The organism is Pseudoalteromonas sp. SWXJ133, assembly GCF_015864365.1.
GTDB classification, from domain to species: Bacteria; Pseudomonadota; Gammaproteobacteria; order Enterobacterales; family Alteromonadaceae; genus Pseudoalteromonas; species Pseudoalteromonas arctica.
Genome location: NZ_JADYXJ010000006.1, coordinates 1 through 57,671, shown reverse-complemented (window position 1 = coordinate 57,671; position 57,671 = coordinate 1). Strand labels below are relative to the sequence as shown.

At 38.8% G+C, this 57,671-nt stretch carries 50 protein-coding genes (1 of these 50 running past the window's edge); 18 read left to right on the top strand and 32 right to left on the bottom strand.

Annotated features, from left to right (window positions below):
- From I6F40_RS06185 to I6F40_RS06175, 3 genes are all read right to left on the bottom strand, one after another.
- Window positions 1-1,977, bottom strand: partial view of an ATP-binding protein gene (locus I6F40_RS06185; RefSeq protein ID WP_197192660.1) — the 5' portion only. The gene continues 255 nt to the left of window position 1, outside the view; 1,977 of the gene's 2,232 nt are visible here — the first part of the coding sequence; its start codon is at window positions 1,975-1,977; the stop codon falls past the left edge of the window.
- A complete protein-coding gene (locus I6F40_RS06180; RefSeq protein ID WP_166378560.1) occupies window positions 1,964-2,773 on the bottom strand; it encodes a phosphate/phosphite/phosphonate ABC transporter substrate-binding protein in 810 nt (269 codons plus the stop codon). Before I6F40_RS06180 ends, I6F40_RS06185 begins: the two co-directional genes overlap by 14 nt.
- A 423-nt stretch (window positions 2,774-3,196) precedes the next feature.
- Window positions 3,197-4,720 carry a CYTH and CHAD domain-containing protein gene (locus tag I6F40_RS06175; RefSeq protein ID WP_007584831.1) on the bottom strand — a complete coding sequence of 508 codons (1,524 nt, stop codon included), beginning with the start codon at window positions 4,718-4,720 and terminating at the stop codon, window positions 3,197-3,199.
- 307 nt (window positions 4,721-5,027) lie between these two features.
- On the opposite strand from I6F40_RS06175, the gene I6F40_RS06170 reads away from it, so the two are divergent.
- Window positions 5,028-5,633 (top strand): TIGR04211 family SH3 domain-containing protein, encoded by a 606-nt coding sequence (locus I6F40_RS06170; RefSeq protein ID WP_166378562.1) that lies wholly within the window; start codon window positions 5,028-5,030, stop codon window positions 5,631-5,633.
- Between the two features lie 52 nt (window positions 5,634-5,685).
- Here I6F40_RS06170 and I6F40_RS06165 read toward each other — a convergent pair whose 3' ends face one another.
- The 6 genes from I6F40_RS06165 to I6F40_RS06140 all read right to left on the bottom strand — a co-directional run bounded on the left by I6F40_RS06165 (window position 5,686) and on the right by I6F40_RS06140 (window position 13,047).
- Entirely contained in the window at window positions 5,686-7,011 is a 1,326-nt protein-coding gene (locus I6F40_RS06165) for an IS4 family transposase (protein WP_197192659.1), read from the bottom strand.
- Window positions 7,012-7,108: 97 nt separating this feature from the next.
- Window positions 7,109-8,170 carry a DUF21 domain-containing protein gene (locus I6F40_RS06160; protein WP_166377829.1) on the bottom strand — a complete coding sequence of 354 codons (1,062 nt, stop codon included), beginning with the start codon at window positions 8,168-8,170 and terminating at the stop codon, window positions 7,109-7,111.
- A 22-nt stretch (window positions 8,171-8,192) separates the two neighbouring features.
- A complete protein-coding gene (locus I6F40_RS06155) occupies window positions 8,193-9,545 on the bottom strand; it encodes a magnesium transporter (protein WP_007584828.1) in 1,353 nt (450 codons plus the stop codon).
- 313 nt (window positions 9,546-9,858) lie between these two features.
- Window positions 9,859-10,608 (bottom strand): RIO1 family regulatory kinase/ATPase domain-containing protein, encoded by a 750-nt coding sequence (locus I6F40_RS06150; protein WP_197192658.1) that lies wholly within the window; start codon window positions 10,606-10,608, stop codon window positions 9,859-9,861.
- A 117-nt stretch (window positions 10,609-10,725) separates the two neighbouring features.
- The gene (locus I6F40_RS06145; RefSeq protein WP_231609312.1) at window positions 10,726-11,259 is read right to left on the bottom strand and encodes a MarR family winged helix-turn-helix transcriptional regulator; all 534 of its coding nucleotides are present in this window, start codon (window positions 11,257-11,259) and stop codon (window positions 10,726-10,728) included.
- A 120-nt stretch (window positions 11,260-11,379) separates the two neighbouring features.
- Window positions 11,380-13,047 carry a methyl-accepting chemotaxis protein gene (locus I6F40_RS06140; RefSeq protein ID WP_197192657.1) on the bottom strand — a complete coding sequence of 556 codons (1,668 nt, stop codon included), beginning with the start codon at window positions 13,045-13,047 and terminating at the stop codon, window positions 11,380-11,382.
- A 509-nt stretch (window positions 13,048-13,556) separates the two neighbouring features.
- On the opposite strand from I6F40_RS06140, the gene I6F40_RS06135 reads away from it, so the two are divergent.
- Genes I6F40_RS06135 through pelG form a run of 7 tightly spaced genes read left to right on the top strand, consistent with a single transcriptional unit; the run spans window position 13,557 to window position 25,219 of the window.
- The gene (locus tag I6F40_RS06135; RefSeq protein WP_197192656.1) at window positions 13,557-16,265 is read left to right on the top strand and encodes an endo alpha-1,4 polygalactosaminidase; all 2,709 of its coding nucleotides are present in this window, start codon (window positions 13,557-13,559) and stop codon (window positions 16,263-16,265) included.
- Window positions 16,265-19,552: a tetratricopeptide repeat protein gene (locus I6F40_RS06130; protein WP_197192655.1), complete on the top strand. Its 3,288-nt coding sequence runs from the start codon at window positions 16,265-16,267 to the stop codon at window positions 19,550-19,552. Before I6F40_RS06135 ends, I6F40_RS06130 begins: the two co-directional genes overlap by 1 nt.
- 14 nt (window positions 19,553-19,566) lie before the next feature.
- A complete protein-coding gene (locus I6F40_RS06125; protein ID WP_007584808.1) occupies window positions 19,567-20,082 on the top strand; it encodes a hypothetical protein in 516 nt (171 codons plus the stop codon).
- Window positions 20,079-21,377 carry a PelD GGDEF domain-containing protein gene (locus tag I6F40_RS19845; RefSeq protein WP_197192654.1) on the top strand — a complete coding sequence of 433 codons (1,299 nt, stop codon included), beginning with the start codon at window positions 20,079-20,081 and terminating at the stop codon, window positions 21,375-21,377. The genes I6F40_RS06125 and I6F40_RS19845 overlap by 4 nt, the downstream gene beginning before the upstream one ends.
- Window positions 21,374-22,357 (top strand): HEAT repeat domain-containing protein, encoded by a 984-nt coding sequence (locus I6F40_RS06115; protein WP_007584805.1) that lies wholly within the window; start codon window positions 21,374-21,376, stop codon window positions 22,355-22,357. Before I6F40_RS19845 ends, I6F40_RS06115 begins: the two co-directional genes overlap by 4 nt.
- The gene (gene pelF, locus I6F40_RS06110) at window positions 22,350-23,867 is read left to right on the top strand and encodes a GT4 family glycosyltransferase PelF (protein WP_197192653.1); all 1,518 of its coding nucleotides are present in this window, start codon (window positions 22,350-22,352) and stop codon (window positions 23,865-23,867) included. Before I6F40_RS06115 ends, pelF begins: the two co-directional genes overlap by 8 nt.
- Complete coding sequence (gene pelG / locus I6F40_RS06105) at window positions 23,855-25,219, top strand: exopolysaccharide Pel transporter PelG (RefSeq protein ID WP_007584803.1); 1,365 nt, start codon at window positions 23,855-23,857, stop codon at window positions 25,217-25,219. Before pelF ends, pelG begins: the two co-directional genes overlap by 13 nt.
- Before the next feature lie 48 nt (window positions 25,220-25,267).
- On the opposite strand, the gene I6F40_RS06100 is transcribed toward pelG, so the two are convergent.
- Window positions 25,268-26,242, bottom strand: a complete 975-nt coding sequence (locus tag I6F40_RS06100) for a DNA topoisomerase IB (RefSeq protein ID WP_165741000.1) — start codon at window positions 26,240-26,242, stop codon at window positions 25,268-25,270.
- A 217-nt stretch (window positions 26,243-26,459) separates the two neighbouring features.
- On the opposite strand from I6F40_RS06100, the gene I6F40_RS06095 reads away from it, so the two are divergent.
- Both I6F40_RS06095 and purU read left to right on the top strand, forming a co-directional pair.
- Window positions 26,460-28,346: a hypothetical protein gene (locus I6F40_RS06095; RefSeq protein WP_166377814.1), complete on the top strand. Its 1,887-nt coding sequence runs from the start codon at window positions 26,460-26,462 to the stop codon at window positions 28,344-28,346.
- Between the two features lie 213 nt (window positions 28,347-28,559).
- On the top strand, window positions 28,560-29,390 hold the full coding sequence (gene purU / locus I6F40_RS06090) for a formyltetrahydrofolate deformylase (protein ID WP_166377812.1): 831 nt from the start codon (window positions 28,560-28,562) through the stop codon (window positions 29,388-29,390).
- Window positions 29,391-29,475: 85 nt separating this feature from the next.
- Here purU and I6F40_RS06085 read toward each other — a convergent pair whose 3' ends face one another.
- Together I6F40_RS06085 and acs are read right to left on the bottom strand one after the other, a co-directional pair.
- Window positions 29,476-30,126 (bottom strand): response regulator transcription factor, encoded by a 651-nt coding sequence (locus tag I6F40_RS06085; protein WP_166377810.1) that lies wholly within the window; start codon window positions 30,124-30,126, stop codon window positions 29,476-29,478.
- A gap of 104 nt (window positions 30,127-30,230) precedes the next feature.
- Window positions 30,231-32,171 (bottom strand): acetate--CoA ligase, encoded by a 1,941-nt coding sequence (acs, locus tag I6F40_RS06080; RefSeq protein ID WP_197192652.1) that lies wholly within the window; start codon window positions 32,169-32,171, stop codon window positions 30,231-30,233.
- 440 nt (window positions 32,172-32,611) lie between these two features.
- On the opposite strand from acs, the gene I6F40_RS06075 reads away from it, so the two are divergent.
- Both I6F40_RS06075 and I6F40_RS06070 read left to right on the top strand, forming a co-directional pair.
- Entirely contained in the window at window positions 32,612-33,778 is a 1,167-nt protein-coding gene (locus I6F40_RS06075) for a DcaP family trimeric outer membrane transporter (protein ID WP_010554447.1), read from the top strand.
- Between the two features lie 268 nt (window positions 33,779-34,046).
- Complete coding sequence (locus I6F40_RS06070) at window positions 34,047-36,155, top strand: TonB-dependent siderophore receptor (protein ID WP_197192651.1); 2,109 nt, start codon at window positions 34,047-34,049, stop codon at window positions 36,153-36,155.
- A gap of 612 nt (window positions 36,156-36,767) precedes the next feature.
- Here the strand turns inward: I6F40_RS06070 and recA are convergent.
- Both recA and I6F40_RS06060 read right to left on the bottom strand, forming a co-directional pair.
- On the bottom strand, window positions 36,768-37,811 hold the full coding sequence (recA, locus tag I6F40_RS06065) for a recombinase RecA (RefSeq protein ID WP_024591486.1): 1,044 nt from the start codon (window positions 37,809-37,811) through the stop codon (window positions 36,768-36,770).
- A gap of 68 nt (window positions 37,812-37,879) precedes the next feature.
- Window positions 37,880-38,368, bottom strand: coding sequence for a CinA family protein (locus tag I6F40_RS06060; RefSeq protein ID WP_197176758.1), 489 nt, complete (start codon window positions 38,366-38,368; stop codon window positions 37,880-37,882).
- A gap of 21 nt (window positions 38,369-38,389) precedes the next feature.
- Here I6F40_RS06060 and mutS point away from each other — a divergent pair, with 21 nt between their 5' ends.
- Window positions 38,390-40,975: a DNA mismatch repair protein MutS gene (gene mutS / locus I6F40_RS06055; protein ID WP_197192650.1), complete on the top strand. Its 2,586-nt coding sequence runs from the start codon at window positions 38,390-38,392 to the stop codon at window positions 40,973-40,975.
- A gap of 91 nt (window positions 40,976-41,066) precedes the next feature.
- Here mutS and rpoS read toward each other — a convergent pair whose 3' ends face one another.
- The 11 genes from rpoS to I6F40_RS06000 form a co-directional block, all read right to left on the bottom strand.
- Window positions 41,067-42,041: an RNA polymerase sigma factor RpoS gene (rpoS, locus tag I6F40_RS06050; protein WP_166377802.1), complete on the bottom strand. Its 975-nt coding sequence runs from the start codon at window positions 42,039-42,041 to the stop codon at window positions 41,067-41,069.
- Window positions 42,042-42,076: 35 nt separating this feature from the next.
- Window positions 42,077-42,901: a peptidoglycan DD-metalloendopeptidase family protein gene (locus I6F40_RS06045; RefSeq protein WP_166377800.1), complete on the bottom strand. Its 825-nt coding sequence runs from the start codon at window positions 42,899-42,901 to the stop codon at window positions 42,077-42,079.
- Window positions 42,902-42,942: 41 nt separating this feature from the next.
- A complete protein-coding gene (locus I6F40_RS06040; protein ID WP_007584782.1) occupies window positions 42,943-43,521 on the bottom strand; it encodes a YqaA family protein in 579 nt (192 codons plus the stop codon).
- Between the two features lie 9 nt (window positions 43,522-43,530).
- On the bottom strand, window positions 43,531-44,169 hold the full coding sequence (locus tag I6F40_RS06035) for a protein-L-isoaspartate(D-aspartate) O-methyltransferase (protein ID WP_007584780.1): 639 nt from the start codon (window positions 44,167-44,169) through the stop codon (window positions 43,531-43,533).
- Window positions 44,159-44,923: a 5'/3'-nucleotidase SurE gene (surE, locus tag I6F40_RS06030; RefSeq protein ID WP_166377798.1), complete on the bottom strand. Its 765-nt coding sequence runs from the start codon at window positions 44,921-44,923 to the stop codon at window positions 44,159-44,161. Before surE ends, I6F40_RS06035 begins: the two co-directional genes overlap by 11 nt.
- On the bottom strand, window positions 44,904-45,956 hold the full coding sequence (gene truD / locus I6F40_RS06025) for a tRNA pseudouridine(13) synthase TruD (RefSeq protein ID WP_166377796.1): 1,053 nt from the start codon (window positions 45,954-45,956) through the stop codon (window positions 44,904-44,906). Before truD ends, surE begins: the two co-directional genes overlap by 20 nt.
- A complete protein-coding gene (ispF, locus tag I6F40_RS06020) occupies window positions 45,953-46,450 on the bottom strand; it encodes a 2-C-methyl-D-erythritol 2,4-cyclodiphosphate synthase (protein WP_165740817.1) in 498 nt (165 codons plus the stop codon). Before ispF ends, truD begins: the two co-directional genes overlap by 4 nt.
- The gene (gene ispD / locus I6F40_RS06015; RefSeq protein WP_197192649.1) at window positions 46,447-47,148 is read right to left on the bottom strand and encodes a 2-C-methyl-D-erythritol 4-phosphate cytidylyltransferase; all 702 of its coding nucleotides are present in this window, start codon (window positions 47,146-47,148) and stop codon (window positions 46,447-46,449) included. Before ispD ends, ispF begins: the two co-directional genes overlap by 4 nt.
- Window positions 47,138-47,425, bottom strand: coding sequence for a cell division protein FtsB (gene ftsB, locus I6F40_RS06010; RefSeq protein WP_007584772.1), 288 nt, complete (start codon window positions 47,423-47,425; stop codon window positions 47,138-47,140). The genes ispD and ftsB overlap by 11 nt, the downstream gene beginning before the upstream one ends.
- Before the next feature lie 31 nt (window positions 47,426-47,456).
- Window positions 47,457-48,098 (bottom strand): hypothetical protein, encoded by a 642-nt coding sequence (locus I6F40_RS06005; protein ID WP_197192648.1) that lies wholly within the window; start codon window positions 48,096-48,098, stop codon window positions 47,457-47,459.
- A 74-nt stretch (window positions 48,099-48,172) separates the two neighbouring features.
- Entirely contained in the window at window positions 48,173-48,652 is a 480-nt protein-coding gene (locus I6F40_RS06000) for a DUF2947 domain-containing protein (RefSeq protein ID WP_165740820.1), read from the bottom strand.
- A 60-nt stretch (window positions 48,653-48,712) separates the two neighbouring features.
- Between I6F40_RS06000 and I6F40_RS05995 the strand changes: the two genes are divergently transcribed.
- From I6F40_RS05995 to I6F40_RS05980, 4 genes are read left to right on the top strand one after another with little or no spacing between them, the layout of a single operon-like run.
- Window positions 48,713-48,952, top strand: coding sequence for a DUF1653 domain-containing protein (locus I6F40_RS05995; protein ID WP_165728443.1), 240 nt, complete (start codon window positions 48,713-48,715; stop codon window positions 48,950-48,952).
- A 52-nt stretch (window positions 48,953-49,004) separates the two neighbouring features.
- The gene (locus I6F40_RS05990) at window positions 49,005-49,853 is read left to right on the top strand and encodes an AAA family ATPase (protein WP_166377792.1); all 849 of its coding nucleotides are present in this window, start codon (window positions 49,005-49,007) and stop codon (window positions 49,851-49,853) included.
- Window position 49,854: 1 nt separating this feature from the next.
- On the top strand, window positions 49,855-51,042 hold the full coding sequence (locus I6F40_RS05985; protein WP_197192647.1) for a vWA domain-containing protein: 1,188 nt from the start codon (window positions 49,855-49,857) through the stop codon (window positions 51,040-51,042).
- A 1-nt stretch (window position 51,043) separates the two neighbouring features.
- Window positions 51,044-51,466 carry a hypothetical protein gene (locus I6F40_RS05980; protein ID WP_165728440.1) on the top strand — a complete coding sequence of 141 codons (423 nt, stop codon included), beginning with the start codon at window positions 51,044-51,046 and terminating at the stop codon, window positions 51,464-51,466.
- A 208-nt stretch (window positions 51,467-51,674) separates the two neighbouring features.
- Here I6F40_RS05980 and I6F40_RS05975 read toward each other — a convergent pair whose 3' ends face one another.
- From I6F40_RS05975 to I6F40_RS05960, 4 genes are all read right to left on the bottom strand, one after another.
- Window positions 51,675-52,523: a hypothetical protein gene (locus tag I6F40_RS05975; RefSeq protein WP_197176751.1), complete on the bottom strand. Its 849-nt coding sequence runs from the start codon at window positions 52,521-52,523 to the stop codon at window positions 51,675-51,677.
- Between the two features lie 105 nt (window positions 52,524-52,628).
- Complete coding sequence (locus I6F40_RS05970; RefSeq protein ID WP_165742169.1) at window positions 52,629-52,943, bottom strand: helix-turn-helix domain-containing protein; 315 nt, start codon at window positions 52,941-52,943, stop codon at window positions 52,629-52,631.
- Entirely contained in the window at window positions 52,930-53,262 is a 333-nt protein-coding gene (locus tag I6F40_RS05965) for a type II toxin-antitoxin system RelE/ParE family toxin (protein WP_039486712.1), read from the bottom strand. The genes I6F40_RS05970 and I6F40_RS05965 overlap by 14 nt, the downstream gene beginning before the upstream one ends.
- Before the next feature lie 78 nt (window positions 53,263-53,340).
- Window positions 53,341-53,796 carry a GNAT family N-acetyltransferase gene (locus I6F40_RS05960; RefSeq protein ID WP_197192646.1) on the bottom strand — a complete coding sequence of 152 codons (456 nt, stop codon included), beginning with the start codon at window positions 53,794-53,796 and terminating at the stop codon, window positions 53,341-53,343.
- 626 nt (window positions 53,797-54,422) lie between these two features.
- Here I6F40_RS05960 and I6F40_RS05955 point away from each other — a divergent pair.
- A complete protein-coding gene (locus I6F40_RS05955) occupies window positions 54,423-55,202 on the top strand; it encodes a hypothetical protein (protein ID WP_197192645.1) in 780 nt (259 codons plus the stop codon).
- A gap of 15 nt (window positions 55,203-55,217) precedes the next feature.
- On the opposite strand, the gene I6F40_RS05950 is transcribed toward I6F40_RS05955, so the two are convergent.
- The 3 genes from I6F40_RS05950 to ppnP form a co-directional block, all read right to left on the bottom strand.
- Window positions 55,218-56,393, bottom strand: coding sequence for an NRAMP family divalent metal transporter (locus I6F40_RS05950; protein ID WP_197192691.1), 1,176 nt, complete (start codon window positions 56,391-56,393; stop codon window positions 55,218-55,220).
- Between the two features lie 164 nt (window positions 56,394-56,557).
- On the bottom strand, window positions 56,558-56,914 hold the full coding sequence (hpf, locus tag I6F40_RS05945) for a ribosome hibernation-promoting factor, HPF/YfiA family (RefSeq protein ID WP_007376058.1): 357 nt from the start codon (window positions 56,912-56,914) through the stop codon (window positions 56,558-56,560).
- Between the two features lie 176 nt (window positions 56,915-57,090).
- A complete protein-coding gene (ppnP, locus tag I6F40_RS05940) occupies window positions 57,091-57,405 on the bottom strand; it encodes a pyrimidine/purine nucleoside phosphorylase (RefSeq protein ID WP_002958974.1) in 315 nt (104 codons plus the stop codon).
- Window positions 57,406-57,671 lie beyond the last annotated feature (266 nt).

The window sequence follows — 57,671 nt, the reverse complement described above, 5'->3', positions numbered from 1 at the left end:
TGCCGTTTGTAAAAACGCATTAAACACCATGCAGTGCACAGTAGGGTCATCGCCAAGCATTGCTTTTAATAATGTGATATCTAGTTGATCAAAACTATCTGAAGCTATATTTTCACTATCAGATTTATCTGAACATGTACTAACCATTGTTTGAGAGTGTTCCATCAACAGCGACTTTAACTTAACAAGCTCAATGGGCTTGGTTAAAAAGCCGTTCATTCCACAATCATAACAATTATCTATATTGTTTTTGGTAATGTTGGCCGTAATTGCAATTATAATAAGTTTATCAAAATGAGTGTTTTCGCGTATTTTTTTGGTTAACCCTAACCCATCAAGTAGAGGCATTTGAATATCGGTTAGTAAAATATCGAAGTGTTTATTTTGCAGAGTTTCCCAGGCTTGTTCCCCATTACTTACAAAAGTAGAACACACTCCAAGCATGGTTAATTGCTGTTTTAATACTTGCTGATTTGTAACCTGATCTTCTGCCACTAAAACCTCAAGCGTAGGAAGAGTTACTGTATCTAAGCTTTGCAGTATTATTTGAGGTACTTGCACTTGTGCTGGCAAGTCAGTTTGCTCAAAGCTGTTAAAGTTTAGCGTAAAACAAGAACCTTTGTGCTGCTCACTTTGCGCGCTTAAAGAACCCTGCATACGCTCTACCAGCTGCTTAGTTATCACTAAACCAATACCCGTACCGTTTACTTTACTGGTTTCAGCTCCTAAACGGTCAAAAGGTTTAAATAAGCGAGAAATATCATCTGGAGCAAATCCACATCCGGTATCTGTTACATCTATTTCGCATTGTTTATTACTTAACACCCGGCAATTTATATTAATGCTGCCATTTGGTTTGTTGTATTTAATCGCATTTGAAAGCAAGTTAAGCATCACTTGTTTAAAGCGGCGCTGATCAATATAAATACTCAACCCTTCTAAGGACTCGAAACCTTGGGTATGCAGTGTTATTGATTGCCCTTTAACAAGCTCAGTGACAAGCTCTACTGACTCCTCTAATATGCTTTTAATAGGCACATAAGAAAAACTAAACTGCATATTACCCGACTCAATAGCCGTTAAATCAAGTACATCGTCTATAAGTAATAGTAAATGTTCTCCAGCTTGATAAATGCTTTTCGCGTTTTCTTTTTGTACTTTATTAGCACTCTCATCATATCCATACAGCTGGGCTAAGCCTAAAATTGCATTTAATGGGGTTCTTAATTCGTGGCTCATACTGGCCATAAAATCTGACTTTGCTTTACTTGCTGACTCAGCTTGAATTCGTAATACATTTAATTTTTGATGGTTATTAGCAACCTCATCAACCATGTTATTAAATGCACTTATTACGCTGCCTACTTCATTTTGTTGTTGTTTATCTATGTGGCAGTCAAAGTCACCTTTAGCTAAACGTGAAAACCCCTGCTTTAAAGTCCTTAAAGGCGACGTAACCCTGTAATCCACCAGCCAAGCTAAACCTATAAAAACGATAACTAAAATAATAAATTGTATATATATTAAGGTGTAATGAAGTTTTGAAGATTCGTTTATTTCATTCGTAAAATTAACAACCAAGCTAATATTAGCCAGCGGTTTATCTAAAAACACCACCTGCTGAGATAACAACATGTCGCCGTTTTCATTTGCTCCAACCCAGTTTTCAAGCGGGTATAATTGGTTATTTGAATCCACATCAACAATTTTAATACTTTTCCAATTAGGGCGAGTTTGGAGTTGGCTGTCTATTTCTTCATACAGCTCTGCATACTGCCTAGTTAACAACGGAGTCGTTATAGAAGTCGATAACTGCGCTAAAGAACGCTGAGCAGCCTTTGAAAGCCCATCGTTTACCCAACGCGCTTGCTCAGGTAAGGCGTAAAACATAAAAAGACAGGCCATAAGCAAGCCACAAAGCAATACAACAATAAAGCTTTGCGCCCTTAGACTACGAAACCCTCTAATTTTCAACATAAAATGAGCGCAAGCCCCACTGAGTTAACTGCTGATACTCTGCTAAAGTTGCAATACTAGGTTTAATAATTGGGATACCTGCAAGTAAATGTTTATGCTCTGGGCTTTGCCCAATATCTAAAATAGCTTGTTGCACTTTTAACTGTATTGCAGGGTCAACCCTTGGGTGGACTACAATTGGATGGCGACTAATTTCACGCGTTTTATAAAGAATTTTAAGCTTATTTTGCAAGCTTTCTGGTTGTTGTTTAAATGTGCCCATTACACCACCGCCCGCCATTGTTGAATGCAGTGCTACATTTAAATATACCGAAGGGTGGGTTTGAACATATACAGGCTTTATTGTTAGCCCATACAACAACGCTAAGTCGGCTCTCATTAATAATGACGCACCTAATGCATTAGGTGCAGGGAATGCTATTTCGGCGCCCTCTAATTGGCTTAAATTATCAATACCACTGTCTTTATTTACGAGCAAAATACCTTGCAGCTTTCGCCCTGCATCTTTTATTAGTGGCAAATATCCCTGCTTTTCATATGCTACAACACTGTGCCATGGATTCATGTATGCAAAGTCGTATTCGCCATTAGCAAAGGCTTTTTCAAATACCGGAATAGACTCAACTGTAATTAGCTTTATTGATACCCCTGTTTGCTTACTTACTTGCTTTAACAAAGGTTGCCAAATAGCATTTAGCTTTTGCGGCTCATATTGCGGCACTACACCAAAGGTATATTCTTGAGCCAATAAGAGTGAGCTGTGCATCAAACATAATATAGCCACTAAATACTTCATCAATTCTCCAAATAATAGCGTGTCATTATTGCTTAAGCGTAGTTAAAGACTACTCAACACACCATAAAATTATTATATATTCGATATTTAGCACTGACCTACTTTGATTACAGGTAGTTTTGAAGTGTATTTTTATGTGTGAGCATATGATGCAAATTAATAAAGATGTCGTAAGTACTTTTTAGGCCGGCTTTATTGCTTAGCCAAGTAGGGATTGATCCATGAGGCAAAGCTGGTTGGTATTTTGCTCATCTGCGCTTTTACTTCAAAAATATTATCACTGTGACTTTGATAATACACACTTAAGCCATTTTTATTTTTATACAAATGCCATGTTGGCTCAGCGTAAGTGTTAAAAATAACGAGTTAAAAAATAACGAATAAGCACCTTTGCAACTGAATTTCATTACAAAAGCGCATTATTTATTTTTGCCAGTAAGGTTCTATGTCAAATGAAGCAAGGCGACTTTGCTCCATCGCACTAACCAAATATTCAGACTTTTGTTCAAGCCATGACTGGATTTTAGCAAGCTGTTCGTCTTCTTGCCCTGCACATAACTGCTTTAAATACTCAAGCGTACTTAACTCATAAATACCATGAGAAATATCAAGCCAAGGCAATCTAAACTCTAGGCGTTCTTCTTTATCAAATAACGAACCTAAGCAGTTACCGCTAAGTAAACTATTTTCAAGTTGAGTGCGCAGGTTTAAATACGAAGCGACATCGAGTGTTTGTTCTTTAGGGAGTAATTCGTGCAGGTTTTTCCAGTCTTTATTAAAAAGCCTACTCGCAATAGACGACACGTTTTGCTCAGCCGCTTGAAGCTCTATTTGCCCCCAATCTTTACGCCACTGTTTATCAATTAACCACGTAGTTAACGACAGTAATAAACGATTATAACGTGCGCTATGAAACAGTGCATTTATATCGTCAATGCTTGGCTGTAACTCTTTTAAATCACCAATGACTTGCGTAAGTGCTGGCGCCGCATTAATTTTTTTATAAAAAGCATGGCGTTTAGACGTGTACGTTTTTAATTGAATCGCGTTTTCTACCCACGCTAATTCGCTTAATAACCATTTAAGCTCTGTACGTAAATGTTCTGTACTTTCTTTGGATACTATATCGTCGTACAGCCAAAAAGTATGGCGTATTAGGCTAATGCCGTCAGTTACGCGTTTAAGCGTTTTTAAACTTGGCTTATCGAAATAGCATTGCTCATGCTTTTGCACAAAGCGAATGCCAAAATTCATGGCTTCAACTAAAGCACGTTCTTGGGTAGTCGATTTTGGTAATTGAACAAAACCAATAGATTTGCTTGGTGTTAAAGGTTTTTCATCTGCAAGGCGATAACCACGCGCGGCCTTAGAGTATAATCCTAAACGGATACAGTTCTGGCTAACCAGTACATCTGCAAACGCAAACAACTCATTACGACTGCCCTCAACAAGCTCAATTTCAAGCTCGCTAATAATTTCAATTTTACCCGAAGCTGCAATTTCACCTTTATCGAGTACAACTTCAATTTTAGCGCCACTTTCGGTTTCAATTAACCAAGTACGACGAATAAAGTTAGTACTAAATATTGGATACAAATTTTTTGAGATTGCGCTTATTTGCATGCCATGAGGCCAAATATCAGCATCAAACGCCATTAAATTAGGGCGACTTGATTCAATTGGTAAATTGTACTCTGGACGTTGGTGTAAACCACCTACAACTTCACCTGCAAGCTTTATAGTTTGCTCGCATTCGCTGTCAGAACAGCGAGTTCTAAAGCCTATGTCAAGCGCTCTAAGCTCTCGGCTTGGCGTGTCGTAGTATGCATTTTGTAAGCTGCGTGACGGTTTATTCTTCACCGTTTTTGCAAATTGAGTAATTAACGAGGGGATCAGTGGAATAACGGCATCTGATACCAAAAATTTCAGTTCTATCTCAGTATCCATTCGGTTTGCGGATTACCTTTAAAATAAATAAGTGCTCAAAATAAACAAAGCACACTAACAATGCAAATTTTTTAGCCTTATTTTAGTGCCTGTTGACCTTTGTGGATTAAAATTCGTTCTATCTAGAGGCAATTTAATCGCGGGGCGAGGTTTGTAACCTAGTGGGCTCAGTAACTGCTCCTGCGTTACCCTACTGGGTTACAATATCAGTCTTGCTATTGAGCTATTTAATCCATACTATCTAACTACTTATGTGAAATGAAAATCACGTCCATAACGGACGCAGTTAGATCAACAAGGTAGATAAATGCTAAAACATTGTTTATTAGGGCTACTTTTAACAGCCACCACATTTATGAGTTATGCAGAAGAAGCAAAACCTGCAAATTCAACTAATGCAAACACCGCTTATATTATCGATAATTTATATACTTTTATGCGCTCTGGTGCGAGTAAAGACTATCGACTACTCGGCTCTGTAGATGCTGGAACAAAGTTAACCTTGTTATCTGCTGAAGAAAACGGCTTTATAAAAATTAAAGATGATAAAGACCGCGAAGGTTGGATAGAAACTAAGTTTGTTACCAAAACGGCTGGCTTACACCAACAGTACAAAACACTAAGTAGCGAAATGAGCACTATGCAAGAAAACCTGCGCCAAGCTCAAATAGAACTTCCGCAGTTACAAGAGCAAAACCAAACTTTAACTGATCAAAACCTGCAGTTATCGGCCCAAATTACTAAGCTTAAAACGACGCTAGAACAAGAGCGCACCCAAAAGGAAGCTGCTAGCTCAAAAGAGAAACGTCAGCTACTTACTTACGGTGGTGCTATTGCGTTTTTAGGCCTGTTTTTAGGTATTATATTAACGATAGTGTTGTCGCGTCGTAAGCGCTACGAAGGTTGGGCATAACCCTCCTTTCTATTGAATACAAAAAAGCCGCTTTATAGCTAACACCATTCAGTTAAGCATGTTTTGACTTAATGGTGTACCGAGTTTTTGAAATTCGAACGGTCCTACTTTTGGGCCGTTTTCTTTTTTCTGGAAGAATATAACGTTTCACTCGTTCTCGCATTGCCCTTAATTTCTTTGGAATTGAACCTGGCGAAGCGATGGCACACCAGAGTATTTCATCCTGTATATCCCGCAAAGCCATGACAAAACTAATTCTCAGCGGGGAGACTTTAGCCTCTTTGGCTATTCGACTTATCTCTACTCGAATTAAATTGTAGGCTAGCAATATACCCCATAGCTCTTGATTGACTCCATCTACAGTCTGACTACGCAAAAGAATACTATCCTCAAGCATCTGGTGTTTTATTTCTCCATAGCTATTTTCAATTTCCCAGCGCTCGAAATAGACATCAAGAATGGCCTGTGCACCAAAAGCCTGTTTATCATCCAAAGAGCACAGCAGACCTTTTATTTTTCCAGGCCCCATTGGCTCAGGATAAAGAACCAGTCTGGCCTGCCAGCACTCAGGAAGCGAAGGGTCTTGTTTTCTGGCATGCGCAGATACACTCATCTCTACTTTGAAGTCATGCTCAGAGTAAGATTCAATGACGGTGTATTGCGTGTTGCTTTTAATCGGGACCATCCAGTGCGACTGTGGGTGTTGCTTGCGCCAATTAATCAGTAGCTCAGCGCTGAGATAACATCGGTCAAAAATAGTTAGACTGTTATCACTTACATGACTAAATAACTGCTTTGCGTAGTTCACCTCACCTTGATAACTGGGCCCGAAGGCAACGTGGTGTATCAACCGGCTACGCAAGGAGCTTAAGGCGCATAGGCGTACAATAGGATATTCTGTATGACGGTTTTTACTGTGCTTAATATAGTGAAAGTGCTCAGCAAGAGCAGGTGTATCAGGTGCACGAAATTGCGTTCCATCGACAGAAAATAACCGGAGTCCATACCACGTATCATCAGCATCTTCTTCTTGTGTCCAATGGGCTGCACATAGGTGAAATAAGGCTTGGAGGGGGTCGCTACTCAGGCGCTGTCTCGCTTGAGGAATAGCACTTGGAGCAACCGTATCGCCCAGGGTATCAGTGAGTGTTAAATCTAACTTCTCAACAACGTCACTAATAGAGCGGTCGCGAAAAAGACCCATTGCAATGATAAGCCAGACGACAAGCTCAGCAGGTAACTTACGTTTGCAAATACTTGCTTTATCGGTCTGCTCGAGCACATTAGAAATCCACTCAAGAGGGATATGTTTCTGAAATGTAGATAAAGAGTCAGGAGTGGCGAATATATCTGTATCAAGTAACCAATGACTAAGCATAAAAATACCCTCATAATCAAAAGATGATAAGGGTATTGTGAAGCAACCAAAAGATCGGTCAACCGATCAAAAATACCTTAACTGATCGGTGTTAGCTTTATAGCGGCTTTTTATTCTCTGTATTTTCATGCAGTTCGATTTTTGGTGCACTCATACCTTTGAGTAACCGACCAAATATATCAGCGCCAGTAATAATGCGCTTCACATCACTCCACACTAACACCACGTCGTGATCAATGGCCCCATCAAACGATTTATCTAAAGAATGACTAGCCCGTATTTTTAAAATAACTTCACTCAGGCGCATCGCTTCATCAGCAACAATAATAGGTCTGTGACAATAATGATAAGGGTCGAACGTATCTGGTTCAAACAAGGCTGAACGTAAAAAGCCGTCAGCATCTACCACTAATAAAGGCCAACCGTCTTCATTGGTAATGATCACCCAGTTATAACCTGACTTATGTAGTTTTCGTAAAAACTCATTATCAGTCGTTAATGTAAGGTCTGGGAAAATAGGCAAATCAAGCTTAGTAGGCAAAGCAATAATAGAGTCTGGATCAATTACCTCACCCTCTTTGGTTACGCTTATTTCATCTAAGCTAAAAAAGTTAAGCGCGCCTATTCCCTCAACGTGCTGAACATCAGCCTCTTCTGCTTCTATATGTTTGCGAATAATACCTCTGAGCTCACTTTCAGCAAAGTACGTAATCCCCTCTTTACCTAACCATGCATCGAGAATTAAGGCCGTTGGCTTAGCAACTATATAAAACAGAATCTGATAAAACTTAATTAACGGCGAAAGTAGGCTCGCCATTTTTAGCGCATTACGCGAAAAATAAGCCTGCGGTGTTATTTCACCAATAATAGTAATTGCGATAGTTGAGAATAAAAACGAACTTGCGCCCATTAATACCGAATCAGAAAGTAGTGTAAGTAGTACGTTAATACCTACGTTGCCCCACAAAATAGTCGATAATAAAAAGTTAGAGTCGTTTCGAAGGGCCATCACTTTTATGGCCGCCTCGTTCCCTTTTGCACTTTCCATTTCGAGCTGAAGCCTACTTAGTGAAAAAAACGCTAAGTTTAAGCCCGAAAATATTGCTGATTGTGAAATACACAAAGCAATTGCACACCAAATCATGACTTCAAAGGTCATTGTATTTTCCTGTTAAAAATGCCTATAAAAGCAATAAACTGCCTAAACCTAAAAAGGTAACAAACCCAACAATATCGGTAACGGTAGTTAAAATTACCGAGCCAGATAACGCAGGATCAATTTTCATTTTGTCTAAAATAGACGGAATAACAACACCCGCTAGTGACGCAGCGACTAAATTCAATAATATGGCTACCGTAATCGTAATACTGAGCATTAAATCGTTAAACCATAAGAAGGTAAGCAGACCTATTACAAACGCCCATACCAAGCCATTTACAGCGCCAACACGTAGCTCTTTTTTAAGTAACGCATTGCGGTTTGAATCTGTAACCTGTCCGAGCGCTAAACCACGCACAATAACGGTTAATGTTTGACTACCTGCGATCCCGCCCATAGAAGCAACCACTGGCATTAATACAGCTAGTGCTACAACCTGTTCTATAGTTGCGCCAAATAAACCGATGAACCAGGACGCTAAAAAGGCAGTAGCTAAGTTAATACCTAACCATATACCACGGTTTTTAGCACTTTTTCGCACACTTGCGAACAGATCTTCGTCTTCACGTAAACCACCGGCTTTAGCGGCAGCTTCATCAGCAATTTCTTGACGTAATTCATAGGCTGAGGCAATGGTTAATCGCCCAAGTAATTTATTATCAGCATTTACCACTGGCAATGCCATTTTTTCACTGTGGATCACCACTTCTGCCGCTTCATATAAATCATCATCAGCATGGAGCGATGAAAAGTCATGATTTGCCAATGTCATTAAGTTATCGGTGTCGCTGGCTTTTATTAAATCATTTACCGCAACCTCACCTATTAAGCTGCCCTTACGGCTTACTAAATAAATAACCTCACTGTATTGCGGTAAACCTTTATGTAGCAATTTTTTAGCGCCACCGGCAGTTAGCTTCTCTGATACTTTTAAAAAGTCAAAACCTAACCAGTGACCAAGTTGTTCTGGCGGGTATTGCTGCGCTAAATCATATTGTTTGGTTTGCGCTTCATCGAGTTGCTTTTTTGCATACTCAACAAATCGCTCTGGTATAACTTCTTCAAGTTCCAGTAACTCTTCTACATTAACTTCATCAAGAAGCTTAAAAGCCTCGGTGTCTTCTAGTGTTTGCAGTAACCACAGGCAGCTGTCTTCACTTAAATTAACAAAAATTTCGTGTTGCGTGTCTTCGTCAAGTAACTGCCAAATTTCAAGTCGTTGTTCTTTTGGTATTGCCTCAAAAAGTAATGACAGGTGCTCTGTAGAAAGCGTTAACTGCGCATCTGCTAATAATTTATTTTTACGTTCTGTTGTATCGCATTGCAGTAAATCATTTATGAGTTGTGGAAGTTGGTCTACCGGATACTCAATCATCTTAAAACCTTAAATTTAAAAGCGTACATTACTCACAGTTTACTTGAACAATAAAAAATTGCAGAAAAAACGTGAACTTATTAAGCATGCGCAGGCTATTTTTGCGCATTGTATGGGCAAACTAAATGCAGTACTAATATTTATTTTAAAAAATTAAAAAAACAGTAAAAGGAATTATTTTTAAGGGATTAAACGACAAGTAAGCAAACCAAAGGGATTACTTATAATAAAAAAAATCCCATATTAGCCAGGCTAATATGGGCAAAATCACACAATGAATTAGGTGTTTTTAAATTACGGTTTGTGCTTTAAATTAAAGTCTATCGGTAATATTTCGTACTAAGTCAGAATCTACAAATTGAGTAATAAGTGCAGCGCCCCACGCATAGCCACGCTGTATTGGGTAACCTTTAAAAATCCAGCGTTTACGCACGTGATTAAAGCGCTCTAAATAGTCTTGCTTTTTTTGAGGCAGAGGTTGCTCGCCCAATTTATTCCATGCTTTATATACACCTGACATGTCAGATCCTCGCATAAAGCGTTGCAACCAGCGCGGAAAACGTGAAAAGCTAATAGTTGACTGAAAATCAATAAAATAAGGTTTACCGTCTGCGCCACATAAAATGTTACCCATATTACGCAAGTCTAAATGCACGATGCCTTTACGATGCATTTTTGCTACTTGACGCTCAAGCTCGCTAAAAAAGCTTACTGGTAGTGTTTTATCTTCATGAATTAAAGCACGCAGTGGCGTGCCTTCAATATAGTTATAAGCTACGGCTATCGGCGATAGTCTACAAAAGCGGTTCGCGACTGCATCAAGCTCAGCTAAACGGCTCAATCCTTTATATTCTTGATTCACCGACATACGAGCAAACGTTTTGCGAATAAGCCATGGGCTTTGGCTAAAATCTTTAACAATTAAATCAAATTCACTATCTTTATATCGATACACAATCGCATTAGCAAAACGCCCCTTATGAACAACACTTAAGTGATGTTGCATAAAAGTATGTTCTGGATATTGCTGCTGTAATTGTACTAACAAATTATTTTCAATCATAACAAACCTAACAAGATGATAACCTTGATTGCCTAGGCAACTATATTATCAAAGTTAGATTCTACGCACAATCAGATCAACTAATTAGCACGCCAACTTTCTGTTGAAACAGTATCGCTATTTTATTGATAATCTATTTGTGGGGGCAATTCCGGGTAATGTATCTAGGTTATTTATAGCTTTAAATAGTAAGTCTATTATTTGATTTTTTTCTGGTTCTGAAAAACCATTTAATGCTTGAGCATAGACTTCGTTTACTACAGGCATAATTTCTGGACAAAGAGCTTTACCTTTTTCACTTAAACACAAAATAGTTGAGCGTTTATCAAGCTCACATTGCGTTTTAATAATGAGTCCTTTTTCTTCCAGTCGGTTTAGTAAGCGACTCATAGCTCCACGATCATAAACCATATACTCGCAAAGTCCTGCAAGCGTATTAACCGACTCTCTCGCAAGTAGTACTACCACAATATATTGCGCTGAAGTTAAGTCCATAGGAAGTAACTTGGCATCAACATGAATGGCTAATCTCGAGCGTAAAAAAGACACTAAACGCCCCAAGTCTTTCTCTGGCGCTAACTCTTCTCGAGTACAACGTTTAATTGATTGCATGTTTTGCATGGTTATTCCACTGTATAGGTATATTTGCATGCTGATAGACCTTAACACATACAAAAAATTCAATAATTTTTATAAAAACTAAGCAGCTAAAACTAAGCCACAAAAATAAAGCCGCTATTAGCGGCTTTTACTGTAAAGCTTTAAACTTTGTTAAATTTTAAACTGGCCAACGAGTTGTCCTAAGTTTTCACCACGCGCAGCCAAATGCTGGCCTACCGAAGAGGTAGTTTTGCTTGAAATAGTTAGTTCATTAACGATTTCTTGAATGGCAAATACATTACGGTTTATTTCCTCTGTAACGCTACTTTGCTCCAGCGCCGCTGTCGCAATTTGCGTACTCATGTCGTTAATTGATCTAACTGAGGTTGTTACCGCACCTAAACTTTCTGAAATAGCACGAGACGATTCTACTGAGCGATTACAACTATTTTGACTCGCTTGCATTGCGGCTACAGCATCCGATACTAAATTATGCAGCTCACTCAACATTTCACTAATCTCTAATGTGCTAACTTGAGTACGACTTGCCAAGCTTCTTACCTCATCAGCAACAACAGCAAACCCTCGCCCTTGCTCACCCGCTCGTGCAGCTTCTATTGCAGCATTAAGTGCAAGTAAATTTGTTTGCTCGGCAATTCCACCAATTACGCTTAGTACACTATTAATCTTTTTAGATTGATCACTGAGTGAATCAACTTGTTCTGCGGCTAGGTTTATCTCGCCCATTAGGTTAGACACCTCACTGAGTGAAATATCAACACACTCTTGAGCTTTAGCAACTTCTTGCGTTGCCGCTTGGGTTGACTCTGCCACTTGATTCGTATTTTGAGCCACCTCATGAGAAGTAGCCGACATTTCGGTAATAGCCGTCGCAACAAGGTCTGTTTCATGATTGTGATTAAGTAACTTATCTTCAATCAATCGTGTCTGTGTATTTATATCACTAGAGGCTGTTTTCACATCGTGTGTTACATCAACCACATTGGCAATTATACCGTGAAGCTTACTTACAAACATATTGAATGCTTCGCCAAGTTGGCCTATTTCATCATTAGTATCAACGTCTAAACGCTTAGTTAAATCGCCCTCACCTTTAGCAATATCATCGAGGCTTTGCGCCATACGTTGTATTGGTTTTACCATTGTATTTGCAGCAATCAACGCACATATAATTGTTAAAACAACCCAAAATAAAGCAATTAATAATAGAGTCATTACCTTTTCATTCATATGCTTTTGCATTGTAGTTTCATATTTAAGTAGTTCTGCGTCTATATCATCCATATATGCGCCAGTACCAATCATCCAGTTTGTGCCCGGTATCATTACTGCATAGCCCATTTTTTCAACTAGGCCTGTAGTATTTGGTTTTTGAAAATGATAGTTAAAAGCACCGCCGCCTTTTCTAGCTTGATCTAATAAGCCAACTATTATTTTTTTACCATTAGGGTCAGTCATCCCTATTTTATTTTGTCCTTCAATAGCATCACCTAATAATGCATGAAAAACACTAATGCCATTTGTGTCGTATATGAAAAAGTAACCGCCCTGTCCAAACGTTAAGTCTCTCAGGGCATTTTTAGCATCCTGCTCAGAGCCATTTGCTAATTGATAGCGAACAATTTTGCTTGCAATCTCTACTTCAGTGCTCAATAGCGTTTGTTTGTCACGAATTAGCTTAGTTTGAAATGAATCAAAGTTTTGTTGCTGATTTTTATTTTCTAAATAATAAGAACTCAACATCAAACTAACCAAAAGTAATATTAGTGGCAAAATAGCTAATAACAACAGTTTGTTCTTTAAGCTTAAATTACTCATTATTTCTCCGAGGTATGTATATAGCAACAATAGCTAAAAACCGACAAAATAATTTATTTTTAGGTTAATTCGCTAGAAATTAAATTACGATTGTTTACATTATTTAATTAATACTTAAATGTAAACAAAATGGGCGGAGCCAAATTCAGATTATGGCTAATTAACGAATATTATAGCTATAAGAGAGGTATTTTGACACTAAAAAAACTGAGACCTTCGTCTTAATTAATGTATGAACTCCCCTCCTTTTGGAGTTGATTTTAAAGTATTTAGTTTTTTATTAATCTGAATTTAATTTGATTACGTATATAAATGGTTGGTTAACTTATATTATAATGAGTCAGCGCATCGCCCGTGTTAGTATGGGTTTTAAGTTCACGTTGACAATTCGCGCACAAAACCTCCCGTTAACACGTAACAACTATGCATCTCTAGTTATTAACAGCTAGAATTAAATCGGAACACATCACTTTGAGTCACAGTTATAATCTAATAAAAATGAATTATTAATGAAATATATTTTATACCTTGCACTTTTAGTATCTGCTCATGTATCTGCAGCGCCTGTGAATAATAGTATTGCATTTTACTATTCATCCCCTATGCCTTTAGCCGAAATGACTTTTTATTCCCGCGTGGTAGTCCAGCCCGAACTCGTCACCGAGCACGAACTTAATTGGTTTAAACAGCGTAATATCGCCGTTTATGCTTATTTAAGTGTTGGTGAGTCGTTTAATCAAAGTGAGTCATCACTTAGCATAAACCCCAACTGGAATAGCCACATTGCGGATTTAACATCTGCACATTGGCAACAATATATTGCAAACAGCGCTGCGGCATTAAAAGCACGTGGCTTTAGCGGCTTATTTTTAGATACCCTTGATAGCTATCAGCTATTAGATACTACACACAGTAAACCCGATCAACAAGCTGGGTTAGTCACCATAATAAGCTCACTATCTGAGACTTTTGATAAGCACCTTATCCTCAACCGGGGCTTTGAATTATTGCCTAAACTCTCTAATTTAGCCAAAGACTTAGTTGCTGAGGGTTTGTATAGCCACTTTAATCCAACCGACAATAGCTATAAGCTGACCAACAAAAACGACCAAGATTGGCTAAGCGCACAATTAAAAACAGCAAAAGACTTAGGCCTCAACGTCCAAGTTATTGATTATGCAAAACCCGATAATCGCCTAGCTATGGCGCAAAATATTATAGACGCAGGTTTTAATCCATGGGTAACCGATGGTCACCTACAAACATGGGGAACATCATCAATTACACCAGTGCCTAGGCGCATTTTGATCCCTTATAACAGCAATGTAAAACCACTCATTTACACTACAGTACATTTAAAACTTGCAACTATGATTGAGTATTTAGGGTATATACCTGATTACATAGATATGGCAAAGCGAGATTTACCTTTGGTTGACTCTAGCTTACATGCAGGTATTATCTCATGGACATCAAGTGACGCGTTTTACACGCCAACGCTTACCAATTGGCTTGAAGCTAATTTAGGTGTTGTGCCAGAGCTTATTTTGGGCGAATTACCACAAACAACCAAGCTACTTTCAAACTTGGGCATCGAATCATTAAACACGCCAACTGAAGGCCCTTATAAATTAGATAACTTTATACCTTGGCTTAAAGGCGAAGCAACAACGCCTCCTCCAATTGTTAAACCATACATGCTTAAATTAGCTGCTGATGCCACCCCTCTAATTACAATAAAATCAGCTGATAACACAATAGTTGTACAAGCAGCTAAAACTAAATATGGTGCAGTCGTAGTTGCTCCTTGGCTAATTGATACATTTCCGATGGAAGGCAGTAAATGGGTTATTGATCCACGTACACTACTAACTCAGGCTATGGGACTACCGCCTATATTAGTGCCTGATACAACCACCGAAAGTGGCAGGCGAATGCTTACGCTGCATATAGATGGAGATGGATTTACAAGTGTTGCACATTACGAAGGTAAGCCTTATTCAGCGGAAGTGATTCGAGATGAAATAATTAAACGCTATAAACTGCCTTTGACGTCATCTGTGATCCAAGCAGACATTGAAGAAGGCGGTATTCACTCTAAACAAAGTGCCAAACTTGAAGGCATTGCACGTAGTATTTTTAACCTACCTTACGTAGAAGTTGCTTCGCATACTTATAGTCACCCCTATTTTTGGACAGCACTGTCTGGGCGAAAAAAAATAGATGAGGATGACACCGATTACGGTTTTCATCTAGATGTACCTGGCTACAACACTATCAGCCTTAAAAAAGAAATTACAGATTCAATAAAGTACATTGATGAAAAGCTCACACCTAAAAATAAAAAAACAGTGATGATACTTTGGTCTGGTGATGCAACACCCGGTCCTAAAGCACTTGAACTTGCTCGTGATGCAGGCGTGTTAAATGTCAACGGTGGTAACACTGATGTAAATGCCGATAATCCTAGCCTTACACATATATCACCTATTGGCCGACCTGAGCGCGATTTGCTGTATCAAATTTATGCCCCCATATTAAATGAAAATGTTTACACAAACCTATGGCATGGCCCTTATTACGGCTTTAGACGCTTAACTGAAACATTCGAAATAACAGAAAAACCATATAGGTTAAAGCCTTACACTATTTATTATCACTTTTACTCAGGCGAAGTTCTTGCGGGTTTAGACGCTCTTAAACACAACATAGATTATGTTTTAGCAAGACCAAATACACCTGTGCACTTAAGCCATTATGCAAAAGTAGCAAAAGATTTTTACTTTTCTGCACTTGCAAAAAACAATAATAATGAATGGTTATTTAGCTCAAAATACATTCGTACTCTGCGAATACCTACCGATTTTGATGTGCCAAACATAGCTCAAAGTGAAGGTGTATCGGGTGTAACTGAAAAAGGTGACTACATACATATTATAAATAACATAGCTCGCCTTAGCTTTGATCACAGCCAAAATAGTAAAAAACCTTATTTAGCGTCTGCAAATGTTGTTATTAATAACTGGCAAGTTAACGGACCTGTTAGTTTTAAAGCGTGGGTGCCCGCTTCACTTGATTTAATGAATGCACGCTCTTGCGAATTTGTATCTAATTTGGGTGAGCACTTTAAAGGTGTAACACGCGCTAATGTGACACACTTTAATCTGCCAAAGGGTCAATTTTATGGTTATCTTAACTGCAATGGAGTCGCTCGATAATGAATGCTAAAAAGCGCCCTCAGTTAATTTCTGTAAAAACAATATTAACAATATTAGCTGTAAGTTGTTTTGCACTTTATGCATTATTTCCTCACACCTTATTTTTTGAAGATGATGAACTTTCACAAGATTATACCTTTGAAAAATCGTACCTTAATGCAGCGCTCAACACAGAGCCCGACAACGAAAAGCTACGCGCAAAATTGGTTGAGCTACATATAGGGCTTAGTGAGTATTCACAAGCTACTAACGAACTTGAAAAACTACCTAGAGGTGAGCGCAAAGCGACGCTTGAAATAAAGCTGCTTTACTCATTATGGCTAGCAAGCGGGGCTAATATTGACGACCGCTTTGAAGAGCTATCTTTAAAAATAGGTGTCCATAAGAATTGGGACGAACAAATACTAACTATTGCAAAATCAGTTGGGTTAAACGCAAAAGTTGCTCAGTATTATCAAAAAAATAAACAACCACTACTGGCAGCTGATTACTGGTTAAGCGCAGGCGAACCTGGCAAAGCTCTCGCAATTTATAAAACAAATATAAATGCTGACATTGCAGCTAAAGCGATTGAGACTGCACTGGGCGCAAATAACCCGATTCAAGCTTATGCATGGTGGAAAACCTATGGTGACAAAGCCGATGTTAAACGCACCCTTTATTTAGCTAACTTAGCTGGCAATACAGAAGTTGCAGCTCAAGCCATTGAAAGCTTATTAAAAGCTGAGCCAAATAACACCGACTACTTAACAAAAGCCATGCACCTGCGTTTAGCAAATGGAAATGCAAAAGGGGCAGAGCAATTACTCGCCAAATTATTACAACAAAGCCCAAATGATAAAGAACTACACTTACTAAATTGGAAGATAAAACGCTGGCAAAACAAGCCTAAAGAAGCGCTTCAAGAATTTAAATGGCTAATGTCTAACAGATCCGTAACTCCTGCGATGCTTACCGACAGTATTAACGATGCCACCGCTTTATATTTATACCAAGATGCTAATGATATATACGAATATAAAGCTCAAAACAGAAGTCTGAAAGGCAATGGGTTTGCTAATTGGATGCAAGCTAACGAATTTATTGGTAACACAAAGCAAGAGTTAAATAATATTGAACGCTTTGAGCAAATAAATGGTAAAAGTGCATTATCACAATATTGGAAAGCAAAAGTACTTCACGATACTGGTAATTTAAAAGCCTTAAGGGTCTTGTGGCCTACATATAAAGGGCCTAAAAATGAAGAAGACTTACTTTGGATTGCCCGCGCATTTTGGCTAGAAGATGACTTTGCTACAGCTCTGCAAGTACTAAAAAGCAAGCAAGAAAGTTCTGATGATGAGTTTTGGAGTGCCCATGTGGACATGGCAATGCGAGTCCAAGACAAAGTTCAAGAATTATATGCACTTGAACAGTTACAAAAAATAAGCCCTTTAAGCGTAGGCGACATGCTGCATTACCAACAATTAAAGTTTGAAGGTAAACCTCAAGAGCTTCTTGATTATTTATGGAAAAGCGAGTCGCAAACTGACCGTCAATTGATTCAAATTGCATTGCTGAGCACCCAAGTAAATGATGCTAAATCAGTTGCACGCATTCATGCTGAACTTGATAAGCAGCGCTATAATAAAGCCCTCTACCCTGCTTGGTTAATTCTTTCAAATTGGTATCAAAACCAAAGTGATTTAAATTATGCTTACACAACGCTTAACCGCGCCGCTAAATTAAGCGAATACAACCCTGATGTTGTGCTTGCACAAGGTTGGTTAGCACTGCAAATGCACGACACTGTGATGATTAGCCGCATTTTAGCTCGCTATTCACAAAGTGATCCTTCCTATGCGTGGACCCAGCTATTAGCAAGCTTATCTATTCACGAAAAATCATATAATAGTGCTTACTTTTATTTGCGTAAATTAGCCATTGCAGATCCAAGTGACTTAACAACACTGGTTAACTTAGCCGATGTAATGAAGCAACTTGGTTATTATGCAAATGCTGCTGAACTTAATCACTATTTACTGCAACACTTACCTAAAGATAAATATGCATACAGAGGCTTAATGTTCCGCTGGGCGGGCGCGATGGCTGTTCCTCATTTAATGCAATTAAACACAATGGAAGAACTTGCCCCCGACACTATTGGTGAGCCCCAAACAAACTGGTGGTTAGCGCGCAAGGCCGCACAAAAATTAGAGCCATGGCAAAAACTACAACTTTATATGACCAACGGCGAATTTAATAAAGCGAAACAGCTTATAGCTGAAGGTTCACTAAGCAAATTAGATGAGCTAAACGCCCTACTCTATTTAAAACAACCCTATGCCACCATGCAACGTTGGTACGAAGAACTCACTGGCGAGGCAAATGAATCGCAATTGAGTTTACTCAGAAATGCACGCGCATCCTATTTTAGAGCGCTTGAAATAAACCTATCGCCAGAGGCTGGTTTAAACAGTAGCCAGTATGATGTAAACGTTTATTTTCCTTATGCTAATGGGCAATGGAAATTAAGTTTAAGTAATCAGCAAAATCTTGATAACAACGGATTACTGTTCGCGATAGAAGATAAGATGACATTTGGTCGTTGGTATTTTGATGCAAAAATAGATTCTCACCAAGGCAGCTTAGTTAGCCGTCAAGGTTTTAGCTTGGACTCTCGTTATCAATGGGATTCGCGTACACAGGTAGGTTTAAAGCTTGAATATAATGTTGAAAACCGCCAATCAGAAGCGCTACTTAGCTATGCTCAGCTAGATAAAGCCACGGCCTATGTTAACTACAACATTGATAACAGACAAAATGTGCAGCTTTCAGCAGCAGCGATGTCTTTTTCTCGAAGAGACGATGGTAGCTCACTCATTAATGGCCAAGAATATAACGCACGTTATCAGTACAGCATTTTAAAAGACCGCCCAATTTGGAACGCTTATTTTAGTGCGCAATGGCAAGACTTTGAACGTGTTAATGCATTAATAAATACAGATGCAAGTAGAAGACCGCTAAGAGTTGACCTTCAACCATTTAGACGTTTTGCACTAGGGACCTCATTTGCTTCAACAGGTTCGTTGGAGCCGCCTTATTTAGGCGCAAGCCCTTCATGGTTATTTGATATAAGTACTGGCTATCAAACACTTAACGATACAGTAGATGTATCAGTTTCAAGTGGCGCTGGTTGGTCTGTACTGGGCGATGATTTATTTAAATTACAGCTGGGTTACCAAAGTAGTAATAAAGTGGGTAACTCAGATACACAATTACAATTAGGTTATTACGTACATTTTTAATGTTAGGAGAGAGTATGTTTCGTTTAATTATACCGTGTTTGGTATTACTATTATCAGCATGTACCACCAGCAGAGTTGCTGATGATGTAGAGCTTAGCCCTTCAAAAATTGTGGCATTAATGCCACTTGTTAATCATGCTCAAACACCGCTTGCTGGTGAGCGTGCTGAAGATATTTTAGCCAGTATTTGGCAACAAAATAAATTACCAACTCTTATACGCGCACCTCGTGTAAACACCAAAGAGCTTCCACCACTGGACGATCAATACCGTTTAGACAATGCTATGCAGTGGTTAAGCACTCAACAAGCTGACTATGTACTAACAGGCAGCATTGAAGAGTGGCGCTACAAAGCTGGGCTTGACGGCGAACCCGTTGTTGCACTTACATTATCACTTACTGAAAATGGACAAACAACGCCGATTTGGACGGGTACTATTGCTAAAAGTGGTTGGGGCCGCGATAGCATTGCAGCAACAGCACAAGATGTGATTGCCGATTTAATTTCTTATATAGAGGTTAGTGAGTGAAAACACATTTCCTTAGACCAAGAGACGTTCCTGAGCTACAAATATGGGCTGAGGTATTTATATTTACCGCGCTTGCTTTAGGGCTGCCTGTATTATTTAACGCAGAGGACCCATTTTGGACTGAGGGAGGGTTTTCGTGGCCTGTACTTGGCCCACTTTTAGTTTCTCTACGTTATGGCTTTTCAAAAGGCTTTATTAGTATTTTATGTTTGCTTGTTGGTCAACTTTTTTTACTTCAAGCAAATATTTTATCACCACAAAGCGACTTCAATATTAACGCCATGATTGGCTACATTATTGTAATTATGATCACTGGCGAATTTAGGGATGTGTGGGAACGTACTAATCAACAACAAAGTATTCAGCTTGAGTACGTAACCGATCGCCTTGAAACATTTACTCGTCAGTATCACTTAATTAATTCATCTCACGATAGAATAGAGCAAATGCTTGCTGGCCATACGTTAAGTTTGCGTGAATCGCTACAAGCAGTAAGAACCTCTATCGGGCTATTAAAAGAAAGAAGGCTTGATAGCGCAGCGCAAAAAATAATCGACCTATTCGTTGAATATGGTTTATTAGAAAGAGCGGGTTTATATAAAGTTGAAAAAGACACTGTTTTAGAGCCACCACTTGCCTCTATTGGCCAAATGGGTCAAATAGCTGAAAATGATCCTCTTATATTAGCGATGATTGAAGAAAAAGAATTAGTATCAGTAAAAGACGCAAAAACTGCGTTAGGTATAAGTAAATACCATATGGCAATCCCACTTATCGACGTAAATAATACAATTTATGGCGCTATTTTAGTTGAAAGAGTACAATTTTTTGCGCTTAAAAATACCACTCTTACACTACTTGCTGTTATGGCTGGGCATATTGGCGACCTACTGCGCCATGAAATAACAAACCCAGTAATGACTTATGAAGAGTCTCCATACTTTATTCGCCAAGTTAAACGCGCGAATAAAGAAGCTAAACGATACAACATTCCATCGCAGCTGCTAAAAATAAAAGCCAATAATATTACTGATAAATCGACTCAACTTATGAGTTATTTAAGTGAAGCACGCCGTGGTTTAGACATTTATTTGTATGATAATCAAAATCAGGTATTACTGCTATTAATGCCATTAGCTGATGAACTTGAAAAAGCAGGCTTTATTGCCCGAATGAACACTTGGTGTAAAGAGCGCACTGGTAGCACTTTAGCTGAGCTTGATATTGTTATTGAGCAACAACTTGCACTACCAATAAGCTCAGATGACATAAAGAGATTGGTTTCACTTTCATGATTATAATTATTGTAGCGGCTATTTTAGGGTGTATTTGCCAGTACTTTGCACTAATAGAAGTACTGGAAACACCTAATTGGTTTTTAGCTATATTATTGCATGCTATTGCTAGCATCCTTTTTGCTATTGTTAGTTATGTTTTTATACCTAAAAAATACAAAACGACTCCTTATAGCTCTTTGCTACTCATGTTTTTATTATTGTTTACATTACCAGTACTTGGAATTATAGGTGTTGTAGTAGCGCTTACGTTTGCTCTTTGTAAACCTCTCAAAAACGACGAGATAGAAATAGAAGAGCATAAAATACCTGAGCTTCCTTTTGAAGCCAGAGCAATATCAGCAAACCCGACCTATTCTATTGGCGGACTTAAAGCAATTTTGAAGCACGCGAGTGAACCAAATAAACGTTTAAGTGCTGTAATGGCAGCTCGTCACATGAGTGACTCACAAGCTATTCCTATTTTAAAGCTAGCACTTAAAGATTTAGAAGATGATATTCGACTACTCGCCTACTCAACCCTTGATGGTAAAGAAACCAAACTCAACGAAAAAATCAGTTTGTATCAGCAAGAAATAGCCGTTACGACTAAGCAGCCCAAATTGAGCCATTTACAAAAACAGCTAGCCGAACTGTATTGGGAACTAAGCTACTTAGGCTTAGCCCAAGGTGCACTGCGTAAATACGTTTTAGAAAAGGCAGAAGCACTTGCAGAGCAAAGTATTGAGCACGTAAAAACACCTGCAACCTTTATATTTTTAGGCCGAATATCTTTAGCCTTAGACAAATACGAAATAGCCCATGAGTACTTACTCAAAGCAACTGAATTTGGTATGGCAAGGCGTCATGTTCTCCCTTATAAAGCCGAAGTTGCCTTTTGTATGAACAAGTTTGACGACTGTAAACGCTACTTAAAAGAACTCCCAGAACAACCTAAAGGCAGTGAATTACGTCATTTGCAGGAGTATTGGCATGAGTAATAAAGATGCAGACATTTTACTGCTTTTGGAAGGTACCTACCCTTACGTACGTGGTGGTGTATCTAGTTGGGTTCATCAAATAATTGAAGGGTTACCTCATTATAACTTTGAGCTTGTTTTTATAGGTGGAGCACCAGAGCATTATGGCGAGATTCAATATACTTTACCTGAAAACGTTACCAAGCTGCATGTTCATTATTTAGTGGAAAATGACACTTCTGAAATAAAAGCCAAGCATGGGGTTAAATATAAAAAAGAGCTCTTTGATTTCTGGCAACAACTACAAAATTATTTTAGAGATTGTAACGAGCCTATCCCGACTGAATTGTTAAAATTTGCATTTGAAACTTTGGCTAAAAAAGACGGTATTAACGAAGCCGACTTTTTATATAGTGAATCATCGTGGCAAGTGCTCACTAATTACTATTCAACTTTTTGTGATGAATCCTCTTTTATTGACTTTTTTTGGTCATACCGCAATTTATATAAACCGCTATTTAAAATAGCCGAAATTGCACGTGGACTTCCAAAAGTTAAACTTATTCACTCAATATCTACCGGGTATGCTGGTATTTTAGGATCTGGTGCCAGTGTAATAAGCGATACTCCCTTTTTGTTGACCGAGCATGGTATTTACACCAAAGAGAGAAAAATAGATCTTATTCAAGCCAGTTGGATCAAAGAGTCTGAACAAAGCCTAGGTAAAAACTTAAATACCGAGATGGGCTTTATTCGCCGAATGTGGATCAGCTTTTTTGAGCAAATAGGCCGAACAACATACCAAGAAGCAGATAAGATCATTTCGCTATACGATGGTAACAGACAGCGCCAAATAAAAGATGGTGCAGCGCCTGAAAAAGCATTTGTTGTACCTAATGGTATTAAAACAGTGCGCTTTATTGAAGCGCTTGAGCAGCGTCCAAAACAGATACCACCGGTTGTTGGATTAATTGGACGTGTAGTGCCTATAAAAGATATTAAAACCTTTATACGTGCGATTAAAGAAGCGCAATCGATATTACCAGAGATAGAAGGCTGGATCATCGGCCCTTATGAAGAAGATCCGCAATATTACAAAGAGTGTGAACTACTTGTAGGCAGCCTTGATTTACAAAACAGTGTTAAGTTTTTAGGTATGCAAGATATTACCAAAATTTTACCTAAGCTCGGAATTGTTGCTTTAACCTCGATTTCCGAAGCGCAGCCTTTAGTGCTTTTAGAAGCAATGGCGGCCGGTGTGCCTGTACTTGCTAGTGATGTTGGCTCGTGCCGCGAAATAATCGAAGGCGGCACCGATGAAGATAAAGCATTAGGTAAAGCTGGTGAAGTTGTCTCAATTGCTTCACCTAGCGAAACAGCACAACAAATATCAAATATGCTAACAAATGAGCAAGCTTGGCTTGAGTATCAAAAAAGTGGTTTAGACCGCGTACAAAAATTTTATGACGAGAGCCACATGTTTGCCCGTTACGATAAACTTTATAAGGATACAATGGCATGGCCGGAATAGGTTTTGAGATACGAAAAATTCTCAAAAAAAATACCCTGCTCTCAGTTTTTGAAGCATACGGCTACGCAGGGTTAATAGGCTCAGGCCCCTGGCTGCTCTCTATTGTAGCGTTAATGCTAATTGGTATTTTAAGTTTAGGAATTGTATTACCTAAAGTACTTATTATTCAGTTTTTAACGCTTGTTACCTACATGATGGCAGCCTCACTTATTTTAACGGGTGGCTTGCAGTTATTACTAACTCGGTTTATTGCCGATTTGTTTTTTCAAAAAGAAGAGGCAAAAGTACTCCCTAATTTACTTGGTGCGCAACTTGTAACAACAATAGCTGCGTTATTGGTGGGCTTAGCTGTATGGCCTATGCTCCCTATACCCGTTGTTACTAAGATTATAATTTTAGGTGCCTTTGTAAGCTTATGTAATCAGTGGCTTGGCGCTATTTTTCTATCAGGTATGAAAGAGTACCGGTTAATTTTAATAACTATGCTAAGTGGTTACGCCTTTATGGTATTGCTTGCATATTTATTAAGAGACTGGCAGCTAGACGGCTTATTTTTTGCGTTTTTTGCAGGCGAAGCACTGCTCTTTTTTAGCTTTTTATTTATGATTATTCGCCGCTACCCAGGTGAAAAACTTATAAGCTTTGACTTTTTAAGCAATAAAAAAGTGTATTACAGCCTATTCTTTTGTGGTCTGTTTTATAACATTGGTGTATGGGCTGATAAAATCATTTTTTGGTATTCTCCAAGCACATCAATTCAAATTATTGGTACATTAAGAGCCAGCCCAATTTATGACTTACCTATATTTTTGGCTTATTTGTCTATTATCCCCGGTATGGCGGTATTTTTAGTAAAAATGGAAACAGACTTTGTAGAAGAGTACGACCGTTTTTACACCGCTATTCGTGGTGGCTCATCTCTTGAAGAGATCTACATATTAAAAGACAGTATGATCCAAACTGCGCGTGCCGGTTTATACGATATATTTAAAATTCAGGGTATTACCGTTGCCTGCTTATTATTATGGGGTGAGCAAATACTTACCTTTATTGGCATTGATCCAAACTATAAAACGCTTTTATTTATTGATGTAGTAGGTGTAGGCGTACAAGTTATATTTTTATCTATTTTAAATATTTTGTTTTATTTAGATAAACGCTCAACAGTGCTATTTTTAGCGGGGTTATTTTTGGTAATAAACGTTGTTTTAACTTTGTTATCAATTGCTTTTGGACCGCAGTTTTATGGCTATGGCTTTGCATTAGCAACCATTATTACCTCGGTAGTAGGATTATTTTGGCTTTCAAAACAATTTGAAGATTTAGAATACGAAACGTTTATGCTGCAATAGCATAATATAAAAACTTAGCATAAAGGCTGTAAGCTACAGCCTTTATCGTTACGTTAAAAACTCTAATAAACCGCGCTCAAACCGACTAAGATACTTTGTTTTACGGGGTAATTTAAAATTGTCGCGCCAATGAGTTTGTTCTGATTCATTTTTCTTACAAAGCTCAATAACATCAGGATGAATATAAGAATTACGCGCTATTGTTGGCGTATTCCCAAGCTTTGAAGACACTTCATCAAGCATTTTTTTTAATGTAATAGCGCCTTTTGCTTCATACACTTCTTTAAAAGCAATCACACTTGCTCGCCATGTTCTAAAGTGTTTTGCGCTAAATTCTTCACCCATTATATTTTGAATATACTGATTGATTTCAGTAGAGGTAACGTTAGAGCGCTCCCCCTCTTCTATATATTGAAACAAGTGTTGCCCGGGTAAGTCCTGAAGCTCCTTAATAACACTACTCAATGCTTTATCCGTTATATTTACTTCCCTTTCTTTGCCTGACTTTGCACGGTATTTTAATCTAATATTTTTTCCTGTTAATTTTGCATGCCTTGATCTTAGGGTTGTCGCACCAAAACTTTTATTTTGTTTTACATTACGTTCATTCCCCACCCGTAAAGCACCTAAATCCATTAATCTAACAATGGCTGCTAAAGTACGTTCATAATCGAGCTCATCACCTTGCAATGCTTCCTTTAATTGAGCCCTAAGTAACGGCAGCTTATGTCCAAACACACTACAAGCTTGATACTTTTTAGCATCTTGTTGTTGTGTAAATAATGGATGATATCGGTACTGCTTTCGTCCTTTACTGTCGTAACCTGTTGCTAAAATATGCCCATTTTCTTCAGGGCAAAACCATACACTTTTATAAGCAGGCGGGAACGCGAGTGAATTTAAGCGCTCAATAACGGCCTTCTCTTTAATTATTTTTCCTATTGGGTCAAAATACTGCCAATGTTTGTTTTTTTTCTTTCGGGTAATTCCGGGCAAACTATCATCAACGTAAATCAATTCCATCATTCCTCCTCAAGCATTTAAAAGAGATATTGTTAACTCGCTTAAGCTTATATTTCAAAGCATAGAATGTACCACTTTAAAATAACCTTAAACTGAACGACTTTATTGATATATAATCAAAAATTGAGCAAAAACAAAAATACGATATATATAATGGTTATTATAACTACGCTTATATTCTCCCTTAATTGGGCATGCTGTTTAAAAGGAGCATTCAATGGCTTTTGATTATGGATCGATTGATCTTGGACTAAAAAACCCCTTCAAACTTGAAGGTAAAGTAACAGCTGTAAGAGGACTCATTGAGTCTATAGCGGGTATTAGTTTACTTGTTATTGCTGCGGGATCAGTAAAAGAAGATACAACCGCTGGATGGATTTTAATGGTGTTTGGCATGCTTATTTTAGCATTCGGCATTCGCTCACTTTCAAGTGGTATTTATGCAACTCTTAAGTATTTTGTAGGCAGAAACCACCCTACTTCACTTGCTTATAACTACAGCAAATCACAAGCATCAACCGCCCAAGAAGAACAAAAAGAAGTAGCCTACACCGCGCAATCACTCGAAGAAATGCTGGTTGGTCGTAAAAACAGTACGTTTAAAGAGCCTAATGGTTTTTTATCACGTTTACTTCACAGCTTAATCCCTAAGTTATTATTCCTACCTTATCCTATTCGTAATGTTGCTCAGCGCTTATTTGGCTCATGGGTAAGTACCCTTGTTGCACTTATTGCTTATGGCCTTGTAGCATTTGTATCTTTATCGGGTTTTACCGGTGAAGCAGGCGAATTAGCATTTCCTGTTTATAGTGCCATATTAATGTTCTACGTGCTTTTTTCGTGGCGCTCTACGGGTAAACCTATTTCTAGAAACGCTGAAAAAAATATTGAAGCACTTGGTACTGGTGCACTCGCTAAAATTATTTCTTTATCTTTTATTCTACCAATCGCTATTGGCCTTTCTATGTCATGGCTGATGAAAGAACAACACATTAGCAAACAAGAAATAGATGGCTGGATTGAGCAACTACCTAGTCTTCATGCTGGCATGTACTTAATTGCGATTATTGTATTAGCCACTCTGAGCTGCGCAATTGCTTTTATTATGATTAAAGCGCGTTTAAATGCAGTTACCCCTTCTGCTGAAGTATCAGAACTACGTGAAAACTGGCAAGAGTCTGTTCATCCAGACGAAATTTTTATAAACCTAGACAACCTAGTAATGGCTAACCGTCGTTATAAAGAAGTACCTAACAGAGTTTACAGAGAATTAGATCCTAAGCTTCAAGAACAAATTGAAGGTAAAGGCGGTTTTAAAGGTGAAATGATCCAAGAGATTCAGCCTAAACTGCACTCAATAGACTTAGGTAAAAACTTTACGCTAGCGAGATTACTTGCTTTAGTAAGTGGTAACTTGCTTTATATTATAGCCTTAGCGTTTACTGTGTTTTTAGCGTATTCGTTTATTAATGTTTACCATTACGTTGACGCTGCAAATATTAGTAGCTTTAAACAAGCATTTAATAACCAACATGTTATTCAATTTAGTGAACTATTAATGACAAGCTTTCACTTATTGCTAATAGGTATACTTATTAAAGCATTTGCGCAATTGCTTACAAATACAGCTCATCTATTTTTTGCTGAAATGCAATTTGAATCACTACTAGTGTACTTTAAATGCGAAGGCACATTTACTGAGTCTAAAATATCAACAGGTACTGGTATTCACGATAGTACTCGCTCAGAAAATACTTTAGTACGCAGTAGCATAACGCCTTGGATTATTGTTTCTCGTGTTATTTCTACTACGTTTGCAGCAACAGGTATGAAAAACCTTGAACATCCTCGCCATATTATGGAAATGCATAAAGACGAAGGACAATTACAAGCAATCAAAAAAGACGTTATCGCGTTCTTGAAAGATCGCGAATCTATTGCCTCAATCACCAGTGAGCGTGATTTAGGTAATGCGTCACAAATACATCAATTAAACCAGCAAACGCGCGCTATGCCTTCTCAGCAAGCTATAGCTAAAGATGACGAAGAGGCCGCCGGGTATTTAAGACAAGAAGAAAACTTATCTCCCGAACCTAAGGGCTAACTTACCTGAACTCTGGATAATTAGTATTAATGCCACCTTGTAAATTAGGTGGCATTTTTTTATCCTTTATTAACCTCTATTCAATACCTTTTAACTTTACTACCTCTTTTATACTCAACAACATGATTAATATTGGATTAGTCCACAAAGCCCTTGCTTTATGTGCCAAAACACAAATAATGAAGTATTAATCACAGGGTAAGAATGAGGACAATGAGCTATATACTAACCACCCAATGTGCTGACGACGTAGGCTTAATAGCTAAAATCACAGGGCTTTGTCATAAAAACAATTTAAATATTACGCGTAACAACGAGTTTGTAGATAAAGACGCACAGCGATTTTTTATGCGTACAGAGCTTACAGGCGAGCCACAAAGCGACTTTTTAGATCAACTACGCGCATTGTTGCCACAAGGCGCTAAACTTGCCCTACATTGCGGTGCAAAAACTAAAGTAGTTTTACTTGCAACTAAAGAAGCCCACTGTTTAGGTGGTATGTTACTAAAGCAATTTGAACAAACTCTTAATATTGAAGTATTAGCCGTTATTGCTAACTATGCTGATTTAGAGCCTTTAGCCAAAGGGTTTGATGTGCCGTTTCATGTTGTATCGCACGAAGGACTAACTCGTAGCGAGCACGATCAAAAAGTAGGTGATTTAATTGCCAGCTACAACCCTGATATTATTGGTCTTGCCAAATATATGCGTATTTTAAGCCCTGAATTTGTGGGTCGCTTTGAAGGTAAAATAATTAATATTCATCACTCATTTTTACCTGCATTTATAGGCGCTAAACCGTATCATCAAGCATTTGAGCGTGGCGTAAAAATTATTGGTGCTACTGCTCACTTTGTTAATAATGAGCTTGATGAAGGCCCTATCATTTTGCAAGATGTAACAAACGTTACGCATGCTAATACCGCTGAAATGATGGCTAAAATGGGGAAAGATGTTGAGAAAACAGTGTTTTGTAAAGCACTCCAACTTGCATCAGAGCATAAGTTATTTATTAACGGTAATAAAACCGTGGTGTTTAGTTAAATATTTATGTTTAACTAAGAATTACACATTAAATTTAAGTACTAAAAAAGAGGCTTAAGCTTCTTTTTTAGTACTTAAATTTAGCTTACGTTTGCTCGATAGGTTCTAATTTTAACTTAGCGGCAATAAGTACAGCTTGTGTGCGGTTGTATACACCAAGTTTTCTAAAAATAGCGGTGATATGTGCTTTTATGGTCGCTTCAGAAATGTGCAATTCATACGCTATTTGTTTATTGAGTAAGCCTTCGTGTAAATACTGTAAAACACGATACTGCTGAGGCGTAAGAGAGGCAACTTGCGCTGCAATTTCTTTGTCTTCACTTTCAATTTCAGCTACTTTATTTTTTAATTCTACTGGTAGCCAAGTATCGCCTTCAAGTATTTGGTTTATTGCACTGGCAATATCATCAGACGATGATGATTTAGGAATAAAACCCATAGCGCCGTAACCCATTACTTTAGAAACTATATTAGTGTCTTCACTACCCGAAACAACGGCAATAGGTAAGCTTGGGTACTCTTCTCTAATACGAATAAGACCATATAAATCACCATTACCTGGCATGTGAAGGTCTAGCAGTAATATATCAAGATCCTCTTGCTCACTTAACACTTGCAGTGTGCTGTCAAAATCGGATGATTCAAAAACCTCTAAACCTTCAAATTTTGCGCTCAGTGCGCCCTTTAGTGCTTCACGAAATAACGGATGGTCGTCCGCTATTAAAAACTGACTCATGGTTCACTCCTAATAAATTCGGCTGCCAGTTAGGTATAAAACCATTACTGACAGCCGATATACTACGTTTAGAATCAACTTGTAATCAAGTTTTTAACGCACATTTAACGATTTAATCTGTTCTCGATTAGTTCATCGACCACAGAGGGATCGGCAAGCGTTGACGTATCACCAAGTTGTTCGTGCTCATTTGCAGCGATTTTACGTAAAATACGACGCATAATCTTGCCTGAACGTGTTTTTGGTAAACCTGGAGACCATTGAATCATATCTGGTGATGCTATTGGGCTAAGCTCTTTACGAACCCAGTTACGTACCTCTTTGGTTAACTCATCGCTTACTGTTATACCTTCGTTAGGCGTAATATAAACATAAATACCCTGGCCTTTAATATCATGCGGGTAACCTACGACGGCTGCTTCTGCTACCGCTTCGTGTGCAACTAACGCACTTTCAATTTCGGCAGTACCAAGGCGATGGCCTGACACGTTAAGTACATCGTCCACACGTCCTGTGATCCAGTAATAACCGTCTTCATCACGACGACAACCATCACCTGTAAAGTAAACACCTGGGTAGGCGCTAAAATAAGTTTGTTCAAAACGTTCATGGTCGTTGTAAACAGTTCGCGCTTGCGATGGCCAGCTATCTAAAATAACTAAATTACCGTCTACAGCACCTTCAAGATTATTCCCCTCAGCATCAAATAATGCTGGCGCAATACCAAAAAATGGATGTGTCGCAGAACCTGGTTTTGTATCCGTAGCACCCGGTAAAGGCGTAATCATTATGCCACCGGTTTCTGTTTGCCACCACGTATCAACAATCGGACAATTAGATTTACCAATACTCTCGTAATACCACGTCCATGCTTCTGGATTTATTGGCTCACCAACCGAGCCTAAAATACGTAAACTATCGCGATTTGACGAAGCTGTTGGCTCATCACCTTTCGCCATTAGCGCACGAATTGCTGTAGGCGCAGTATATAAAATAGTTACACCGTGTTTATCAACAATTTCTCCCATGCGTCCTGCAGTTGGATAAGTTGGCACACCTTCAAATAATACTTGTGTACAACCGTTTACTAATGGCCCGTATGCAATGTAACTGTGGCCTGTGATCCAGCCTACATCGGCACTACACCAATACACATCGTCTTCTTTTAAATCAAATACGTATTCATGTGTCATTGATGAGTAAACTAAGTAGCCACCAGTCGTATGCACAACCCCCTTCGGCTGACCTGTTGAACCTGATGTATACAATATAAACAATGGATCTTCAGCGTTCATTGGCTCTGGTTCACACTTTGCTGGTAAATCAGCAACTAAGTCATGCCACCATATATCGTGCTCATTCCAATCAACTTCACCGCCGGTTAATTGGTGTACAATAACATGCTCAATTGAGGTTACAGTTTCTTGCGCTACCGCTTCATCTACATTTGCTTTTAATGGGACACAATTACCTGCTCTGCGCCCCTCATCAGAAGTAATTACAATCTTAGCACCCGAATCTCGAATACGATCGGCAATCGCTGAAGGTGAAAAGCCACCAAATACAACTGAATGAATAGCACCAATACGTGCACAGGCCTGCATTGCATACACAGCTTGAGGCGTCATAGGCATATAAATAGCTACGCGATCACCTTTTTGCACACCTAGCTTTTTTAAACCATTGGCAAACTTAGCTACTTCATCATGTAGTTGCTGATAAGTAATATTCTCGCTTTGAGATGGGCTATCACCTTCCCAAATAAGCGCAGTTTTGCCTGCTTTGTTTTTTAAGTGACGATCGATACAATTGTACGAAGCATTTAAATAGCCATCCTCATACCATTTAATATTTATGTGACCTTTGTCGAATGATGTGTTTTTAACTTTTGTATAAGGGGTAGACCAATCAAGACGTTTACCATGCTCACGCCAAAAACTTTCTGGGTCATCAATAGATTGCTTATAAAGCGTATTATATTTATTTTTATCAATGAGAGTCGCATCTTTAATATGCGCAGGTACTGGATAGATACTTTGTGACATCTTAGTCTCCATTTAAATTACTTGCCTTTAGCTTTTATCAAGGATTACTCAGCAGTGCTTTATTAAGTATTAGACCTTAGTTGTACACCCCTTCAATTTCCCCATTTGTAGTTTATAATCCTTCCGCTTTCAATTTTTTTACATAAATAATACAATGCGTTAAATGTAAGTAAATACAAACTAATCTGTTCTCAAACCTTAGTCTTATAGACCAATAGGTAATTGAGTAAATATTACACATATTCAACAGTGTTCTTGTACTCTAATAAAGATATTTTGTCGTACTTACTAAAATGCTTTATTTAACGAATGAAAATAGAAAGTGAATTTAAAACCAAATTAACAACCCTTTTTATTCGTAAGTAATACTCGTAGCAAGTAATACAAATATCTATGAAAAAAAAGTAATAAATAACAAGTAGCCTATAAAGGACACCACAATGAAATTTACCCCATTAAAAACATTGGCAGCAAGCGCTGTACTATGTGCACTATCAAGTACTGCATACGCGGCAACTGCTGCAAAAATTGGTGATACCGAATTTACTTACGGTGGATACATTAAACTCGACTCTATGTGGAGTGATTATTCAGCGGGTGCGCCTGCAGGTTCAAACGTAGGTCGTGACTTTTACGTACCAAGTACGCTAACAGTTGGCGACGATAACAGCTCAGATGCTGTGTTTGATATGCATGCTCGCGAGTCACGCTTTAACTTTGGCACAGCCACTGTTATGGATAACGGTAAGACCGTTAACACTAAAATTGAGATTGATTTTTTAGCCTCAGCTGCTGGCGGCAATGAACGTGTATCAAACTCTTATGCTCCACGTATTCGCCATGCGTTTGTGACATACGACGGTTGGTTATTTGGTCAAACATGGTCTAACTTTCAAAACGTAGGTGCCCTTGCTGAAACGCTTGATTTTGTAGGCCCAGCTGAAGGCACTATATTTGTTCGCCAATCGCAAATTAAATATACCACTGGCGCATGGTCTTTCTCATTAGAAAACCCAGAAAGTACAATTTCTACTACTAGCGGTATGGTAGTAACTGATGATGCATCCTTGCCTGACTTTACAGCTCGTTACACACACAAAGCTGATTGGGGTAACATTGTTGTTGCAGCGCTTGCTCGCCAACTAACTTATAAAGTAGGCAGTGTTGATGCAGATGAAACATCTTTTGGTATTAGTGCGTCGGGTAAAATAAACCTTGGTGAGGACAACCTTAAATTTATGCTTACTCAAGGTAAAGGCTTAGGCCGTTACGTAGGCTTAAACGTTGCTCACGGCGCAGTACTTAATGGCGATGAACTAGATGCCATTGATTCGACTTCTGGTTTTGTTGCTTACCAGCACAAGTGGACAAGCCAATGGCGTTCAACGTTCTTATACTCTTTCTTCTCTGCTGATAACAACACTGATTTATTAGCTATTTCTGGTGATCCGACTGAATCAAGCCAAAGCTATAGCGCTAACATTTTATATTCCCCTGTTAAACGCCTAACATTTGGAGCTGAGCTAAAACATGCTGAGCGTGAAACTGAAAGTGGCGTAGATGGCGATTTAGATCGTTTACAATTCTCTGTTAAATACTCTTTTTAATAACTAAAAAGCTAACTACTTTAAATAAGCGGCCTAGGCCGCTTTTTTTATAATTCAATTTAAGTTAAAAAAACAACCATATTTTTATAAGTCATATCGCTTATCCTAATCATAATATTATTTACAGACTAAGTAATTCCCCCTAAAACAGCGTAAACGCGTTTACAAATGATAATAGTTTTTGTTTGAGTTTGTTAATTCTAAATAGTAGAATGTCCCAATTATTTAAATAAACTCAAATAATATTAAATATTAATTAAGGGAAAACATGAAACTCAATCGCACTTTTGCACTTTCTTCATTAGTTTTAGCTATGGGTTTTTCAGCTCAAGCGCAAGAAACACCAACTAAGAATACAGTTGAAAATAACAATGAACAAATGGAAGAAATATTAATAGTAGGTGTACGCCAAGATCGAGTTAGCCAAGGTGCTACCGGTTTAACTATGGAGCTTAACGAAACACCACAATCTATTAGTGTAATTGGCGCAGAGCAACTTCAAAACTTTGCAGCAAATAGTATTAATGACGCATTGAAAATGGCTACGGGTATTACTGTAGAACAAGGTGAAACTAACCGCACACGATACACGTCTCGTGGTTTTGATATTAAAAGCACTCAAGTTGATGGTGTTGGTCTACCTAATAACTGGGGCCTTGTTACTGGTGCTATGGAAAGCTACGGTTATGAAAAAATAGAAGTTATTCGTGGTGCTAATGGGCAATTAACAGGCGTTGGTAATGCAGCTGGTACTATTAATTATGTTCGAAAACGCCCAACAAATGAGAATGAAGGTGAAGTAGGTATTTCTGTAGGTACTTATGGTTTAAAGCGCTTACAAGCTGATTATTCATTTTTATTAACAGATTCTGGTAGCTGGGCTGCACGTGTTGTTGGGGCTGCAGAAAGCTCTGATTCATACCTTGATGGTTTAGAAAACGATCGTACTTACTTCTCTGCTGTAGTTGATGGACAACTTACTGGTAATTCAACACTTTCATTTGGTGCTTCACATCAAGATGCGAATACAGATGGAACCATGTGGGGAGGATTACCACTTTCATATGCCGATGGCACACAAGCGCAGTGGGATGTAAGTACAAGTACAACCCAAGAGTGGACTAAATGGGATACTCTTAATACCACAGCTTTTATTGAATATACTTATGTATTCGATAATAACTGGGAAATTAAAACAACTTATAATTACCAAGACTCAGAAGATCAAAGTAAATTACTTTACCTTTATGACGCTTATGGAATGTTTGATAGTGAAACTAATTTAGGTTTAGTCAGTATTCCTGGACGATATGATACAGAATTCTCAGCTGGTTTATTTGATATAACAGCTAAAGGTGAGTACAGCTTGTTTGGTCAAGAGCATGAGTTAATGCTTGGTGGTAGTATTTCACAAAGTACATCTTACTCTTTTACTAACTCTTACGATGCAGCAACAACTGAAGCTTATGGTTTAGCGCCTGCTTTTCCATACGCATTAGATGCGATTGCTGAACCTATTTGGGGTGAACGAACTAAGTATGCTGATATTGATGTTACTTTAAAGCGTTTTTTTGGTTCTACTAAATTAAACCTAACAAGTGACTTATTTGTTATTGCGGGCTTTAACGCTATCGATTATGAGCGCACAGGCTTTAGCCAAGGCGTTGATATAGATAATGATGAAAGTGAGGTAAGCCCTTACCTTGCAACAACGTATGCAATTAATGATGATGTTAATGTATATGTAAGCTATTCCGATATTTATCAGCCACAAGAGCAGTACGATTACGATGGTAACTTTTTAGATCCAAGTAAAGGTGTTAATTACGAAGTTGGAGTGAAAACTCAATGGTTAGATGATCAACTACTTGCAACCTTTGCCGTATTTAGTGCAAAACAAGATAATATTGCAACTTATGCAGGGCTAAACGCATCTGGATTTACTTACTATAAAGGAGCTGATCAAGATACCCAAGGCTTTGAATTAGAATTAACCGGACACATAACTGATGATCTAAATGCTGTATTCGCATATACATACTTAGATATAAATGATGACGCAGGCGACAGTTCTCATGAATGGGAACCTGAAAATGTTGTTAATTTTTCATTAGATTATACGCTGCCTCAACTACCTGAGTTTCAGTTTGGTTTAGCCGGTAAATGGCAATCAAAAACAGAAAATATAGCCAGTAATGTTAAGCAGGATTCTTATTTACTTATGAACGCATTTGCTCGATGGGATGCTAGCGAAGACTTATCAATTCAAGCTAACATTGATAACATTACAGATGAAAAGCATATTACTAGCTTAGCCAATGTTGGTTTTTATGGCTCTCCTATTAGCGGAAAAGTTAGCTTAACTTATCGCTTTTAAAGTTCTATTTTAATTAGGTCGCATTCTTTAACTATTAAGGCGTGTTTATCTTTGGTGGTTGAATTTGCAGCAGCATGTTTGGTTTTTAGGCAAGGCAGAGCCTATATAGTGTGGTTATTCCCCATGAATAGGCGGTAGCGCAGCATAAATACCAAACATGCGCTGCCCTTTGGGTTCTTTCTAGGGACGATTAACTCTTTGTTGCCTACATGGATGTAGGTAAGGGGCGTGAGCAGGACGCGGAAGCTTTGCTCGATTTTTACTTAGTCCACTAGGTTACAAATCTCACGCCGCGATTTAACCGCCCCTAGATTGAACAAATTTTAATCCACAAAGTTCAACACGCCCTAAGAATGCTTTTATCTGATTAAAACGTATAGCGTATGATCGCTCTGCTCTTCATTTAGTATAGTAATTACTAGTACAGTGCCTACTCATGCGCGATGTAACCGTAGATTTTTATAGGTTAAATTAAAAAACGACACATTTTTAATGTGTCGTTTTTATTTTTATCCGCTTTAAGTTTTTAATAACAAAAAAACGCTAATCATTACTGATCAGCGCTTTTTAAAGCTCGGGTCAAATCAAGCTTAAAAACTCATTTTGAGGCTGTTAAAGATCAGCGTCATCGCCCAACTTATCTTCACCATCATCTGGTTCAATAGTTGCTTTTAATAAAAGCATTTCGCGTAACTTGCCTTCAATCTCATCTGCAATTTCTGGGTTTTCTTTCAAAAACTTAATTGAGTTAGATTTACCTTGGCCAACCTTGTTGCCACAGTAGCTATACCAAGCACCTGCTTTTTCAACAATTTTATGCTTAACGCCTAGGTCAATTAGCTCGCCTTGCTTAGAAATACCTTCACCATACATGATGATAAATTCAGCTTGTTTAAACGGCGGCGCTACTTTGTTTTTAACAATTTTAACGCGAGTTTCGTTACCAACAACTTCATCGCCTTCTTTAACAGAACCAATACGACGAATATCAATACGTACCGATGCGTAAAACTTAAGTGCATTACCACCCGTTGTTGTTTCTGGGTTACCAAACATAACACCAATTTTCATACGGATTTGGTTAATGAAAATACATAACGTGTTAGAGCGTTTAATGTTACCAGTAAGCTTACGTAATGCTTGCGACATTAAACGTGCTTGTAAGCCCATGTGCGAGTCGCCCATGTCGCCTTCAATTTCAGCTTTTGGTGTTAGTGCAGCAACCGAGTCAATTACAACAACATCTACTGCGCTTGAGCGTACTAACATGTCACAAATTTCTAGTGCTTGCTCACCTGTATCTGGTTGAGATACAAATAATTCATCTATATTTACACCCAATTTTTGGGCATATACTGGATCTAGAGCATGCTCAGCATCAATAAAGGCACATGTTTTGCCTTCTTTTTGTGCTTCTGCGATAACTTGTAAAGTAAGCGTTGTTTTACCAGATGACTCAGGTCCGTATACTTCAACAATACGTCCCATAGGTAAACCACCTATGCCTAAAGCAATATCAATACCTAATGAGCCTGTAGATACAGATTCAATGTTTAACGCTTTGTTATCACCCAATTTCATAATTGAGCCTTTACCAAACTGACGTTCAATTTGTGATAGTGCTGCGTCCAACGCTTTTTGTTTGTTATCGTTCATTTTATTCTCCAAATCCAGCTAATGGAATCAAGTATACTGTATGAAATCACAGTATCAAGCTAATTTTTTTATTTTATCTCATCTATTACACTTTTCAATGCAAATACAATAGCTTGCAGTCTAACTTGAGCCCTATCGCCAGAGAATACTTGTTTAAAGGTCAGTACTTTGTCATTAATTTGTATGCCAAAGTACACAAGTCCCACAGGTTTGCCATCAGTTGCCCCGCCAGGTCCTGCAATACCCGATACAGCTATAGATATATTTGCATTTGTTGCTTTAATAGCACCTAATGCCATTTCACGCACTGTTTGTTCGCTCACAGCACCGTACTTTGCTAATGTGCTTGCACTTACATTTAGCAAATCTTGCTTTGCTTGGTTGCTGTAAGTCACAAATGCGCGGTCAATATAAGCAGAGCTTCCGGGCGTATCTGTAAGGGCATAACTCACTCCGCCACCAGTACATGACTCAGCACTAGTGATCCATAAGCATTTATCCGTTAAAATAGCGCCTAATTGCGCAGCAAGTGTTTTAATCTCTTGATGTAATTCCATATTCAGCCTTTGGGTAAATACATGTCGTTTGATCTTTATGCACCACACACTATAAAACAACAAACCCCTATGATGCAGCAGTATCTAAAAATAAAATCAGAGCATCGCGATATTTTATTGTTTTATCGTATGGGCGATTTTTACGAACTCTTTTTTGATGACGCTAAACGCGCCGCTCAATTACTCGATATTTCGCAAACTCATCGCGGTAAAGCCGGTGGCGATCCTATCCCTATGGCGGGCGTACCTTATCATGCAGTAGAAAACTACCTAGCACGCCTAGTCCAAATGGGTGAATCAGTCGCTATTTGTGAACAAGTGGGTGACCCTGCAACTAGTAAAGGCCCTGTCGATCGTAAAGTTGTTCGTATAGTTACACCTGGTACAATTTCTGATGAAGCGCTTTTACAAGAACGACAAGACAATCTTCTTACTAGCGTTTGGCAAAGTAAAAAAGGCCTGTACGGTATCGCGTACCTTGATATTAACTCTGGTCGCTTTAACGTTGTAGAGGTTAACACCGACGAAGCCTTTAGCTCAACTATTCAGCGCTTAGCTCCGGCAGAACTTCTGTATAGCGAAAGCTTTGAAAACTTTCATTTAATTGAGCATATAAAAGGTGCCCGCCGCCGCCCAGAGTGGGAGTTCGACTTAGATACGGCTCAGCACTTATTATGCGATCAGTTTGGTACTAAAGATTTAGTTGGTTTTGGTGTTGATAAAGCCCACAGCGCGCTTGTTGCTGCCGGTTGTTTAATGCAATACGTAAAAGATACACAGCGTATTGCACTGCCACATATTCGTTCAATTACGCTTGAGCACAACGAACACGCTGTTATTTTAGATGCCGCTACTCGTAAAAACTTAGAACTTACCGTTAATTTATCAGGTGGGTTTGAAAATACGCTTGCCCAGGTACTTGATAAAACAGCAACACCTATGGGCTCTCGTTTACTTAAGCGCCGTATTCATACACCTGTACGTAATAAAGACGAGCTAAATTCTCGCTTAAATGCAATTAGCGCTATTTTAGATGTACAACTGTGCGGCGAATTACACGAATCATTAAAAGAGATTGGTGATGTAGAGCGAGTTATTGCACGTCTAGCTTTATGCACAGCTCGCCCGCGCGATTTAACTCGTCTTCGCAGCGCATTACAAGCACTTGCGCCACTACACACTTTGCTAGGTGATGCTAACGATCCTCGTATTACAGGTATTATCAAGCACTCGCCTGAGCTCCCTGATTTACAAGAGTTATTAGAACGTGCAGTGATAGAAAACCCACCGGTACTAATTCGTGACGGTGGCGTTATTGCCCCTGGTTACAACAGCGAACTTGATGAGTGGCGTAACTTAAGTAAAGGTGCAACCGACGTACTTGATCAACTAGAGTTGCGTGAACGCGAACGCACGGGTATTAGTACGCTTAAAATTGGTTATAACCGCGTACATGGCTTTTTTATTGAAGTAAGCCGCGCCAATGCTCACTTAGTGCCAGCCGACTACATTCGTCGTCAAACACTCAAAAATAACGAACGTTACATTATTCCAGAGCTTAAAGAGCACGAAGATAAAGTACTTGGTAGCCAATCAAAAGCCTTAGCGCTTGAAAAGCAACTATACGAAGAGCTGTTCAGATTTATCGCTCCACATATTGAACAGCTGCAAATGATGGCAGCAGCACTGGCCGATTTAGACGTGTTAAATAACTTGGCCGAACGTGCATTCGCACTCAATTATGCAAAACCAGAATTGTGCGATAACGACAATATAAGCATTAAACAAGGTCGTCACCCTGTTGTTGAACAAGTAATGAAAGAACCGTTTATTGCTAACCCTGTTGAATTAAACAGCCAACGTAAAATGTTGATTATTACGGGTCCAAACATGGGCGGTAAATCAACCTATATGCGCCAAACAGCACTTATTGTACTAATGGCTCACATTGGCAGTTATGTACCTGCAGACAGCGCTAAAATTGGCAATATCGATCGCATATTTACACGTATTGGTGCAAGCGATGATTTAGCATCAGGTCGCTCAACCTTCATGGTAGAAATGACCGAAACAGCGACTATTTTAAATAATGCCACGGCGCAGTCTTTAGTGTTAATGGATGAAATTGGTCGCGGTACAAGTACCTACGATGGGCTCTCGCTTGCGTATGCAACAGCCGATCATTTAGCGTCAAAAATATCAGCTAAAACATTATTTGCTACGCACTACTTTGAGTTAACAGAACTTGCTGAACAAACAACAGGCCTTGTAAACGTGCACCTCGATGCAATAGAGCATAACGATACAATCGCCTTTATGCATACAGTACTTGATGGCGCAGCAAGTAAGAGCTTTGGCTTACAGGTAGCTGCTCTTGCGGGTGTGCCAAAAGCTGTTATTGCACAAGCAAAGCAAAAACTTAAGTTACTTGAAAATCATCAAAGCGTTACTGCACCAAATACAGAGCAACAAGCCTTTACTTTTAATAACGAAATTGCACAAAATACACCTTCAGAAGTAGAAGAACAATTAAGCGCAATTGACCCTGATAATTTATCGCCACGCCAAGCGCACGATTTATTATATAAACTAAAAGCATTGTTGTAATTTATATCATCTAATTTACAAGCATAAAAAAAGCCGAAGAATAAATTCTTCGGCTTTTTAACACACATAGTCTCTTATACTATTTAACTAGTTACGAAAACTGATTAAACAAGCTATCTGTACTTAAACCTTCTTGTTGCAAAATGTCTTTTAAACGACGTAATGCTTCTACCTGAATTTGCCTTACACGCTCACGTGTTAAGCCTATTTCACGACCTACATCTTCAAGTGTAGATGGCTCGTAGCCAAGTAATCCAAATCGACGTGCTAACACTTCGCGTTGTTTAGGGTTCAATTCACCTAACCAGTCTACAATGTGTTTATTAATATCATTATTTTGTACTTCGCCTTCAGGGCCTGCACTTTTTTCATCTGGGATGATATCAAGCAGTACACTGTCGTTTTCTCCACCAATCGGCATATCAACCGATGCTATTCTCTCGTTTAAACGTAGCATTTTAGTTACGTCTTCAACGGGTCTGTCTAGGCAAGCTGCAATTTCGTCAGCTGTTGGTTCATGGTCAAGTTTTTGAGTTAATTCACGCGCTGTACGTAAGTAAACATTAAGCTCTTTAACCACATGTATTGGTAGGCGGATGGTGCGAGTTTGATTCATAATGGCACGTTCGATTGTTTGACGTATCCACCACGTAGCGTAAGTAGAAAATCTAAAGCCACGCTCAGGGTCAAATTTTTCAACGGCTCGGATTAGGCCTAAGTTACCTTCTTCAATTAAATCAAGTAGAGCAAGGCCACGGTTATTATAACGGCGTGCTATTTTAACAACTAAACGTAAGTTACTTTCAATCATACGTTTGCGTGAGGCTTCACAACCTCGAAGTGATTTGCGAGAAAAAAACACTTCTTCTTCTGCGCTAAGCAAAGGAGAAAAACCAATTTCGCCTAAATAAAGTTGGGTTGCGTCAAGATTTTTAGTTACTTCTTCTTTTGCAAAGATTTCATCGTCTTCTACTTTTTCTAGTAACGCTGTGCTTTCATCAGCATCAATATTATCGAATTTTTCGTCAGTCGTAGTGTGTTTGTTAAGTTTTGCTGCGCTAGCCATAAGCCTTCTCCCGAGCAATTATCAATACCTAAAAATTAGGGTAGGTATTTAGCAGGATTGACAGCTTGCCCTCGGTAGCGAATTTCAAAGCGAAGCGCGGTGACCGGAGATTCTGAATTACCAATTTCTGCTATTTTTTGTCCTGCCTTAACCTTCTGCTTTTCTTTAACAAGTAATTTTGAGTTATGTGCATAAGCACTTAGGTAATCATCATTATGTTTCAATATGATTAAACTACCATAACCTCGTAGAGCGTTACCCGCGTATACCACTGTTCCTTGTGCCGCAGCTAAGACTGAAGCCCCTTTGCGATTAGTAATCTGTAAACCTTTATAACCGTTTTCCTTATTAGAAAAGCGTTTGGTAATTTTGCCCTTTGCGGGCCAAAACCATTTAACTTTACTGCTCGACAAACGTTTAGTATTACTAACTTTGTTACTGGCTTGTTTCTGAACATACTCTCGTTGTTTTGGGGGATCAAGCTCTTTCTTTAATATTATGTTATTTTTTTGTGTTTTTTTTGTAGACTTTTTACTCGAATTCGTATATTTTTCATCCCTTTTTATTTTTTCAGGCTTGGGGATTAAGGAGATATTTTGCCCAGGAAAAATAGTGTAAGGTGATGGAATTGAATTGTTTTTTGCAAGTAATCTAACATCTTGCCCAGCACTAAAGGCGATAGAATAAAGGGTATCTCCTCTTTGTACTTTATAGTTGCTTCCATTAATGTTAATAGTATGACCTAAATCGTTAACATTATTATTTAGACTGCTAACAGGCGCAGGAACATGGCGAGAAGAGCAACCAGAAAGAAAAACACCAACAAATATAGTCACATACAGTAAAAACTGTTTATTCATTGTATTTTTCTCCCAAATTAGACAATTGATATTTTTAACGCTTAACGCAATAAAAAGTACGCTAGCGCAATTAATACCACTAATCCCCAACCAAGTATTTCAATATATTGACGTAATTTTGCTTCCATTTTAGCCCCGCCCCACTTCATTAAGGCTGAAACTAAAAAGAATCGCGCACCACGTCCAATCGCCGATGCGAGTAAAAATGGCAAAAATGCCATTTGTAAAACACCTGCGCCAATGGTAAATACTTTATATGGTATCGGCGAAAAACCAGCTAAAAACACAACCCAAACACCGTAATCTTTAAACCAATTTAATGCGATATCAAACTTTTCTTGCCAGTGCATTTGTGCAATCAATGGCTCAACAACGGGTTCAAATAGCCAAAACCCAAGCAAGTAACCAACTACTCCACCAACAACCGATGCTATTGTGGCAAAACTTGCAAAACGCCATGCTTTTTTGGGTTGCGCAAGCGACATAGGTGCAAGCATTACATCGGGCGGTATTGGAAAAAAAACTGACTCTGCAAAGCTCATTGCAGCTAAATAACGTTCCGCATGGCGGTGCTTTGCCCACACTAGGGCCATATCGTATAACTTGGTAAACAACTTCAAAATGAATTCCTATTCAATATCGCCAGGTACTAACGGCACAAATCTAACGGGAGCAATAACATGCTCTTTATAATTATCGCCTTCGCGAATAACCATTACTAATTTTTGATCGCTCTCACCAATGGGCGCTAATAACACGCCTCCATCGGCTAACTGAGCAAGTAAGTCTTGCGGAACTTTAGAGGCCGCAGCAGTCACTATAATACCATCAAAAGGTGCTTGTGATTGCCAGCCTTGCCAACCATCACCATGCTTCATGGTTACATTATATAAATCGAGTTGTTGCAATCGACGCTTTGCCTGCCACTGAAGCGTTTTAATACGCTCTACCGAATAAACTTTTGTAAACGTTTTGGCTAATATTGCAGTTTGATATCCAGAGCCAGTACCAATTTCCAGCACTTTATTGCGTACACCAGCTAAGCGAAGTAGCTCTGTCATGCGCGCTACTATATAAGGCTGGGAAATAGTTTGCCCTTGCCCAATAGGTAGCGCCGTATTTTCATAAGCTTTGTGTTTTAGCACATCGTCTACGAATATATGTCGCGGAATATCAGCTATAGCACTCAGTACTTGTGTATCTTCAACGCCTTCGCGCTTTAGTAAGTCAGATAGCGCTTTTGCACTGCGGGTATAATTAGCGAGCACGATTAATCTCCAAATCGGCTAACCAGTCTCCTACTGCTTTTAGGCTGTCTTTGGCTGTCATATCAACACTTAATGGCGTAACTGAAGCAAAACCGTTATTGATTGCATAAAAGTCGGTACCCTCACCTGCATCACTTTCTATGCCCAGCGACCCATACCAATAAATATCTCGACCCCAAGGATCGGTTTGTTTGGTCATGGTTTCTGCTTTATGACGAGCACCTAAACGAGTTACTTGCACCCCTTTTAATTCACTTAATGGAATATCTGGCACATTTATATTTATTATTTGATCTTTTGGAAGCGGATGCGAAGCCAAACCTTTAATAATATTTACGGTAACAGCAGCGGCTGTTTCAAAATGCTCGCCCTTATGTGAGCAAAGCGATACCGCAATTGCAGGTAAGCCTAAATGACGACCTTCAGTTGCAGCTGCAACGGTGCCAGAGTAAAGCGTATCGTCGCCTAAATTGGCACCATGGTTAATGCCAGCAACAACAAGGTCTGGTTTTTCATTAGCTAACTGATTGACACCTAAATGCACACAATCAGTAGGTGTGCCATTTACCGACATAAAACCATTTTCGAGTGTAGTCGCTCGTAGTGGGTTCATTAATGTTAAAGAATTACTTGCGCCACTACAGTTGCGATCAGGTGCAACAAGGGTTACGTCTGCAATTTGTATAAGCGCCTGATATAAAACCGCAATGCCTTTAGCATTTACGCCATCATCGTTACTTAACAGTATCTTCATTTATGTCATTATCCTTCTCTTTGCGCTCTCGTGGGCTTGCATCTGTGTAATCCACCAGCTCGCGTAATAATGCGGTTGCAAAACACCCTTTTGGCAAACCAAAACTCAGCTTTAAACTGGTTTCATCTATGGTCTCAACCGTTAAGTTTTGCGGAATTAAACGCAGCATTCTGCGCTCATTTTTAAGGCCTAACTCACCTAAGCCATCACACCATGTTTGGAAAGGTTCAAGCCAGATTTTTTCTTGTTCGGTTAAACCTTTTTCGCTTTTCCCCACCATAGGTGCCGACATCATAATATCGCCAGTGGCTAATCGCTCTATGTTTTCGTCGTTAATTGCATCTTCAAAAAATGCATTACTGCCGCTGAGCATAAATACTTCACGGTGCATTGTTTTAGCTAAACCATGCTCTTTAACACGTAAATTTACTATTTGATTAAACACATGAGAGCGCGCTGCTGAAATAATAATACCGCGCAGTTTTTTATCGCGAATGCGCTCACCGGCAAACATTTTTTCAGCCATAACTAAGTTATGACCGCCATGCCCAAATCGTTGTTCGCCAAAGTAATTAGGCACACCTGCGCGTACTGCGTTAATGCGGCATAAAATATCAAGGGGCTTGGTTACGTTACGAAGCGTAATAGTAAATTTATTACCTTTGTGGCAGCCCGTGCGTAATTTACGGTCGTGGCGCTGTTGCGACACAATAAAAATACTCTCGCTATTTAAATCGCTAAAATCGATAGGCTTTTTAATCGGTACTTTTACACTAAACCACTGTGAGCACACACCGTGGCGATCTTTCATGCCGGCGTAACTTACGTCTCGCGGTGAAACACCCGCACGCTGCGCAATTAGCTTGGCAACATATTGCGTATTTTCGCCTTTTTTAACCACCTGCAAACACACGTGTTCGCCACTGCCTGTAAATTCTATACCTAGGTCTTCATCAACCATAAAGTCTTCAGCGGTGGTTTTAAAATCAGCTTTAGAAAGCGGAGCACCGTATAAATAATTTAAATCGCTCATGCGTTTTTTGTACTCATAGACTCTTTACTCATAATAACCACTGCATGGCTCGAAATACCTTCCCTGCGCCCTTCAAAGCCTAGCTTTTCAGTAGTAGTGGCTTTAACGTTAATTTGGCTAAGGTTACAATTTAAATCGCTGGCTAAATTAGCACGCATAGCTTGAATGTGTGGCAGCATTTTTGGCGCCTGTGCAACAATAGTCACATCGCCATTGCCAATTACATAACCTTGCTCTTTAGCTAAGCTCACCACATGGCGAAGTAAAATACGGCTGTCGATATTTTCATACTCACTAGCCGTATCCGGAAAGTGCTTACCAATATCACCCATTGCAAGCGAGCCTAAAATAGCATCACATAATGCATGAATAGCGACATCGCCATCTGAGTGCGCTAAAAAGCCTTGTGGATAATCAATTTTTTCACCACAAATAGTTAACGGGCCTTCGCCGCCAAATTTATGTACGTCAAAACCATGGCCAATTCGTATCATAATGCACTCTCGTTTTGTTGTTTATGTAATAAAAACCCAGCCAAGTCTAAATCCTCTGGCGTGGTTATTTTAATATTATCGCTGCGACCTGCTACAAGCTTTACTGGCTTACTCGCCCATTCAATTGCACTTGCTTCGTCTGTAATAGTTGCCCCACTTGCTAATGCGCCTTGAAGTGCATTTTTAAGCTCGTCATATTTAAAAAACTGCGGGGTAAGTGCTTGCCATAAATCGTCTCGTGGCACAGTTTGTAGGGCATGAGTGTGGCCGCGTTTTATGGTGTCTTTTACTTTGCTAGCTAAAATACCGCCTTCATCAGCGCGTATACATTCATCAATTAAACGCTCTATATCACTGATATTAACTAGCGGACGCGCAGCATCGTGCACCAACACCCATGTAGGCGGGTTAGGCGCTAAAAAAAGTAAGCTATTAAGTACCGAATCTGCACGCTCTTTACCGCCACTGGCGCGAACAATGCGCTTATCAAGTGTTGGGAGTTCGTCAAAATAGGGATCGCTGTCGCTAAGGGCAACAACAATAGTGCGTAATTGAGATAATTGAGAAAGTTTAGCTAAGGTATGCTCTAAAATAGTTTTACCCGCTAATTGTATGTATTGCTTAGGCGCATTGTGCTGCATTCTACTGCCAACACCCGCTGCAGGAACAATTGCAGCAATAGTCTGTTTATTTGTCATATTGTTTGCCCGGTAAAACACGAATAAATGTTTCGTCCGGTTTAATCATTCCCAATTCGTTGCGTGCACGCTCTTCAATGCCTTCTTGGCCAAGCTTTAAATCTTCAATATCTGCTTTAAGTACTTTATTTCGTTTAATGAGCTTTTCGTTGGTTTCTTGATGCGACGCTACAGCACCTTTTAGCCGTGTGTAGTCTTGTAAGCCATTATGACCAAACCATAATCTGTATTGTACAAACAGTGCTAAGCACAGTAAGCCAACTTGAAAAATACGCATTTAACACTCCTTATTTTAAATTCCAAATACCTTAACTTTCATACGCTAAGGGGCGCTTTAAATTGCGCCAATTAATACTACCCGCTAAAAGCATTTCACGTAGTGATAAAACCCGTGGCATACAACGCTTCGAAAATTGCCACTGATGCCCGCAACATGCAGCGGTTAAACTCACTTTACTTGGCTTTATTAACTGAGCATTTTGCTGCTCTAACCCATTTCCTAAAAAATCAAACCAACCTAGCTCGTTGCAATGCAGCTTATTTTCACCTAACTGATCAATGCTGTCTATTCTAAGGCGCACCTGATCGTAACCATGTAATATAACGGGCACTATAAGCCCCACTTTGGCATACGTTTGATAAAAAAGTTCATTAGCGTGAACATTCACATCGGGTGGAGTCGGTTTTTGCTTTTCAAGCCACGTCCCGTTTTGTGCATCAAGCGTAAAAGGCGTGTCGCCATTAGCTACTAACGTTGCCGCTCGCTCAATATAATAAGGTAGGCTTTTTAACTGGCGGCGCAGTTTATCGGCATTAGGCTCTGCAACTAATCGCTGAACCTCACGCTGATAAAACGCATTACACAATTGTGCATACAACACTTTTTGTGCATCAGTTTGCCAAATTTCAACTTGCTGCTGAGCACCAAGTGACTGATTTTTAGCGACCAATAGCTGTACTCAAAAATATTCAGGTAAATGTTTTATAACACAGTATTGAATATTTTTTAAGCGCAGCGCACTAATTAAGCGCTTGGCTTTTCACCTAATTTTGCTTTACCTGATTCTAAAAATTGCACAACCGTATTACGCTTTTTACCAATCAGCAAACTGCCATCAGCTAAAAACATAAAGTTTTGCCAATTGCGTTTAAATACATCAAACGTCGTTTCGATAATATTATCGCGCGCCATACAAAAATAAACCGTGGTATTAGCTTCCCAATCTAAAAAAGTTAAGATTGCTTCTGGTGGTTGCGCATCGCCATTTTCCCACGCATCTTGCCAATCTACTTCTTGGCTAAAGCTTTTTTCTTGTCCACACCAATCGGTGTCTTCAAAAAAATCTGGGTGATCAAACTCACGGCTCACCATGGTTGTCCAAAGTACGGCTGCACGCTCATCGCCCATAGGCTTTATTTTTGCTGCGTCTTCATCAGATACAGGTAAATCTTTGTGGCGAAAAACCCACGCCTTTTTGTAATCATCTAAAGAAATATAGTTCATAGTGTTGGCAAATTAGTTAACATTAAAAGTGCAAAGCCAAATTATACAAGAGATCAAAACATGACTACAGCAATAAAACCACTTTCCCTCAAACCAGGTATGTACCAACACTACAAAGGGCCGCAATACAAAGTTATTCACGTTGCCACCCATAGCGAAACCGAGGAACAACTTGTGATTTACCAAGCACTCTATGGTGAATTTGGAATCTGGGCACGTCCACTTAGTATGTTTTTAGAAACCATTGAAAAAGATGGAGAGGTCATACCGCGTTTTGCCTACCTTGGACCTGCCGTTTAACTATGGCATTATAACAAAATAACTTACTCCTCAGACCAGACAAGGGTACACCGTGCAATTTAATTCTACTGACAATTACATCGCAAGCAGCTCGCTAAAACAGGCAGTAAATGCGGCCATTATGCTCGAAAAACCACTTTTAATTAAAGGCGAACCCGGCACAGGTAAAACTATGCTGGCTGAGGAGTTAGCTAAAAGCTTAGATACAGTACTTATTCAGTGGCATATAAAATCGACTACTAAAGCGCAGCAAGGCTTGTACGAGTACGATGCGGTTTCGCGCCTGCGCGACAGTCAATTAGGTGACGAGCGTGTACACAATATTGGTAACTACATTGTTAAAGGTAAGCTTTGGCAAGCATTTACTCATGCAGAATTACACGGTAAACGCCCAGTGCTTTTAATTGATGAAATAGATAAAGCCGACATAGAGTTTCCAAACGACTTATTACTTGAGCTTGATAAAATGGAGTTTCATGTTTACGAAACTAACGAGCGCATTGTCGCAAAAGAGCGCCCTATTGTGATCATCACATCAAATAACGAAAAAGAATTACCGGACGCATTTTTACGCCGCTGCTTTTTTCATTATATTGATTTTCCTACCAGCGACGAAATGCAGCAAATTATCGACGTGCACTACCCTAACGTTAAACAGGATTTAGTACGCCAAGCACTTGAAGTATTTTTTAACCTGCGTGACGCAAACGGCCTTAAAAAGAAGCCATCCACCAGCGAATTACTCGATTGGTTAAAGCTTTTAATGGCTGAAGACATAGATGCTAAAACACTGCACGATAAAGCTAAAAAAGGTGGCTTAATGCCCATGTTTGGCGCATTACTTAAAAATGAGCAAGATATAAGCCTAATCGAAAAACTCGCGTTTATGAGTCGTCGCTAAGATGTTGATTGCGTTTTTCTTCAAACTACGGGAATACCGTTTACCAGTAAGTCTACGCGAGTTACTCGACTTAATTAACGCCTTAAAAAAAGGCGTTATATTTGCCGATGTAGACGCCTTTTACCATTTAGCACGCACCATAATGGTAAAAGACGAAACGCACTTTGACCGATTCGACAAAGCCTTTAGCGACTATTTTAGTGGTATTGCTGACCTCGATTTGCTCGAGAGCTTAAAGCAACAGCACAACTTACCTGAAGATTGGCTACGTAAAGAGTTTGAAAAAAACCTAAGCGATGAAGAAAAAGCCCAACTTAAAGCTATGGGTGGGCTCGACGAGCTTATGAAAACCCTAAAAGAGCGCTTAGAAGAGCAACAAAAACGTCACGCTGGTGGCAATAAATGGGTGGGCACTGGCGGTACATCACCTTTTGGAGCATACGGCTATAACCCCGAAGGCGTGCGTATAGGTCAAGACGGCAATCGTAACCGCCAAGCGGTAAAAGTGTGGGATAAACGAGAATACAAAAACCTCGACACCGACAGAGAAATTGGTTCGCGCACAATTAAACTCGCCCTTAAAAAACTACGTAAATTTGCCCGCACTGGCGCAAGCGACACGCTTGATTTAAACGAGACTATTCGCGCTACTGCAAAACAAGGCGGCATGCTTGATGTAAAAATGGCACCTGAGCGCCACAATGCCGTAAAAGTATTGATGCTGTTTGATATTGGCGGCTCAATGGATGACTACATTCATACCTGCGAAGAATTATTTAGCGCCGCCCACAGCGAGTTTAAACACCTAGAGTTTTACTACTTTCATAACTGTTTATACGAGAACATTTGGCAAGACAACGCGCGCCGCCATTCAAACGTAATAGACACCATGACGCTGATTAACAAATTTACCAGCGACTATAAAGTAATATTTGTTGGCGATGCCACTATGGGCCCGTACGAAATAGCCTACCCTGGCGGCTCAGTAGAGCACTACAACGAAGAGCCCGGCAGTGTATGGTTATCACGAGTCACCAACCACTTTGATAAAGTCGCTTGGCTCAACCCACAATCCGTTGAACACTGGCCGTACTATCAATCAATTGGCTTTATAAAAGAGCTAATGAACAACCGCATGTATGCGCTGAGTTTAGATGGGATAAGTAAAGCGATAAAAGAGCTGAGTTAAAATGAATAATAGGAATATATTAAAATTAGTTTTGTTTGCATCACTTATTATAAATATGGTTTTTATTACTATCTTTATAAGTGACTCTAAAAAGGATGAAAGCATTTATTTATTAGCAAGCAATGTTGAAGCTAAATGCTTGAATGATTGGAAATCACAAGACTCTAGGGTGCCTTTTATTACCTCTCATCAAATTTTAGGGCCAGATCCTTTTACTGAATATAACCTTTTAGAGCTGGGAGGTTATGATCAGTCAACATCTTTCACATACGAATTCTCAGCATGTTTTAAAGATAAATTTTCTACAGTAAGAACAATTGCAGAGATGAAATATGCTATTGATTTCATGGGTAAGCAATCAAAAAATGTTGGATTTTATAAATCACCAAATTCTGATGAAATTGTTGTTTACTCAAATGAGTAACAATTAAACTAGATTGGCTAAACTCATAACTCGTTGAGCATTAGCTGTACTATCAATCAATTGGCTTTATAAAAAAGCTAATGAACAATCGCATGTATGCGCTTAGTTTAGATGGGATAAGTAGAGCGATAAAAGAGCTGAGTTAGATTAAAGTATTGCCAAAAAATTAAAACTGTTTAAAAATAATAGCTCCCTCAAATTAAAATATCTAACTCAATGGGGAGCCATCAATAAATATTGGAGATCCATAGTCATCTGAAGTAGTTAACCCTTTTGGATAACGTTTTTTTATTCTGTTTTTTGATAGTTCTTCAGCTGTAGAAAGCATTGCAATTAGAGGTTTGAGCTCTCCCAAACTAATATCGATACCTTCAAACTGATACAGCTCACATATGAGATTTTTATGAAGCTCAAAAAGCTTGTTTAAACAAAATGGATTTTTGGTCGGGAAAGAAATTCCATAATATCTAAAACCTCTCAAATAATCTTGTTTTAAACTATATATAGTCACTTTAGGAGTATGAATGTCCGAGTTAGGGACACTACCTACAAACTTTGACTTCTCATTTGTAGTTTTTATATAGAAGCGAGCAATTTCGAGAGTTACTTCTGTGTTATAACTCTTCTGAGCGCTTTTAGAAAATAGAGATTTGTATAAAACTCTTTGTTGAATTTCAAATCCAAAACTTTTCTCAAGATACTTACAATACTTGTCAAATATTTCGCAGTGCTCGTAATAATTTCTAAGTGTTGTTTGGCTTATTATTTGCTTAGAATTATGAATTCTTATAATTATGAGACTAAAAATAACAGCCAAGGGTAATAAACTAAGCGAAAACGAATAATAACTCACGAATTCCTTTAACGATGAAGAGCTTAAGGAAAGTTGAAAATCATTACTTTCGATTAATTCACATGTTGGTGTGATTGAAAAAAATATAGACAAAAAAATTGGTATAATAATAGCTAATTGAAATAACTTACCTTCATGAACCGCTTTTTTTTCGTCAATTAAGAGCTTTATTGATAACCAATTAAAAATGCTATTTAAAGTCATAATATCTCTCAATTAATATGAATAAATAATTAGTTCGCGTCTATCTTTGTCTTTTAAATAAGTAATACAGAGTAGATTTGAATTACTTAGATACGTATCATGAACTTACAACTCAGCTATGTGATTTAGCGTCTCAGGATGACGCTGCACAAGCTTTAGCAATGTTATCGCTTGCCCATTAGGTGCACTGCGTCCTTGCTCCCAGTTTTCGAGCGTTCTTGCTGATGTATGTAAAATGTTTGCAAATACCCCGCGCGACATATTAAATGTTTCTCGAATATTTACTATTTCATCGGGTGAGATAGCAAGATCATTAATATCATTTACCGTATGAGTACGTAACGTAAGCTTTCCTTGTGAATGCGCTTTAGCGTTCACAAGTGCTGTAGTTAATTCTGAAAATAAATCACGTTTGCTCATTGCGCCACACCTCTAAGAATTCTTTTAATTGCTTTTTCTGATCTGCTGTTAAATCGGTTACTTCGTTTTTACTGTAGATAGTGAGTAGATAAAAACGTCTTTTATCGTCCAAGTAATAATATATAACTCTTGAACCACCACGCTTACCCTTTCCTTTACTCGCAACTCGTATTTTACGTAAGCCGCCTGTTCCTTGAATCACATCGCCCTGTTTAGGATTAACCATTAGATCTGCTTGAAATAAACGATACTCGTCATCACTCAAGTACAGCTCTCGGTACTTTTCGAATATGTTTGATTCAACAAATAGGCTTTTCATACATTAAAGTATACGCAGATAGCGTATAAATTCAATTAAAGATTTTAAACGATTGGCGGCAGGTATCTCTTGCTTTAGCTAAAGCCCTTTACTCATAAACAAGCTGTACGGGTCTAGCTCATAATCACCAAACGACTCACACTCTTTAAAACCAAATTGAGCATAAAGCTTTTGTGCCGGTAAAAATGCCTCTGCGGTGCCGGTCTCTAAACTTAGTGTTTTATAACCACGCAGTGTGGATTGCTCAATAATATGGGTGAGCAACTTAGTAGCTATACCTTGGCGTAAATGGTTACTTGAAGTGCGCATTGATTTAATTTCGCCATGCGTTGTATTTAGTGCTTTTAAAGCGCCAACACCCGCTAAATTATTATCAATCCATAAGCTATAAAAAGTTATGCCGGGCTGAGTGAGTTTACTTACATCAAGTGCATGCACGCTCTCGACGGGTGAGTGCTTTAGCATATCGTTATGATGCCCTTGTAGTAGCTTTATAACGTGTGGGTTTGAAAGTTCACCTGTTCTAATATCCATTTATACCTCGTTTAATCCTAGAATTTAATGCTTGAGGGCTTTAGGGCTTTAGGGCTTTAATTAAAACCCTAAAGTAAGGGGTTATATTTAGGCTGCTAGCTCCCACACTATAAACGCTACTGCAAAACCTACTAAATACACTAGTCCTAACCACGTTAAGCTACGTAATAACACGCTGTGTTTTATTGCTAAATCAAACTAGACATCCACCTTAATTAAACAAACAAAGCTATCTCAATTAAGATAGGTGTTGTCTTAATTTTTTTACCTCGCGAGTAGTAAAAAAAAAACCAAAAACGCGGCTTAAAGCCGCGCCTACAAATATAACCCCAATCCTGTAGGCGCGAGTTTACCTCGCGAACATGCTTAATAAAACATACTTAACAACAAAATTTAGGGTGGGTGTTTTGTTGGTGTCTTGTTTATTTTTGTTTTATGAGCGACCTGATAAAAAGCGGATCGTTACCCAAATCAGAGGGCGAGTATTTTTTTGTTCGCACTACTGAATAACTTATTTACACGTGGTTTTCAATTGTGAGTAAGGGTAATCTTTACCAAATTGAACTTTTGATTAAAACCGTTATAATTCACGCACTTTTGATTAAAGCTGTTGTAATTCATCCATTATGAAAAATATTTTTATTGTTATTTCACTCATTTTAGCCGTTTTTTTTGGCTACAACTATTTCACTTCCAACTCGACAAAAGTTGTATTAGATAGCGCATCCGAAACTTCAACACAAAAACTTGCTAACAATTGGAATGATATCACTCTTCCAGAAGAGATTGAAAATTATTCAAATATTGAAGCTTGTGATACAACAGAGGCAAACATTTGTTTTGGCTCAGGAAGTATATTTTACAAAGAAACCAAAGATGTGACTGTAGCAAGCTTAGTATCAACTGCAGAAACATCGCGTTACGGTGTCCAGGTTAAAAAAACAGGTGAGCTGTTTGTGTTTTCTATAGAGAATGACATTTCTGACGACGAACTGGATTTTGGTAATATTGCTTGTTACAAATATGAGGGTAGTGAAGAAGGCGTTACCGAAACGCGTGAATTAAAATTAGATATTTACGGTACAAAAGTAACAGGGACAAAGTTAGGTTACTCCCAATCAGTTGAATACAGCGTTGGGTATGAAGGTATTGTTGAAGGAGTACTAAACAGCCTTGGAGGAAATACTGTAAATGCTATCACTACACTTACTATTGCAGATGGAGGGGAGATCCGCCAAGAAGAAATATACATTTTAGGCGAAAACTCAATGACTGAAATGCGATATCGTTTAGTCGATGATTTTAAAAATAGTATTTTACGTATCGATAAGAGTATAAAAAAATCCGCAGAAGGTCAGATTTTCCCTATTGAGTATAAATATAATAAAGTAGAGTGCCCGTTATAGGGCTTTGATCTTTAATTAGGCTGCCAACTTCCAAATTATAAAAGCTAAAGCAAAGCCTACTAAATACACTAGCCCTAACCACGTTAAACTACGTAGTAACACGCTATGTTTTATAGCAAGCTCTGATCGCACAAGGCTAAAGTTAAGCCATGCAAAAATAGGCGTTGTAACAAATGAAAGCGTCATCGCAAACGTAAGCATGGGGCCAAGGGCTGATTTAAAAAATAAAATAACCGCCATACCGGCAAGTGCTTGTAGTATTAACCAAATATTTAGACTGTGTTTTGATTGCTTAAAACCAAGTAGTTTATGCGATTCATTTAAAGTACGCGCGTAACCATCTAGCACGGTGAGTGTAGTGCCAAACATACATAAAAAAGCAATGGCTGATACTAGCGGCCTTGCCCACTCGCCTATTGTTAATGCGTACATATCAATAAGCTGCTTGGCAAACGCGACACCACCGAGTTCTATACTGCTGGTTTGCCCGTATTGCACTAATACACCTAAGCTAAAAAATACTAATGCTAAGCCAGCTGTAAGCCAGTAACCTACATTAAAATCGAATAAGCCTTGGCTTTTAGAAACTGTTTGCTGCGCTTGTTTTTCTTTTAGCCATAAAGAACTTAATGCAGATATTTCGATAGGCGCTGGCATCCACCCCATTAAAGCCACCATAAAACTCAGCATGGCAAGTTCGTACGGTGAAGGCCCTACATAGTCAGCAGGTGCCATTGGACCGTTACTAAATGCAATGGCAAGGGCAATTAAAGTCGCGAGTGTAAGCAGCCCCATAATGCCTTTAGCAACGTTATCGAGCGCTTTAAAGTGCCCAAGTAGTAATATAACTAAACATACCCCTAGCAGCATCCAACAAAGTAAGGTTACTTCAATAACAATAGGTAGAGCGTAATGCAGTAAGCTTGCGGTAAGCAGTAATACGCCGGCGGTATTAACAACGGCGGCTACAATGTTTAAACCAATAAAGCTATAAAAGTAAAACGGACCTTTACTTTTATACCCCTCTACTAGGCTATTTTTAGTAGCGAGAGTGTATTCCATACCAAAGCGAAAAAACGGGTACTTTAAAACATTAACAACGAGGATAAGCCAAAATAATTGCCAGCCAAATATTGCCCCAGCTTGTGTAGAGGCAACTAAGTGAGAACCTCCAATAGCGGCTGTTGCCATGAGAATCCCAGGGCCAAGCGCGTTCAGGCTTGATTTCCATTTCGGTACTGCTTGGTTCATTTACTGCTCAAAAATAGTGTGTGTGTGAGCCTCTAACTTACAGAAATTACAGGCAATAAAAAAGAGCCAGGCGGCTCTTTTTTACAATACTTTGTGACTAATTTTTATTTAAGATCCATCTCTTGGATGATCTCGTGTGCGATTTCAGGTGTCGTGCTTACAGGCTTTTCGTGTAGGTTAGCTTTTATTTGCCCTTTTCGATGTTTTAGTGCCGCATCGAGTTTTTTAGCTGCGCTTGCAATGGCTGGGTACATAACTTCGTTTTCCCCTTTTACCGATATGCGCGTGCCTTCATAATTAGTGCTAATTTCAGCTTGGATTTTATGATGTTCTTTAGACAAAATAATATCGAGTGCAATAAGCGATGGGAAATGGCTCTCGATTTTTGAAAATTTTTCGTTGATGTGCTCTCTAATAGAGTCAGTAACTTCAACATGGTGACCAGAAAGATTAATTTTCATAGGGTATCCTTTTATTTGTTACCTACAATTAGTATTGGGGGCTATTTAAATTAACACAAGGAAAAAAGAGATATATTTGAGGATTATTTACGGCTTTTGGTGATTTAAATCATGCGTTGTGCAAAGTTTATGCAAAGCCCATAGTGCATGGGCTTTCAGACGTCTAGCTGTACTGGTTAATCTGTGTACGAACAACAGTAGTCAGCAAAATCAGATACTTTTACTTTAAAGCTTACATTTGCATCAACATTAAACGATTCACCCGCGTTAAATGTTTTCCACTCACTTGCACCTGGTAATAAAATATCCCATTGGCCAGCTAAAAGCTCCATGCACTCTTTTTGGTTTGTATCAAAAACAAACTCACCTGGTTGCATAAAGCCTAACGTTTTCGCTTCGCCATCACCTAAAATAACGGTACGGCTCGACACTTTTCCATCAAAATATACATTGGCTTTTTTTACTACACTTACGTTATCGAACTTTGGCATTTTTAGCTCCTGCTATTAATTTAAGATTTTTATTTATAAATTTTATCGCACTACATTGCCTGATAGCTTACTTTCTTGCAAGGAAAGCTGCATTGTTCAAGGTGAAGTTGCTTCATGTAAGGGCATAAAAAAACCCGCAACATGTGTAACACCACTCGTTTAAGAACGAGTGGTGTTTTTTCGTTTATACCTAACTGGATATTTTTGTGTCTTTGCGAGCACCGTTCGCGGATAAGCTTTTCGCTTTCTTTTCTCCGGTAATATTA

Bases quoted from the DNA above. Each gene is read 5' to 3' on its own strand.
- hpf (WP_007376058.1), bottom strand. From the start codon at position 56,914: ATGAAAATTAATCTTTCTGGTCACCATGTTGAAGTTACTGACTCTATT.
- surE (WP_166377798.1), bottom strand. From the start codon at position 44,923: ATGAAGATACTGTTAAGTAACGATGATGGCGTAAATGCTAAAGGCATT.
- ispF (WP_165740817.1), bottom strand. From the start codon at position 46,450: ATGATACGAATTGGCCATGGTTTTGACGTACATAAATTTGGCGGCGAA.
- I6F40_RS05955 (WP_197192645.1), top strand. From the start codon at position 54,423: ATGAAAAATATTTTTATTGTTATTTCACTCATTTTAGCCGTTTTTTTT.
- I6F40_RS06170 (WP_166378562.1), top strand. From the start codon at position 5,028: ATGCTAAAACATTGTTTATTAGGGCTACTTTTAACAGCCACCACATTT.
- I6F40_RS06085 (WP_166377810.1), bottom strand. From the start codon at position 30,126: ATGAGTCAGTTTTTAATAGCGGACGACCATCCGTTATTTCGTGAAGCA.
- I6F40_RS06130 (WP_197192655.1), top strand. From the start codon at position 16,265: ATGAATGCTAAAAAGCGCCCTCAGTTAATTTCTGTAAAAACAATATTA.
- I6F40_RS06060 (WP_197176758.1), bottom strand. From the start codon at position 38,368: ATGGAATTACATCAAGAGATTAAAACACTTGCTGCGCAATTAGGCGCT.
- I6F40_RS05995 (WP_165728443.1), top strand. From the start codon at position 48,713: ATGACTACAGCAATAAAACCACTTTCCCTCAAACCAGGTATGTACCAA.
- I6F40_RS06150 (WP_197192658.1), bottom strand. From the start codon at position 10,608: ATGATTGAAAATAATTTGTTAGTACAATTACAGCAGCAATATCCAGAA.
- I6F40_RS05960 (WP_197192646.1), bottom strand. From the start codon at position 53,796: ATGGATATTAGAACAGGTGAACTTTCAAACCCACACGTTATAAAGCTA.
- I6F40_RS06180 (WP_166378560.1), bottom strand. From the start codon at position 2,773: ATGAAGTATTTAGTGGCTATATTATGTTTGATGCACAGCTCACTCTTA.
- I6F40_RS06070 (WP_197192651.1), top strand. From the start codon at position 34,047: ATGAAACTCAATCGCACTTTTGCACTTTCTTCATTAGTTTTAGCTATG.
- I6F40_RS05970 (WP_165742169.1), bottom strand. From the start codon at position 52,943: ATGAGCAAACGTGATTTATTTTCAGAATTAACTACAGCACTTGTGAAC.
- I6F40_RS05965 (WP_039486712.1), bottom strand. From the start codon at position 53,262: ATGAAAAGCCTATTTGTTGAATCAAACATATTCGAAAAGTACCGAGAG.
- I6F40_RS06155 (WP_007584828.1), bottom strand. From the start codon at position 9,545: ATGATTGAGTATCCGGTAGACCAACTTCCACAACTCATAAATGATTTA.
- I6F40_RS05950 (WP_197192691.1), bottom strand. From the start codon at position 56,393: ATGGCAACAGCCGCTATTGGAGGTTCTCACTTAGTTGCCTCTACACAA.
- I6F40_RS06165 (WP_197192659.1), bottom strand. From the start codon at position 7,011: ATGCTTAGTCATTGGTTACTTGATACAGATATATTCGCCACTCCTGAC.
- ftsB (WP_007584772.1), bottom strand. From the start codon at position 47,425: ATGCGTATTTTTCAAGTTGGCTTACTGTGCTTAGCACTGTTTGTACAA.
- rpoS (WP_166377802.1), bottom strand. From the start codon at position 42,041: ATGGCTAGCGCAGCAAAACTTAACAAACACACTACGACTGACGAAAAA.
- I6F40_RS05980 (WP_165728440.1), top strand. From the start codon at position 51,044: ATGAATAATAGGAATATATTAAAATTAGTTTTGTTTGCATCACTTATT.
- mutS (WP_197192650.1), top strand. From the start codon at position 38,390: ATGTCGTTTGATCTTTATGCACCACACACTATAAAACAACAAACCCCT.
- pelF (WP_197192653.1), top strand. From the start codon at position 22,350: ATGAGTAATAAAGATGCAGACATTTTACTGCTTTTGGAAGGTACCTAC.
- I6F40_RS06125 (WP_007584808.1), top strand. From the start codon at position 19,567: ATGTTTCGTTTAATTATACCGTGTTTGGTATTACTATTATCAGCATGT.
- I6F40_RS06100 (WP_165741000.1), bottom strand. From the start codon at position 26,242: ATGGAATTGATTTACGTTGATGATAGTTTGCCCGGAATTACCCGAAAG.
- ispD (WP_197192649.1), bottom strand. From the start codon at position 47,148: ATGACAAATAAACAGACTATTGCTGCAATTGTTCCTGCAGCGGGTGTT.
- pelG (WP_007584803.1), top strand. From the start codon at position 23,855: ATGGCCGGAATAGGTTTTGAGATACGAAAAATTCTCAAAAAAAATACC.
- I6F40_RS06175 (WP_007584831.1), bottom strand. From the start codon at position 4,720: ATGGATACTGAGATAGAACTGAAATTTTTGGTATCAGATGCCGTTATT.
- purU (WP_166377812.1), top strand. From the start codon at position 28,560: ATGAGCTATATACTAACCACCCAATGTGCTGACGACGTAGGCTTAATA.
- I6F40_RS05975 (WP_197176751.1), bottom strand. From the start codon at position 52,523: ATGACTTTAAATAGCATTTTTAATTGGTTATCAATAAAGCTCTTAATT.
- I6F40_RS06095 (WP_166377814.1), top strand. From the start codon at position 26,460: ATGGCTTTTGATTATGGATCGATTGATCTTGGACTAAAAAACCCCTTC.
- I6F40_RS06045 (WP_166377800.1), bottom strand. From the start codon at position 42,901: ATGAATAAACAGTTTTTACTGTATGTGACTATATTTGTTGGTGTTTTT.
- I6F40_RS06075 (WP_010554447.1), top strand. From the start codon at position 32,612: ATGAAATTTACCCCATTAAAAACATTGGCAGCAAGCGCTGTACTATGT.
- I6F40_RS06160 (WP_166377829.1), bottom strand. From the start codon at position 8,170: ATGACCTTTGAAGTCATGATTTGGTGTGCAATTGCTTTGTGTATTTCA.
- ppnP (WP_002958974.1), bottom strand. From the start codon at position 57,405: ATGCCAAAGTTCGATAACGTAAGTGTAGTAAAAAAAGCCAATGTATAT.
- I6F40_RS06000 (WP_165740820.1), bottom strand. From the start codon at position 48,652: ATGAACTATATTTCTTTAGATGATTACAAAAAGGCGTGGGTTTTTCGC.
- acs (WP_197192652.1), bottom strand. From the start codon at position 32,171: ATGTCACAAAGTATCTATCCAGTACCTGCGCATATTAAAGATGCGACT.
- I6F40_RS06115 (WP_007584805.1), top strand. From the start codon at position 21,374: ATGATTATAATTATTGTAGCGGCTATTTTAGGGTGTATTTGCCAGTAC.
- I6F40_RS05985 (WP_197192647.1), top strand. From the start codon at position 49,855: ATGTTGATTGCGTTTTTCTTCAAACTACGGGAATACCGTTTACCAGTA.
- I6F40_RS06140 (WP_197192657.1), bottom strand. From the start codon at position 13,047: ATGAGTAATTTAAGCTTAAAGAACAAACTGTTGTTATTAGCTATTTTG.
- I6F40_RS06135 (WP_197192656.1), top strand. From the start codon at position 13,557: ATGAAATATATTTTATACCTTGCACTTTTAGTATCTGCTCATGTATCT.
- recA (WP_024591486.1), bottom strand. From the start codon at position 37,811: ATGAACGATAACAAACAAAAAGCGTTGGACGCAGCACTATCACAAATT.
- truD (WP_166377796.1), bottom strand. From the start codon at position 45,956: ATGAGCGATTTAAATTATTTATACGGTGCTCCGCTTTCTAAAGCTGAT.
- I6F40_RS06145 (WP_231609312.1), bottom strand. From the start codon at position 11,259: ATGCAAATATACCTATACAGTGGAATAACCATGCAAAACATGCAATCA.